The 57,671-nt window shown below is 43.1% G+C and carries 60 protein-coding genes and 1 tRNA gene (1 of these 61 running past the window's edge); 25 read left to right on the forward strand and 36 right to left on the reverse strand.

Annotated elements, in window-relative coordinates; all coding sequences use genetic code 11:
- Positions 1-23: 23 nt before the first annotated feature.
- From ACHZBG_RS03155 to ACHZBG_RS03210, 12 genes are all read right to left on the reverse strand, one after another.
- Complete coding sequence (locus ACHZBG_RS03155; protein WP_320127992.1) at positions 24-497, reverse strand: helix-turn-helix domain-containing protein; 474 nt, start codon at positions 495-497, stop codon at positions 24-26.
- Positions 461-721 carry a response regulator gene (locus ACHZBG_RS03160; protein WP_320127993.1) on the reverse strand — a complete coding sequence of 87 codons (261 nt, stop codon included), beginning with the start codon at positions 719-721 and terminating at the stop codon, positions 461-463. The genes ACHZBG_RS03155 and ACHZBG_RS03160 overlap by 37 nt, the downstream gene beginning before the upstream one ends.
- Positions 712-1,011, reverse strand: a complete 300-nt coding sequence (locus ACHZBG_RS03165; protein ID WP_394699376.1) for a sensor histidine kinase — start codon at positions 1,009-1,011, stop codon at positions 712-714. The genes ACHZBG_RS03160 and ACHZBG_RS03165 overlap by 10 nt, the downstream gene beginning before the upstream one ends.
- Positions 902-1,675: a HAMP domain-containing sensor histidine kinase gene (locus ACHZBG_RS03170; protein WP_320127994.1), complete on the reverse strand. Its 774-nt coding sequence runs from the start codon at positions 1,673-1,675 to the stop codon at positions 902-904. Before ACHZBG_RS03170 ends, ACHZBG_RS03165 begins: the two co-directional genes overlap by 110 nt.
- A gap of 79 nt (positions 1,676-1,754) precedes the next feature.
- A complete protein-coding gene (locus ACHZBG_RS03175) occupies positions 1,755-1,952 on the reverse strand; it encodes a triple tyrosine motif-containing protein (protein ID WP_394699316.1) in 198 nt (65 codons plus the stop codon).
- Complete coding sequence (locus ACHZBG_RS03180) at positions 1,942-2,565, reverse strand: hypothetical protein (RefSeq protein ID WP_320127995.1); 624 nt, start codon at positions 2,563-2,565, stop codon at positions 1,942-1,944. The genes ACHZBG_RS03175 and ACHZBG_RS03180 overlap by 11 nt, the downstream gene beginning before the upstream one ends.
- 228 nt (positions 2,566-2,793) lie before the next feature.
- Positions 2,794-3,564, reverse strand: a complete 771-nt coding sequence (locus ACHZBG_RS03185) for a glycosyltransferase family 2 protein (protein WP_320127996.1) — start codon at positions 3,562-3,564, stop codon at positions 2,794-2,796.
- 21 nt (positions 3,565-3,585) lie between these two features.
- On the reverse strand, positions 3,586-5,565 hold the full coding sequence (locus ACHZBG_RS03190; RefSeq protein WP_320127997.1) for a hypothetical protein: 1,980 nt from the start codon (positions 5,563-5,565) through the stop codon (positions 3,586-3,588).
- Between the two features lie 17 nt (positions 5,566-5,582).
- Entirely contained in the window at positions 5,583-6,446 is an 864-nt protein-coding gene (locus ACHZBG_RS03195; RefSeq protein WP_320127998.1) for a DUF6675 family protein, read from the reverse strand.
- Entirely contained in the window at positions 6,430-7,806 is a 1,377-nt protein-coding gene (locus ACHZBG_RS03200; protein WP_320127999.1) for an undecaprenyl-phosphate glucose phosphotransferase, read from the reverse strand. Before ACHZBG_RS03200 ends, ACHZBG_RS03195 begins: the two co-directional genes overlap by 17 nt.
- Before the next feature lie 189 nt (positions 7,807-7,995).
- A complete protein-coding gene (locus tag ACHZBG_RS03205) occupies positions 7,996-9,243 on the reverse strand; it encodes a glycosyltransferase family 8 protein (protein WP_320128000.1) in 1,248 nt (415 codons plus the stop codon).
- Between the two features lie 171 nt (positions 9,244-9,414).
- Positions 9,415-9,702 (reverse strand): Trp family transcriptional regulator, encoded by a 288-nt coding sequence (locus ACHZBG_RS03210; protein WP_320128001.1) that lies wholly within the window; start codon positions 9,700-9,702, stop codon positions 9,415-9,417.
- Positions 9,703-9,813: 111 nt separating this feature from the next.
- On the opposite strand from ACHZBG_RS03210, the gene ACHZBG_RS03215 reads away from it, so the two are divergent.
- The 3 genes from ACHZBG_RS03215 (at position 9,814) to ACHZBG_RS03225 (ending at position 12,752) form a co-directional block, all read left to right on the forward strand.
- On the forward strand, positions 9,814-10,692 hold the full coding sequence (locus ACHZBG_RS03215; RefSeq protein WP_320128002.1) for a VIT1/CCC1 transporter family protein: 879 nt from the start codon (positions 9,814-9,816) through the stop codon (positions 10,690-10,692).
- A gap of 2 nt (positions 10,693-10,694) precedes the next feature.
- Positions 10,695-11,648 carry an aldo/keto reductase gene (locus ACHZBG_RS03220; RefSeq protein ID WP_320128003.1) on the forward strand — a complete coding sequence of 318 codons (954 nt, stop codon included), beginning with the start codon at positions 10,695-10,697 and terminating at the stop codon, positions 11,646-11,648.
- A 192-nt stretch (positions 11,649-11,840) separates the two neighbouring features.
- A complete protein-coding gene (locus ACHZBG_RS03225) occupies positions 11,841-12,752 on the forward strand; it encodes an AEC family transporter (RefSeq protein WP_320128004.1) in 912 nt (303 codons plus the stop codon).
- Here ACHZBG_RS03225 and xylA read toward each other — a convergent pair.
- Entirely contained in the window at positions 12,749-14,077 is a 1,329-nt protein-coding gene (xylA, locus tag ACHZBG_RS03230; RefSeq protein ID WP_320128005.1) for a xylose isomerase, read from the reverse strand. The genes ACHZBG_RS03225 and xylA overlap by 4 nt on opposite strands.
- Before the next feature lie 9 nt (positions 14,078-14,086).
- Entirely contained in the window at positions 14,087-15,565 is a 1,479-nt protein-coding gene (gene xylB / locus ACHZBG_RS03235; protein ID WP_320128006.1) for a xylulokinase, read from the reverse strand.
- Positions 15,566-15,651: 86 nt separating this feature from the next.
- Here xylB and ACHZBG_RS03240 point away from each other — a divergent pair, with 86 nt between their 5' ends.
- On the forward strand, positions 15,652-16,443 hold the full coding sequence (locus ACHZBG_RS03240; RefSeq protein WP_320128007.1) for an AraC family transcriptional regulator: 792 nt from the start codon (positions 15,652-15,654) through the stop codon (positions 16,441-16,443).
- A 377-nt stretch (positions 16,444-16,820) separates the two neighbouring features.
- Entirely contained in the window at positions 16,821-17,054 is a 234-nt protein-coding gene (locus ACHZBG_RS03245) for a hypothetical protein (protein WP_320128008.1), read from the forward strand.
- A gap of 143 nt (positions 17,055-17,197) precedes the next feature.
- Here ACHZBG_RS03245 and ACHZBG_RS03250 read toward each other — a convergent pair whose 3' ends face one another.
- The 3 genes from ACHZBG_RS03250 to ACHZBG_RS03260 form a co-directional block, all read right to left on the reverse strand.
- The gene (locus ACHZBG_RS03250; protein WP_320128009.1) at positions 17,198-18,082 is read right to left on the reverse strand and encodes a ribokinase; all 885 of its coding nucleotides are present in this window, start codon (positions 18,080-18,082) and stop codon (positions 17,198-17,200) included.
- 8 nt (positions 18,083-18,090) lie between these two features.
- Complete coding sequence (cls, locus tag ACHZBG_RS03255; protein WP_320128010.1) at positions 18,091-19,623, reverse strand: cardiolipin synthase; 1,533 nt, start codon at positions 19,621-19,623, stop codon at positions 18,091-18,093.
- A 97-nt stretch (positions 19,624-19,720) separates the two neighbouring features.
- Complete coding sequence (locus ACHZBG_RS03260) at positions 19,721-20,248, reverse strand: epoxyqueuosine reductase QueH (RefSeq protein WP_320128011.1); 528 nt, start codon at positions 20,246-20,248, stop codon at positions 19,721-19,723.
- An 89-nt stretch (positions 20,249-20,337) separates the two neighbouring features.
- Between ACHZBG_RS03260 and ACHZBG_RS03265 the strand changes: the two genes are divergently transcribed.
- Positions 20,338-21,411, forward strand: a complete 1,074-nt coding sequence (locus ACHZBG_RS03265; RefSeq protein ID WP_320128012.1) for a tetratricopeptide repeat protein — start codon at positions 20,338-20,340, stop codon at positions 21,409-21,411.
- An 88-nt stretch (positions 21,412-21,499) separates the two neighbouring features.
- Here the strand turns inward: ACHZBG_RS03265 and ACHZBG_RS03270 are convergent, their stop codons facing one another.
- The gene (locus ACHZBG_RS03270) at positions 21,500-23,575 is read right to left on the reverse strand and encodes a patatin-like phospholipase family protein (RefSeq protein WP_320128013.1); all 2,076 of its coding nucleotides are present in this window, start codon (positions 23,573-23,575) and stop codon (positions 21,500-21,502) included.
- Between the two features lie 126 nt (positions 23,576-23,701).
- Here ACHZBG_RS03270 and ACHZBG_RS03275 point away from each other — a divergent pair.
- From ACHZBG_RS03275 to ACHZBG_RS03285, 3 genes are all read left to right on the forward strand, one after another.
- Positions 23,702-23,786 (forward strand) — tRNA-Leu (locus ACHZBG_RS03275).
- A 334-nt stretch (positions 23,787-24,120) separates the two neighbouring features.
- Positions 24,121-24,423, forward strand: a complete 303-nt coding sequence (locus tag ACHZBG_RS03280; protein WP_320128014.1) for a hypothetical protein — start codon at positions 24,121-24,123, stop codon at positions 24,421-24,423.
- 166 nt (positions 24,424-24,589) lie between these two features.
- On the forward strand, positions 24,590-24,892 hold the full coding sequence (locus ACHZBG_RS03285; protein WP_320128015.1) for a YciI family protein: 303 nt from the start codon (positions 24,590-24,592) through the stop codon (positions 24,890-24,892).
- Between the two features lie 363 nt (positions 24,893-25,255).
- Here ACHZBG_RS03285 and ACHZBG_RS03290 read toward each other — a convergent pair whose 3' ends face one another.
- From ACHZBG_RS03290 to ACHZBG_RS03300, 3 genes are all read right to left on the reverse strand, one after another.
- The gene (locus ACHZBG_RS03290) at positions 25,256-25,579 is read right to left on the reverse strand and encodes a HigA family addiction module antitoxin (protein WP_320128016.1); all 324 of its coding nucleotides are present in this window, start codon (positions 25,577-25,579) and stop codon (positions 25,256-25,258) included.
- Between the two features lie 9 nt (positions 25,580-25,588).
- Positions 25,589-25,876 carry a type II toxin-antitoxin system RelE/ParE family toxin gene (locus ACHZBG_RS03295; RefSeq protein ID WP_320128017.1) on the reverse strand — a complete coding sequence of 96 codons (288 nt, stop codon included), beginning with the start codon at positions 25,874-25,876 and terminating at the stop codon, positions 25,589-25,591.
- A 499-nt stretch (positions 25,877-26,375) separates the two neighbouring features.
- The gene (locus ACHZBG_RS03300; RefSeq protein WP_320128018.1) at positions 26,376-27,035 is read right to left on the reverse strand and encodes a Crp/Fnr family transcriptional regulator; all 660 of its coding nucleotides are present in this window, start codon (positions 27,033-27,035) and stop codon (positions 26,376-26,378) included.
- A 111-nt stretch (positions 27,036-27,146) separates the two neighbouring features.
- Between ACHZBG_RS03300 and ACHZBG_RS03305 the strand changes: the two genes are divergently transcribed.
- Both ACHZBG_RS03305 and ACHZBG_RS03310 read left to right on the forward strand, forming a co-directional pair.
- A complete protein-coding gene (locus ACHZBG_RS03305; protein ID WP_320128019.1) occupies positions 27,147-27,629 on the forward strand; it encodes a permease in 483 nt (160 codons plus the stop codon).
- Positions 27,626-28,348, forward strand: coding sequence for a permease (locus tag ACHZBG_RS03310; RefSeq protein WP_320128020.1), 723 nt, complete (start codon positions 27,626-27,628; stop codon positions 28,346-28,348). Before ACHZBG_RS03305 ends, ACHZBG_RS03310 begins: the two co-directional genes overlap by 4 nt.
- A gap of 102 nt (positions 28,349-28,450) precedes the next feature.
- On the opposite strand, the gene ACHZBG_RS03315 is transcribed toward ACHZBG_RS03310, so the two are convergent.
- Entirely contained in the window at positions 28,451-30,658 is a 2,208-nt protein-coding gene (locus tag ACHZBG_RS03315) for a GNVR domain-containing protein (RefSeq protein WP_320128021.1), read from the reverse strand.
- Between the two features lie 790 nt (positions 30,659-31,448).
- On the opposite strand from ACHZBG_RS03315, the gene ACHZBG_RS03320 reads away from it, so the two are divergent.
- The 8 genes from ACHZBG_RS03320 to ACHZBG_RS03355 all read left to right on the forward strand — a co-directional run bounded on the left by ACHZBG_RS03320 (position 31,449) and on the right by ACHZBG_RS03355 (position 39,555).
- The gene (locus ACHZBG_RS03320) at positions 31,449-33,197 is read left to right on the forward strand and encodes an HD domain-containing phosphohydrolase (protein ID WP_320128022.1); all 1,749 of its coding nucleotides are present in this window, start codon (positions 31,449-31,451) and stop codon (positions 33,195-33,197) included.
- Between the two features lie 116 nt (positions 33,198-33,313).
- Positions 33,314-34,285, forward strand: a complete 972-nt coding sequence (locus ACHZBG_RS03325) for an ABC transporter ATP-binding protein (protein WP_320128023.1) — start codon at positions 33,314-33,316, stop codon at positions 34,283-34,285.
- A complete protein-coding gene (locus ACHZBG_RS03330) occupies positions 34,282-35,289 on the forward strand; it encodes an extracellular solute-binding protein (RefSeq protein WP_320128024.1) in 1,008 nt (335 codons plus the stop codon). The genes ACHZBG_RS03325 and ACHZBG_RS03330 overlap by 4 nt, the downstream gene beginning before the upstream one ends.
- Entirely contained in the window at positions 35,286-36,932 is a 1,647-nt protein-coding gene (locus ACHZBG_RS03335) for an iron ABC transporter permease (RefSeq protein WP_320128025.1), read from the forward strand. Before ACHZBG_RS03330 ends, ACHZBG_RS03335 begins: the two co-directional genes overlap by 4 nt.
- Positions 36,929-37,885 (forward strand): MBL fold metallo-hydrolase, encoded by a 957-nt coding sequence (locus ACHZBG_RS03340; protein WP_320128026.1) that lies wholly within the window; start codon positions 36,929-36,931, stop codon positions 37,883-37,885. The genes ACHZBG_RS03335 and ACHZBG_RS03340 overlap by 4 nt, the downstream gene beginning before the upstream one ends.
- 176 nt (positions 37,886-38,061) lie before the next feature.
- Positions 38,062-38,526 (forward strand): low molecular weight protein-tyrosine-phosphatase, encoded by a 465-nt coding sequence (locus ACHZBG_RS03345; RefSeq protein WP_320128027.1) that lies wholly within the window; start codon positions 38,062-38,064, stop codon positions 38,524-38,526.
- A 116-nt stretch (positions 38,527-38,642) separates the two neighbouring features.
- Entirely contained in the window at positions 38,643-38,930 is a 288-nt protein-coding gene (locus ACHZBG_RS03350) for an autorepressor SdpR family transcription factor (RefSeq protein WP_320128028.1), read from the forward strand.
- On the forward strand, positions 38,914-39,555 hold the full coding sequence (locus tag ACHZBG_RS03355; protein WP_320128029.1) for an SdpI family protein: 642 nt from the start codon (positions 38,914-38,916) through the stop codon (positions 39,553-39,555). The genes ACHZBG_RS03350 and ACHZBG_RS03355 overlap by 17 nt, the downstream gene beginning before the upstream one ends.
- On the opposite strand, the gene mltG is transcribed toward ACHZBG_RS03355, so the two are convergent.
- Entirely contained in the window at positions 39,552-41,063 is a 1,512-nt protein-coding gene (mltG, locus tag ACHZBG_RS03360; protein ID WP_320128030.1) for an endolytic transglycosylase MltG, read from the reverse strand. The genes ACHZBG_RS03355 and mltG overlap by 4 nt on opposite strands.
- Entirely contained in the window at positions 41,053-42,180 is a 1,128-nt protein-coding gene (locus tag ACHZBG_RS03365) for a hypothetical protein (protein WP_320128031.1), read from the reverse strand. The genes mltG and ACHZBG_RS03365 overlap by 11 nt, the downstream gene beginning before the upstream one ends.
- 67 nt (positions 42,181-42,247) lie before the next feature.
- On the opposite strand from ACHZBG_RS03365, the gene ACHZBG_RS03370 reads away from it, so the two are divergent.
- From ACHZBG_RS03370 to ACHZBG_RS03385, 4 genes are all read left to right on the forward strand, one after another.
- Complete coding sequence (locus ACHZBG_RS03370) at positions 42,248-42,475, forward strand: hypothetical protein (RefSeq protein ID WP_320128032.1); 228 nt, start codon at positions 42,248-42,250, stop codon at positions 42,473-42,475.
- A gap of 184 nt (positions 42,476-42,659) precedes the next feature.
- On the forward strand, positions 42,660-43,244 hold the full coding sequence (locus ACHZBG_RS03375) for a DbpA RNA binding domain-containing protein (protein WP_320128033.1): 585 nt from the start codon (positions 42,660-42,662) through the stop codon (positions 43,242-43,244).
- 3 nt (positions 43,245-43,247) lie between these two features.
- The gene (locus ACHZBG_RS03380; protein ID WP_320128034.1) at positions 43,248-43,895 is read left to right on the forward strand and encodes an MBL fold metallo-hydrolase; all 648 of its coding nucleotides are present in this window, start codon (positions 43,248-43,250) and stop codon (positions 43,893-43,895) included.
- Positions 43,896-43,974: 79 nt separating this feature from the next.
- Positions 43,975-45,123: a type III PLP-dependent enzyme gene (locus ACHZBG_RS03385; RefSeq protein WP_320128035.1), complete on the forward strand. Its 1,149-nt coding sequence runs from the start codon at positions 43,975-43,977 to the stop codon at positions 45,121-45,123.
- 51 nt (positions 45,124-45,174) lie between these two features.
- On the opposite strand, the gene ACHZBG_RS03390 is transcribed toward ACHZBG_RS03385, so the two are convergent.
- The 10 genes from ACHZBG_RS03390 to cobT all read right to left on the reverse strand — a co-directional run bounded on the left by ACHZBG_RS03390 (position 45,175) and on the right by cobT (position 53,940).
- Positions 45,175-45,534 carry a TraR/DksA C4-type zinc finger protein gene (locus ACHZBG_RS03390; protein ID WP_320128036.1) on the reverse strand — a complete coding sequence of 120 codons (360 nt, stop codon included), beginning with the start codon at positions 45,532-45,534 and terminating at the stop codon, positions 45,175-45,177.
- Between the two features lie 132 nt (positions 45,535-45,666).
- Complete coding sequence (locus ACHZBG_RS03395; RefSeq protein ID WP_320128037.1) at positions 45,667-48,306, reverse strand: DUF3744 domain-containing protein; 2,640 nt, start codon at positions 48,304-48,306, stop codon at positions 45,667-45,669.
- A gap of 42 nt (positions 48,307-48,348) precedes the next feature.
- Complete coding sequence (locus ACHZBG_RS03400; protein WP_320128038.1) at positions 48,349-48,915, reverse strand: ECF-type riboflavin transporter substrate-binding protein; 567 nt, start codon at positions 48,913-48,915, stop codon at positions 48,349-48,351.
- A gap of 39 nt (positions 48,916-48,954) precedes the next feature.
- Positions 48,955-49,839: an S-adenosyl-l-methionine hydroxide adenosyltransferase family protein gene (locus tag ACHZBG_RS03405; RefSeq protein ID WP_320128039.1), complete on the reverse strand. Its 885-nt coding sequence runs from the start codon at positions 49,837-49,839 to the stop codon at positions 48,955-48,957.
- Positions 49,826-50,044 carry a hypothetical protein gene (locus tag ACHZBG_RS03410; RefSeq protein WP_320128040.1) on the reverse strand — a complete coding sequence of 73 codons (219 nt, stop codon included), beginning with the start codon at positions 50,042-50,044 and terminating at the stop codon, positions 49,826-49,828. Before ACHZBG_RS03410 ends, ACHZBG_RS03405 begins: the two co-directional genes overlap by 14 nt.
- Positions 50,041-50,646: a bifunctional phosphoserine phosphatase/homoserine phosphotransferase ThrH gene (gene thrH, locus ACHZBG_RS03415; RefSeq protein ID WP_320128041.1), complete on the reverse strand. Its 606-nt coding sequence runs from the start codon at positions 50,644-50,646 to the stop codon at positions 50,041-50,043. The genes ACHZBG_RS03410 and thrH overlap by 4 nt, the downstream gene beginning before the upstream one ends.
- Positions 50,647-50,710: 64 nt before the next feature.
- Entirely contained in the window at positions 50,711-51,469 is a 759-nt protein-coding gene (locus tag ACHZBG_RS03420; RefSeq protein WP_320128042.1) for an adenosylcobinamide-GDP ribazoletransferase, read from the reverse strand.
- A complete protein-coding gene (gene cobU / locus ACHZBG_RS03425; RefSeq protein ID WP_320128043.1) occupies positions 51,466-52,071 on the reverse strand; it encodes a bifunctional adenosylcobinamide kinase/adenosylcobinamide-phosphate guanylyltransferase in 606 nt (201 codons plus the stop codon). Before cobU ends, ACHZBG_RS03420 begins: the two co-directional genes overlap by 4 nt.
- Positions 52,058-52,891 (reverse strand): cobamide remodeling phosphodiesterase CbiR, encoded by an 834-nt coding sequence (cbiR, locus tag ACHZBG_RS03430; RefSeq protein WP_320128044.1) that lies wholly within the window; start codon positions 52,889-52,891, stop codon positions 52,058-52,060. Before cbiR ends, cobU begins: the two co-directional genes overlap by 14 nt.
- Positions 52,891-53,940 (reverse strand): nicotinate-nucleotide--dimethylbenzimidazole phosphoribosyltransferase, encoded by a 1,050-nt coding sequence (cobT, locus tag ACHZBG_RS03435; RefSeq protein WP_320128045.1) that lies wholly within the window; start codon positions 53,938-53,940, stop codon positions 52,891-52,893. Before cobT ends, cbiR begins: the two co-directional genes overlap by 1 nt.
- Before the next feature lie 61 nt (positions 53,941-54,001).
- Between cobT and ACHZBG_RS03440 the strand changes: the two genes are divergently transcribed.
- Positions 54,002-54,919 carry a DMT family transporter gene (locus tag ACHZBG_RS03440; protein ID WP_320128046.1) on the forward strand — a complete coding sequence of 306 codons (918 nt, stop codon included), beginning with the start codon at positions 54,002-54,004 and terminating at the stop codon, positions 54,917-54,919.
- On the opposite strand, the gene ACHZBG_RS03445 is transcribed toward ACHZBG_RS03440, so the two are convergent.
- Both ACHZBG_RS03445 and ACHZBG_RS03450 read right to left on the reverse strand, forming a co-directional pair.
- Complete coding sequence (locus ACHZBG_RS03445; protein ID WP_320128047.1) at positions 54,906-55,790, reverse strand: DNA repair protein; 885 nt, start codon at positions 55,788-55,790, stop codon at positions 54,906-54,908. The two genes, ACHZBG_RS03440 and ACHZBG_RS03445, sit on opposite strands and share 14 nt — an antisense overlap.
- The gene (locus ACHZBG_RS03450; protein ID WP_320128048.1) at positions 55,787-57,019 is read right to left on the reverse strand and encodes an AI-2E family transporter; all 1,233 of its coding nucleotides are present in this window, start codon (positions 57,017-57,019) and stop codon (positions 55,787-55,789) included. Before ACHZBG_RS03450 ends, ACHZBG_RS03445 begins: the two co-directional genes overlap by 4 nt.
- 55 nt (positions 57,020-57,074) lie before the next feature.
- Between ACHZBG_RS03450 and ACHZBG_RS03455 the strand changes: the two genes are divergently transcribed.
- On the forward strand, positions 57,075-57,671 hold the 5' portion of the coding sequence (locus tag ACHZBG_RS03455; RefSeq protein WP_320128049.1) for an RNA methyltransferase. The gene runs 147 nt beyond the window's last position; 597 of the gene's 744 nt are visible here — the first part of the coding sequence; the start codon lies at positions 57,075-57,077; the stop codon falls past the right edge of the window.

The following is a 57,671-nucleotide window of genomic DNA, read 5'->3' on the forward strand; positions in this document are numbered from 1 at the left end:
TGGCACTCATTCCAAACTCTTGCTTAAAAACATTTTCGGAAATGCGACAAATCACGGAACCCAACAGCATAAGCAACTTCCGAAATATTTAGCTTTTTCTGTACCAGCAATTGAGCTGCCCGTTTCAGGCGAATGCTGCGGACAAATTCCTTGACGGTCATCTCTGTCAATGCATTCAATTTGCGGTACAATTGCATACGACTTACTCCAATTTCGGAAGCAAATTTCTCGATATCAAGATCTGGGTCATCAATGTTATCTTCAACAACTGTAATCGCTTTTTGAAGGAAGCGTTCGTCGGGCGAACTCAGTATCACATTCCTTGGCTGTAGCAGCATTTCGCCGGTGTACTTTTGTTTTAGGGATTGCCTTACCGAAAGGATATTTTCAACCTTGGTCTGTAGAATGACCAAGTCGAAAGGTTTGGTAATGTAATCATCGGCGCCATAGCTCAGTCCTTCTATTTCATGTTCCCGCGATCCCAAAGCAGTAAGCAACAATATCGAATATGAGAGGTACGTTCATCTTTTCGGATCTTCCGGCAAAATTCAAACCCGTCCATATCAGGCATCATCACATCACTAATAATAATATCGGGAATGGTTTTAAGCGCGATGTCCCAACCTTCAATGCCATTGCCGGCTTCCAGGACATTGTAACCTGATGAGAAATGAGATTTAATGAAGTAACGAACATCAGCATTGTCGTCGACTAAAAGCATAATTTTTGTCCGGATACAATCTGATCACTTAAATGTTCGTCCAAAGCAGTCGCAACCGATTCTTGTTCTTTTTGAGTAAAAGAATGGACTAGTTCCGCCGATTCAGAAACATTAAGATCTTCGTAAGGAAGCTGAACGGTGAACTTCGATCCTTTACCCGGTTTGCTGGTAACAAATAATTTACCGTTGTGTAATTTGACAAGTTCCTTGGTCAAAGCAAGGCCAATGCCAGTTCCAGTCTGTGTTGCACCTTCTCCAACCTGAAAAAAGCGTGTAAATATTTTCTCCAGATTCGACCTCCGAAATTCCAATTCCATTATCTTTCACCGTGATTTCAATCAACCGGTTCTCTTCTGAGTTTTCAAGCGGATCGTTTTCAACCAAATCGTCAAACACCAGCGAAAGATTGACTGATATTTTTCCACCCTTTCCTGTAAATTTAAAGGCATTCGACAACAGGTTATTCATGATTTTGGCAACCTTATCGGTATCAAAATTCGTTATAATCCTTTTTTTCAATGAATTAAATTTCAGTTCAATCTCCTTCTCCTCAGCAAATTTGTCAAACGAACTAACAATTTCAGAAATATACGAAACCAGATCACCGCTTGTTAAAATGAGCTTTATATTGCCTGATTCCAACTTTCTGAAATCGAGTAACTGATTGATTAACTGATGTAATTGAGTCGCATTTCGGTACATTACTTCAACATGCCCTTTAATTTCAGAAGATGGAAGCATGTTGTTTTTCATTTTTTCGAGCGGACCAAGAATCAAGGTTAGTGGAGTCCTGATTTCATGAGAGATATTGGTATAAAACCTCAATTTCATCATATCAAGCTCATGCAATTCTTTGGCTTTCATGCGTTCAAGCACCAAATCGTTCTTGAGCTTTTCTTTATTCACCAAAAAAGCAATCAGCATATAAAACAAGCCTGCAATTGCGGCAAACAAGATAACCCGAAAACACCAGGTCTGCCAGTAAGGTGGAAGGACTACGATGGTGAGCGCAGGTCCGGTATTACTTTCCTGCCTATCGATAGAAACTGTTTTTAACCCGAAACGTATATTCTCCCGGATCTAAATTGGTATAGGTTGCCGATCGGCCAACCGAAGGCTCAGTCCAGTCTTTATCAAAATTTTCAAGATAATATGAGTATTGAATACCAATGTTATTGGCATAATCGAATGATGCGAAATCGAGTGTAATCGAATTCTGCTCATATTTCAACTGTATCTTCCCGGTTTCTGAAATACTTTTCCGGAGAACATCCTTCTTGGGATGATCCCAGAGGCAGGGAATCCACCGACATTTCTAAATAATCCTGCCGATTATCCCAGCCATCAAGACCTCCATTTCCTTGCGAGATATGACCAACTATGTATAAATCAGCAAAAGTTCCAAAGAGATTCTTATCATATATTTTCATACCTACACGAAGCCCTATGGCATCGTTGTCATATTTTGCATAGGGAATCGGTAACAGGGTAAAGGAATCTACAATGGTAAAATACACATCATAGTAGGCAATTCCCTTGGAAAAGGACGTAAGCTCGTACGAGAAAGAAACACTACTGAAGATTCTCTTGTTATCAAGAATCTGTTTCTTGGCGTCCAAGGCCTGCTTGAAATCCTCAAGAGTTATAAATATTGGTTCTGGTCCATCTGGAATTATTGCATTTCGCAATGCAAATTCCTTGGTTTTTCCCTTGATCGAAAAATGATAAGAAGAAATTTCATAGCCAGAAACTTGATCAGAAGAAACCAACGGTTCACTTGCCCAAAGAGTAACTGCCACAAGGAGCAGCAATAGGCAAACCAGGTTCCTTTTTTTAAATACCATACTTCCTATATTCCTCTTATAATAACCAAAAGCTATATATATAGCTTTTTAGCTTAGTAGCATTTGCAAGATAAATCAATATTAAGAGTGATTCAACAAGCCTTGCTCTACTCAGTAAAATTTCATTCCGTGCAAGAATAAAAACTCCTCCATGGAAACTTTCCATAGAGTGACCGCATAGAGAAAACAACAAGGACACCAAAGAATTACAGAAAACCTACAGTATTACTATATTTTTTTCAATTTACTGTATTTTCTAATACCATAAGCAGTGTACGAAAGGAAATACCATAAGGAGCTTATCATATTTAGTTTCAGAAAACGACGATAGACAATCCAGCGATCCTTAGCTGCCTTTGCCTTGTTTCCTGAACGATTCTGATTGTAGATCCTATAGAAGGCCAAAACAGTCTCGCATCCGACTGCTTTGCAACCTGCTTGCAACAAAGTCAGCCAATATACCATATCCTCATGGGCGTAGGCCCCATCCATGGCATAGGTCTTGCAAAATTTTGTCTTGATGACCACCGTGGAGCATAAAATGAAGTTTTCCTTGAGAATATCGGAAATAGAACAAGAGGAAGGAACCATTTTTGCTTGACCAATAACCTTCCCCTTTCCATCAATAAAAGAATATGAACTATAGGTAAAATCACTCTTGCCATCTTGGAGAAGGGCAATTTGGGTTTCCAGTTTTTCTGGTACCCAGATATCATCACTATCGAGAAAGGCACAATACGTTCCCCTAGCCTCTGCAAATGCCCGGTTACGAGCCTTGGCGACACCACCATTTGAAGCAAGCGCAATACAGCGAATACGAGCATCCTGCTCTGCCAAGGTTTGTATTACTTGTAAGGTGCCATCGGTGGAACAATCATTTACGATAAGGACTTCCAAGTTGGAATAGGTCTGGCAAAGAACAGATTCAATGCTCTGGACAAGGGTATGTTCACAGTTGTAGGCAGGAACAATAACCGAACAAAGCATTTGATTTTTCATTGCACAGACCTCACTTTATAGTTAGAAAAAAATCTTGGCGCCTACGGACAAGGCATTGTCAAAGGTAGGGCTATTCCAGTCGGAGAATAGCGTATTCCTCCCATCAGGATCACTGGAGATTATGTCACGATCCCAAGTAGTGGTAAAACGATAGCTTGCCGTGATTTTTATTGGCATATCGGGAAGTTTTTTTCCTACCTCCATTTCCAACGTAACAGAATGTTCAAAAGTGTTTGCCCAAAAATTCTTTTCCTCATAATCCGCATAGTTCGAATAGAACATATACTGGGTAATATCATATCCATACTGACCGCTACGCACCTGATACTTCAAGGAAGAAGTCGTAGTCCAACCTTCCCCAAAAACCGCATCAAGTTGTACGAGAAATTCCTGGGAGTTTGGATTGAGTGGATACCCGATATTCTCCCCCTTGTTCACATAGGCAGATTCCTTTGTGGTTTCATAAATCGCATAGGAAGTACCAGCCTTTACAATCTTGATTCTACCATCAGAAGTATACTGGGTTTCATTTTCATTCGTAAACGTAAGATCTTCCCCAGTTTCATTTCCATTTTTCACATCCCTTTTCGTCACGACGTTCACTGTATCAGAACTATTGACAGTAATAGTATTATCACGATCCGTGGTAATTGATGTATCAGTAGAAGAACTATCAATCGTTGCTACCTTCTCCAGGGTCGGGTAATGGGAGTAGAAGAACGGTGAAAGGTAGGTCCATTGGAAGGTCAGGGAAGAGAAGGAACCAATATTAAGTGGAATGACTATGCCGGCCTGGAAAGCCAGGATGTTTCTTGGCGCAGTAAGCATGGTTTTCAGACTTCCTATATCGTGCATCTCAGAAGTTGCCGCGGCAAAATAGAACCGTGCCTTGCCTGGAAGCGTGTAATTGACGTCAACACCGGCAAGTACATCGTCCAGGTCACCCAAATTATTCTGTTCGAACATATAGATAGCCAAAGGATTCAGGTACCCCAACTCAAAACGTTTTTTCCAGACCACCGATTCATAGATCGAAAGGGTGAGGTTGGGAAGTACATCGACTTCAACCCGATGGGCACTGAGGTTATTGTCAAACCGATAGTTTGACTTGTCCCCCATCCAATCAGAATAGAATTGGACTCCATCGATGGAATTCAAGGAGAAAATACCCAGGGAACCCGTCATTACCGAATATCGCAGCCAATTGGTAAGTTCTACATCAGCCTCTACTCCATCAATTGTCCGAGCAGAGCCCGAAATAAGCAAGTTATTCAGACCAGGACCCCAATCGCGCTTGATTGATCCCCAACGCAAGCTAACCTTGCCATCCAGAAAAGAACCTGAAAGCTCAGGAAACATCGAGAGTCCCGTATAAAATGCAGTTGCAGGCAAAGTCGCCAGCTGACTTCCTCCATTGAGAAGTTGCATATAAAAACCTTCGCAGGGAATCGTGAATTCAGTGGGAAGAAAAACTCTATTGTTGATCTTGTCGACCAAAAGGCCAAAATTCATATTCAATGAAATATGATTTCCAAGATCGCCCTTGAGAAAAAACAAGGCCTGATTACGAGAATCATATTCATCGGTACCTAATAAAAAGGTTTGGGTCGTACTTAATTCAACTCCCAACGATGCCCCGACATCGTTCTGCTGATCATACGTCCTGATAAACCCGGTAGATAAAAGATCCTCAGGACCATGGGCCTCTTTTCCATATGATAAAGTAAATTCAGCAAGCAAGGCTGAAAGTTCCTGTCGTTCTATAGAAGAAATTTTATTGTCTTGTGCCTGAATTGCGGTAAGCAGTTTGATGATCTTGTCAGCGCTATAAGGACGAACTGCAATTTGATGATCTATCAATCCACGAATCTCGGCTGCATCAAGGAGTCTATAGACTCTATGGCCTACAGGAACTGAAGAATAGATTGCTGCTGAAAGAGATACAACAGCAAGAACCATGAGGACAAGAACAAGAGACAATTTTTTCAAGATACCAGACATGTTAACAACCTACTTTTCTATTTAATTTCATCTGCATAGAGTTGTTTCTCAAACCATTGCTGTAATGCAGTTATTCGACGTTTAAAAGCTGAAGAGAGATCAACTGTATAGCCCAGGACAGAGATTTTAGGATCCTTATCCTCAATGGTAGTAAGACTAAAGACAAGAATTCCTTCATCCAATTGATACGTAGCCAGATTCATGACAAGCTTGCCTTTCGAAACGGCAGGGAACAATCCAAAAACCTTCAAGGCACTTATATTCTTTATTTCAACAAAGATTTCCCGTTCGCTGTTTGCATAGCGATAATCATAACGGTTACCCCCAAAAGTAGAATCCTTTTGATATACAAAATTCTCCGCAGTAAGGGGTAATTTTGTAACAACCGGGTCGGGGAGATGATTGTTAAGGTTCGTATCGTCTGCCAGGTACCAACATTTCTCAATCAAGACTTTTGGCTTGTCCCCTGCCCTATGCGATATATAGGTAATTCCTATCTGGGTAGAGAGTGCCCTGATCTTATTGAAAAGAACCAATTGCCGTCGAGGAACTGTCAGATCCTTCAAGTTATCAGGATACGGAATATAACGGATGGAAACCAAGGAGAAACCATTCTGCTTTTGCTGCGACGCTTGGGCTTGCTCATAGGCCTTTGAATTTTTAGGTGCAAACTGGGTAATCGTTCCATTGTTCAAAGTACTACCGCTGACCATTTCCCCGTTCTGTAATAATTGGATGGAATTGCCACTCAATTGAGGCAAAATCGATTGCAACTCAGGCTCTGCAACCAAATTTGCAATAAAGCAAACCAATATAAATAGAAATGCAACAAACTTTTTTTTCTTGTACATATAGCTCCAGATATCAATAGGCATTTTCATTTACGAAACCCCTGAAGAAAGTAAAGAATACAATTTTCACATCAAATAAAGGGCTCCAGTTACGAATATAGTACAGATCAAACTCAATACGTCTCTCCAGGGAAGTGTTTCCTCTCCACCCGTTGACCTGAGCCCACCCGGAAATTCCGGCTTTTGCTCGATGCCTCATCCTATATCCGGGGATTTCCTTATTAAAACGCTCTACCAGTTCAGGACGCTCCGGGCGAGGGCCGATAAGACTCATAGATCCCCCGATTACATTGAAAAGCTGCGGAAGCTCATCCATACTTGTTCTGCGCAGGAATTTCCCGATCCTTGTTATCCTTGGATCATCCTGCTCAGTCCAGTGAATCGCACCTTCCTCAATATCTGTGCGCATACTCCTGAATTTATACATTGTAAAGATCTTCTCATTCTTCGTCACCCTTTTCTGCTTATAGATTACGGGACCGGGAGAAGAAATTTTTATAACCAAAGCAATAAACAGAAATAAGGGTGATAACAAGAGAATCACGAGCGAACAAGAAATTACATCAAAGAGTCGCTTCTCAAATCGTTGGAATATTCCCATTTCCGCCGCATTGAGATTTAGCATCGGTATCCATTTAAAGTCAGAAATCGTTGTTCCTATATATGACTCAGGCAAAGAGGGTAATAAGAATACTTTTTGATTGAGCAAGTCCAGACCTTGGGCAAGCAATTCCTGTTGATGATCATACTCTTTTCCGGGATACGCAATCACAACACGATCAGGAGCAGTCTTTTTGACAGCTTCCTGTAAGGAACTAGCATCAATTTGCTTGCAATTTGGTAAAGCATGCCCTTGCCCATCATACTGACCAACAATGCATAGATCCCCAGAACAATATTGTTTTAGGGCTTCTTGGTATCTCTCCAGTTTTTGACCAAAACCTACAAGCAAGATTTTCTGTGCAAAATGCCCTTCTTTATATGCTCTTTGCAGGGCTTGCGAAATAATGGTCCTCTCAATTATCAAGAAAACAGTAACAAAAAAGAAAAACAAGGCAATCGTAATTCTACTTACTTTACTTGGAAAGAAATAATACAGAATGACGACAAGCAACAAGAAAACTTGGAAGGAACTGGTAAAAATCCGTGAAGTTTCTTTCCTCCAGGAATGATCTAGCGTAACCTCATATAGTCGGTTCTTGCTAAGAAAATAAAAAAACATCAGCAAGACCAACGCTGCCAAATAAAGAAATAACGAAAATGAATCCCTACGGCCACCAGGCAATATATAAAACCGTAAATAATAGGCCAAGAACCAAGAAATAAGTATTACCAGACTATCAATAAATATTTTTTTCAGGACAAGGGATTGTCTTAATCTTTTTAACATATCCTCCCCTTTCTAGGGTTAAACCAATCTACCGAAGTATCGATACAACAAATCATGCTGTCAACCCTGTTTTCTGCAACGAACTACAACAGATTATGACAATAAAAATCTTCAAGACCTACCTAAAAGGACAGCAAACCGGGGAAACAATATCCATTCCAAGAAGTACTGAAAGTGGCTGAATGATAACTATTGCATCATTCTAAGATATATCTTCTTCATGAATTGCCTTCGTTTGCTTCCCCTCGGAAAGAGATATTCACTCAATGATTTATGATCCTTGCCCTCTTGTGCTTGCTTTTCCAAAAGCAAAAGCCTGTCATAAAAAGTCGAACGCTTTGCATAATCCCAAAAAACATAGGCAAAATCCGAAGAAGAATCATTCCAGGGTTTCAAAAATCCCGCATAATGAATCAACGCAGGATGCTCTCGTGCCTGAAGATAGGCTTGGGAAATCTCGGCAGGGGCCTTCATAATAAGAGGAAGTCTCCTCCCCCCGCAGTCAACAACAACATTCCAAACTGTATCGAGCTGAAGGATATTTCCCTTACATTCCTTGTTTAGGATATCTTGGTCATTGAATCTGTATTTTCTTTCACTTGCAATGGTCAACCATTGTTTTACCGAATGGGTCCTTTTCATCCTCTCCAAATCCAAAACAAGTACCCCAACCTGAAAATAGGGATCGTCAGCTCCCATACCTAAAACAGATTGCATATACGATACCAACAAGGAATCCCCTCCATGGCGTAATCCGGCAATTTCTGCATCAAGGGCGGCGGCAAAGGTTTTACCCTGCAGATCAGTTTCAAACAAGAAAGCAACATCATCATTTATGACCGTATCACAATCCAAATAAAGAACCTTACCATAAGAAGGAAGGATGTCAGGAATAAGAAAGCGATAATAAGTTTCAAGGCTGATATGGTCGGTTGGATTTTTCTTAAGGGAATATTGGGATATTATCTCGGTGGGATTGAAAAATCGCAGGGAAACATTTGCCATTCCCTTCACCAACCTCGCCAGACGTTGTTTTGAGTCCTCCAACAAATTTGATTCCAAGATGACTACATCATAGAACCGATCATTCGAGCAATGTTCCAGCATCGATTGCAGGCATACCCCAAGAGAAGGTGCAAATCGTTCATTGGAGGCAAATACCACAGGAATGGCTTTTGGAAATGCAGGGGATAGATATGATTCATGAATAATACCGGAAGGCTGTGAAGGAAATCGGGATGGTGCAGAACTCAAATATTCATCTTCCTTGAAAAAACCAACGAAATCAAGATTATTATGTTTCCAAGCCCGTCGAATCATCGAGAAAAACGGGGAATAAGCGGAGGTTTCAAGATCTTGCAAAAAGGGGACAAACACAGAGGCAGGAGCAAACAATGAATTCTTGCAATTCAACTCAAGAAAGGTAATAGATGCCATCTTTTCTCTCAACTTTTATATAAATCTCTTAGGACCAATCCATGTTTTCTGTAACTATATGTACCTATACTACCATCCTACTATGGTTTATGTAACTGCAATAGGTGACCTTGCAATAGAACAGCCTGAATATCAATTCCTGAACACTATCATGCAAGTATATTTTTAGTATTAAATATGAAGATGATCATCATACCTATCACTCAATAGTTTTCGGCAATAGGACCCTTTTTGCTTAAGTATTTTAGATCCACGGGTTATCTTGCACAATGATATTTTGTAATTTGCGGCAATCTCCCTTTGGGGAATGCCCCTATAGAGATCCTTCAGCAGATTCCAACGAAGTGTAAAATCTTTTTGCTCCCCTGCAGTAAACATCTCCTCAAAAAGCTGTTGCATCACCTTTTCATCGGTAGTATTGGTAAAAATTCTGATCAAATCCTCATAATCGCTTTCCATATCTGCCTCCAGACTCTGTATTGATTCTACAAACAGAAATCAATGCGGTCAAGCAAACCTATTTTCAAAACCTCTGTTGATAACTATACTCATTTCTAAGTAGGAGCAGCCATGAATGAAAACCCTTTGAGTCCTTCAGCAAAGAAATTCTTGATGAAGATGCAAGCCAATGAACTTACGGAACATCTGGTTTATACAAAGATTGCAAAACATTTGAAAGATGAACATAACAAAGATGTCTTGGAAAAAATTGCCCAAGAAGAATTGAAACATGCAAAAATATGGGAAAACCTTACAGGAGTAAAAGCAAAACCCAATAGGAGAAAAGCCTCTTGGTTAAGTTTGCTCAGCATTATTTTGGGATTCACCTTTGTACTCAAGAAAATGGAAAACGGGGAAGGCAATGCAGCCAAACAATATTCGACTTTCTTTGCCCAGATTCCCGAAGCCAAGAAAATCGCCGAAGACGAGAAACACCATGAAACTGAGTTGCTGGCTATGCTTGATGAAGAACGGTTGCAATATGTAGGTTCCATGGTCTTGGGTCTCAGTGATGCCTTGGTAGAACTTTCAGGAACGCTGGCAGGGCTTACCTTTGCCTTGCAGAATACCCGGCTCATTGCACTTTCAGGACTGATCACAGGCATATCTGCAACACTTTCCATGGCTTCCAGCGAATATCTATCAGCCAAGAATCGCGGTGAAGCAAATGCAGCGAAAAGTAGCATGTATACGGGTATCGCGTATGTCTTCACCGTGGCGTTCATGGTCATGCCATATTTGATTTTTTCCAGTTATGTAGTGGCCCTGGCCGTCATGATGATAACCGTCGTAATCATCATCATGATGTTCACTTATTATACATCTGTTGCGAAAGACTTACCGTTTGGCAAACGATTCTTGGAAATGGCAGGCATCAGCCTCTCGGTAACTGCCATATCATTCTTTATCGGAATTCTTGTAAAGAAATTCCTGGGAATTCAAATATAACTATGAAATACATACCTTTCTTTGACAAAAACCTCTCCCAGATAGCTCTCGGTTGCGATCATTATGGAGAAACCATAAATGAAGAAATTTCCTTTGCCCAACTCGATGCCTATGTCCAGGCAGGGGGAAATCTTCTTGATTCGGCCCATGTCTATGGGCAGGATGTCCCAGGAGGCCCTTCTACCAGTGAACTTGTCATAGGAAAATGGCTGCGTTCAAATAACCTGCGAAAAAGTCTTACCCTCGTTACCAAGGGATGCCACCCACCCAAGGAAGATTTGCATCACTCTCGACTCAATGAACATAGCATGTTGGAAGATCTTGAAAAAAGTCTGGAACAACTAGGAACCGACTATGTGGATATTTGGTATTTCCATAGAGATGACTTACAATTGAAAGCCCCGGAAATACTTGACATGGCCAGTGTCCTGGTAGAAAAAGGCTTGGTCAAGCATTTGGGAACTTCAAACTGGACAACCAAAAGAATTGAAGAGGCAAACACCTGGGCAAAAGCCAAGGGAAAACCTCTGTTCACGATAAGTGAAATTCAATGGAGCCTAGCTAGGTGCACTCCGGAAACCTGGGGTGACGACACCATGGTATGCATGACTGACGAACAAAGGCTCTGGTACGAACAAAACAAATTCCCTGTCATGTGTTTTGCTTCGCAGGCAAAGGGACTTTTTTCCAAAGTTATCGCAGGAAAGACAGATACGCTTAGCAAACAAGCTCGTTCCCGATTCATGACCGAAGAAAATCTTGCTTTGGTGCCCCAATGCAAAGCTCTTGCCGAGGAACTGGGAGTTACACCGGCAGCAATCTGTATGGCCTACCTTACCAGCCAGAAAAATCCAACCATAGCAATTGCTGGATCCTCAAGGCTCAGCCAGATCACCGATACCCTCAGTGGGGCCGATCTTACACTTTCAAAAGATCAGCTGAACTCTCTTTTATAAGCGCGAATTGAACAACTCTGATTTCAACGCTTTGCCCTGCAAGTAGTAGTGCAAAGCATTGAAGTTCTGTACAACAATCACTGCATGAAATCTACAGAAAGTGAAGGACTCTGACTTCTACCAGTCTGCATGACAGACAAACCAATTGACTATTGGAAATCCCCCACCACTACTCTCGAGGAGCCTTGTACCATGGAACAATCCTTTGCACAGCCTTTGTCCTTTCTCTTTATCATTTTCCTTGCGAACCTACTGAAACGAATTGGCCTTTTCGGAAAGGATGATTTCAAGGTGCTGGCAAAAATCACCATCAATGTCACGCTTCCTTCTGCAATCATCGCAAGTTTTGATTCCTTCTCGATGGACTATTCCCTCTTGGTTCTGGTCCTGGTAGGAATCCTTTCCAATAGCATACTCATGGCCGTAAGCTATTGGATAATGCGCAAGGAATCGAACTACAAGAAATCCTATGCCTTGCTCAACGGTGCGACCTATAATATCGGGAATTTCTCGTTTCCCTTCATCCAAGGTCTTTTTGGAGCTTCAGGCATGGTTGTCGCTGCTTTATTTGATTTGGGAAATGCCTTGATGGCGACCGGCTTCACCTACTCCCTGGCGGCATCGGTGGCAGGGAATATTCGGCCAAATCCAAAGGATCTGGTCAAAAAGCTCTTTGAATCGGTTCCCTTTGATACATATTTGGTCATGTTGCTTTTATCGTTTCTGAACATACATCTTCCATCTACCATGGCGCAAACCATGCAATTGATAGGAAAAGCAAACCCGATCGTTGCCATGTTCATGATCGGGTTGATGCTTGATCTGCATTTTGAAAAAGACTGGATCAAGGACTCGGTAAAAATGCTTCTGGTCAGATACCTCGGAGCCATTGCCTTTTCCTTGGCAGTCTGGTATTTCACCCCGTGGACCCAAGTGGTGAAGATTACGCTTACCCTACTTTTCTTTTCTCCAATCTCGACCATATCCTCGGCCTTTACGGAGCGATGTACCCATGATGGACGACTTTCGTCCTTCACTACATCGCTATCCGTAATTGCCGGTATCCTTCTGTATATGATCTTGATTCCTATCCTTACGGCCTAACCAAACAGATAGGAATTGAGAAGATTCTTCAGATATTCCTGTTTACCGCTTGTCTTGACTATCTTGGCTTCCCGGCCCAAAGCAGCAAGGGAGGCAAAATCCATGGAACCTTTTTCAAAAGTCTTGCCGTTGCCACTATCGAAGGAGGCATACCGGTTTTTTACAAAGGCGTCAAACTTGCCATCTTCGATTATCTTGTTTGCAATCTCCAGTCCAAGGGCGAAACTATCCATTCCGCCTATATGGGCAATGAACAAATCCTCAAGATCCGTGGAATTCCTTCTGCGCTTGGCATCAAAATTCAAGCCACCACTTTCAAGGCCACCTTTTCGTAGAATGACGAGCATTGCCGATACTGTTTCATAGACATTGGAGGGGAACTCATCGGTATCCCAACCATTCTGGGCATCACCTTGGTTTGCATCGACACTGCCGAGCATATTATTGTCTGCACAAACCTGTAAATCATGGGCAAAAGTATGACCGGCCAACGTGGCATGGTTTGCCTCGATATTGCACTTGAAATCATGTTCAAGACCAAAATCCTTGATAAAGGCAATAGCTGATTGTGCATCGTAATCATACTGATGCTTGGAAGGTTCCATGGGCTTGGGTTCAATGAGGAAGTTTCCCTTAAAACCAATGCTTCGTCCATAGTCACGCGCCATGACCATAAAACGACCAAGGTGCTCACGTTCACGTTTCATATCGGTATTCAATAAAGTCATATAGCCTTCACGGCCACCCCAGAATACATAATTACTTCCACCCAACATCACATTCACGTCCAGACAATTCTTGACCTGCAAGGCTGCACGCGAAACCACTGCAAAATCAGGATTGGTTGCTGCACCATTCATGAAATTGGGATGGCTGAACGCATTGGCTGTATTCCATAAGAGTTTGATACCTGTTTCTTTTTGGTGTTGAAGCAAAACTGCAGCAACCTTGTGGTAATTCTGTTCATAGGTTTTTGCATCGTCACTCATAGGAGAGACATCTGCATCATGAAAACAGTAGAAAGGAGTTCCTAATTTAGTAAAGAATTCAAAGGCCGCATCAGCTTTAGCCATTGCCTCTACCATGGGATCCTTGTTTGCGAAAGGAAAGGACATGGTAGGACTGCCAAAGGGATCAGCTCCATTTGCACAAAAACTATGCCAGTACGCAGTAGCAAAACGAAGGTGTTCAGCCATGGTCTTGGTACCGATTTTCTTATTCGCATCATAATATCTGAAAGCAAGGGGATTATCGCTCCCTTTTCCCTCAAACTTGATTTTTCCTATACCCTTGAAGTATTCCTTGTCACCTACAAAATATTCCATATTTTTCTCCTATCTAAACATAGGGCCCAGAGCCCCGACATATTGCTGGTAACGATCATAAGCTTTATCATACGCATCCTTGACCGAAACATCCAATTCACAACTCTTGGAACTATCGAACTGTACATGTTCTGCAACAATCGATTCGATTTTTCCTCCCCTTACCGTCCAGAAGGCTTGCAGGGCGGCCCCGAAGGCTGCGCTCTCAGATACTTTGGGCACTTCAAGAGGCAACTGCATGACATCACAGGTAATTCTTCGCCAGATTGTACTCTTTGCTCCTCCACCCGTAAGGATAAGACGCTTGGGAACAAATCCTTGTTCTCGAAACGCATCCAATCCGCCGCGCATTGCAAAGACAGAACTTTCCAAGGCGGCCCGGGCAATGTTCTCTGCCTTCATATTGGATATATCAAATCCTGCAAGAACTCCTTTTCCCTTAGGAAAATTAGGAACTCTTTCTCCATTGAAATAAGGAAGCATGGTGACTCCATTGCAACCGATGGGTGCCTTGGCAGCCAAAGAATCCAATTCCTTTACCTCATAGCCCAAGAGAGAACGAACAGCTTCGGTGGTAATGGTACAGTTCATGGTACAGAGCAAGGGAAGGTAACCACCGCTGGAAGAACAAAAGGCAGCCAGTCGACCTTGTCTATCGGCAACACAACTATCACTATAGCCAAACAAAGTGCCACTCGTCCCCATACTCATTGCCAAGGTCCCCCCTTGAACGCAACCGGTTCCAATAGCTCCCATCATATTATCTCCGCCACCGGTGGAAACCACGACGTTGTCAGGAAGTCCCAGCTCCTTACAGACTGTCTTCAAGACAGTACCGCAACTCTGACCGGCTTCAAGGATCGGAGGCAACATACCCAGCAAATCCTTCTGGTCATCGAGTGCAAAAAGAACTTCCTTGCACCAAGTCTTGGTCCTGACATCAAACATCGCAGTCCCGGAGGCATCACCGGCTTCCATTGAATAGGTACCTGTCAGATAGAAATTAATATAGTCATGGGGTAGCAGTATATGAGATAGACGATCGTAGGCCTCTGGATTGTTTTCCTTCAGAAAAAGAATCTTCGAAACAGTATAGCCAGGGAGAATCTGATTCCCCAACAGTGCGAATACCGCTTCTTCGCCTCCCAGGCGTTCAGTCAACTCAGTACACTGCTTTGCAGTAGAGGTATCGCACCATAGTTTGACAGGAGCCAAAACCTGACCATCTTTGTCCAAGGGAACGAACCCATGTTGCTGCCCAGAAACGCCAATGGCAATAATGTGTTTTTTAATTTCAGGAGTTACCTGCGAGAAACAGGCACGGATGGCATCAATATACCAAAGGGCTTCCTGTTCCCTACTCCCGTCTTCCCTGCTAATTAACGTATGTGGTGCACTGGCAACAAACACAACATCTTTCTTTTCAATATCATAGCAAAGAACCTTGGTACTTTGCGTTCCTGTATCTATCCCTACAACAATTGCCATAGTAACTCCTCTTCTAAAATCAGCATCATTCAAATTCAGGGTGATTACCATAGACAGGATTGGAAAAACATATGTATTATTGACATATGGAAATGTTGGACGCTGTCTTTGTCTATCAAATGCATGAAATCAAGGAACTTCTCTGGCATCAACGATTGCACAGCCATGAATATGGTCAATTTGAGTTGCATTACTTTGTCAGCGGAAGCGGAACCTTCACAAATGGGCCAAGACGATATTCAATCTTCCCTGGTGCCCTGTTTGTCACACCTGGGGAAACCTTGCATAGTATAGAAGCAGATGAGCAAGAAAGCCTCACATATTATGCAACACTCATTGACAGTCCTGAAGAAATTTCCTTGATAATGAAACTCAATGAAAAAAATCCAATCACCATCGGAACAAAATGGCGATTCTTCTTCGAGGAAGTGAGGGATAAGGGCTTGAGCCAAAACCCAGAACTCCGGCTCAGCGCTTGTCATCAAATATTTGGATTTCTCTATAACTTGCAGGCAGGCAGTGCCGCTGAAGATCCCGTCGAGGAGAATGTCTGTCTGGAAAGAGCTATCAGATATATGCAACGCCATGTATTCGATAAGTTGACACTTGATCAAATAGCGAGTCATGTACAACTCGATGCATCGTATTTCATTCGACTTTTCAAGAAACGTATGAATACTACTCCCATGAAGTACTATACCAACCTGCAGTTGGAGGCAGCCAGGTCACTTCTGGCCTGCAGCAATCTCTCTGTCAAGGAAATAGCAGGTAAACTGCAATTCTGTTCAGAATTTCATTTCTCCAAACGTTTCAAACAATCAACGGGGACATCTCCCTCTTTGTATAGGAAAACTCACCTCCAATTATTGGGAAACTGACCAAATCGGAAAAAATAATTCATAACTTCTCTGCAAGTTCGACCAAGCAACTTACGTAACAACCGTTCGTAATTTTACTTGGTGTCTTTTGTCATATCAAAAGATATGCCATAGGAACAAATCATACAAAACACAGTTTAACATCCTCATTTCATGTTTGTTCACTGTCATATGTTGTATCTATGGGTCAACTTCATCCACTTATACATGTAATATGTGCATGGTAGATGTTACATGTTACATGTCACATCATCCAACATATGACATTCTCTAACTTATTATATTATAAGAAATTATATTAATTTTCCCTTGACTTAACTTATGCATCAACCTATTATATAGATGTAACAAGAAAGAAGTTTACAAGGAGATACAAGATGAACAATAGAATTTCAAAGTTAGCACTGACAGCCATCTTGGCCATCCTGTTTGCTACTTCCTTGTTCGCAGCTACAGAGCCTGCAGTAGTTCGGTTACATGGATATATCCCTCCGACCACAACCTTCAAGGCAAATGCAGATGGATTTGAAGTTGTTTCCAATTCCCAGAATTTCACCTATTCGGTGACAGAGAAAGACAACTCGAAACTGCTTTTTGTAGTAGCACAGTAAAACAGATTAATAAGCGGGTCCGGACAGACAAGCTTGCACATAAGGAGTCAATGATCAGGAAAAGTCATTGGCTCCTTTCTTTTTGCAAAAAAAATCCCAGGGCAAAAGTCCTGGGAAAATAGAGAAGCTGAAAAAAAGAACAATCAACAGAAAACTTCAGAAGCAAAGGGAATGGACGCCATCGCACCATTTTTTGATACAGCCAGTCCTGAAGCCTTGCAAGAATAGGCAAGAGTTTCCTGTGTTGAATACCCTTTTGCACGAGAAGCAAGGAAATACCCGATAAAGGTATCGCCTGCCGCAGTAGTATCGACAACGGGAATATCATAGATTGGCTCATGCAACCTGACTTCCCGATAGCCATAATAGACCCCTGCCTTTCCTACTGTAAGGACAATTTCGGAATCAGGATAATCCTCGACCAGTTTCTCAAGAATGACCTTAAAAGACTTCTCGGTTTCAATTCCGGCAAGGGAAGCTCCCTCTATTTCATTCATGACAAGAATATCCACCTTCGACAAGGGAAGATGGCGAAGATTTTCGTCAAAGGGGGCAGTATTGAGGCAAACTTTCATTCCCTTGGCCTTTGCCTGGGTTATTAGATAAGAACCATTCACTATTTCATTCTGAAGTACCAACATATCGCCTTCTTCAAAATGCATAAGGGTTTCATCAATTTCACTTTGCATAATCTGATGGTTGCCACCACCAAACAATACAATGGCATTTTGTCGGTTTTTATCCAGTTGAATAAGAGCCTGCCCTGTGGCCCCTTCATATTCACGCACAAAGGAAGTGTCGACTCCATAGTCTTTCAATAAATCCACAAGAAATCGTCCGTCAGATCCAATCTTTCCTCCATGGAATACTGTAGCACCGGCCTTTGCCAGAGCGGCACTTTGGTTGGCTCCTTTGCCTCCGGCACTCTTCTCAAGACCCGTGCTGGAAATGGTTTCTCCTGGTTTGACCATATGGTCTACGGAAAAAACCAAATCAATGTTTATTGATCCATAATTCAGAAATTTCATATAGGCTCCTATAATAATGGAGCGGCCAAACGAAGTACCGTTCCAATGATTCTCTTATAAAAAGGAAGGGAATGCATATACTCAAGGGTTATCTCTTCCGATAACTCAAAAGTTTGCTTTACATCTTCGCTTACTACCTTGATTACTGAAGATCCATAAAACAAGATACCATTCTCGAAATGCAAGAAAAATGACCTGTAATCCATGTTGATTGTCCCAATGATTGCAACCTTGTCATCAGATACAAACATCTTTGCATGAATAAATCCTGGGGTGTATTCAAAGATCCTGACCCCGGCCTCAAGCAAAGCTTTGTAGTTATCCCTGGTAACGGCAAAGACGTACCATTTATCGGGAATATGGGGAGTAATGATGCGAACATCCACCCCACTCTGGGCTGCAATCTTCAAGGCAGTTATCATTTCGTTGTCCAAGACCAGATAGGGAGTGGTGATCCATACATAATCCTTGGCCATATTTATAATCTGTATATAGGCATTTTCTGCAATATTCTGATTGTCCAGGGGACTATCTCCGAAGGGTTGGACGAAACCATCCATTTTTCCTGAATAGGTTGGCCTGAATAGGGAAAAATCATAGGATCGATGGGTTGAAAAAGACCAGAGCTGGAGAAACATGACACTTAGGTTCCACACTGCATCGCCCTTGAGTTTAACCGCAGTATCTTTCCAATGGCCATACGAAACTTTCCTGTTCGCATATTGATCGGCGATATTCACTCCGCCCGTATAACCTATATTCCCATCAATGACCAAGACTTTTCTGTGGTCCCGGCTATTCAACCTGCTATTTACATGGATCCCCATAGGATTGAAGGCTACTGCATCCAGTCCCAGAGCGCGAAGTTTGCGTTCATAATGGGAAGGGACATCGACCATCGATCCCACATCGTCGAACATCAGAAAGATTGTCAGGCCTTCTCTCTTTTTCTCCAAGAGGATGGCAAGGATGGCATTCCATACTTCCCCTAAACCAATAATAAAAAATTCCAGAAAGATGAATTCCCTTGCCTTCTTCAATTCCTCAAGGACATCGAGCACCCAATCCTCACCCGAAGGAAAGTACTGAACCTCAGTATTACCCCAAAGAGGAAAACCACTGATATTGGCTATGTACTGTCCTTGGCGGGCAAGATTTGAGTCAAAGGAGGCTAAGGCTTTCATGGGCAGACCGTCGTGTGCAGGAACCTTTTCCATACCTTTGCTGCACAATTCATTGTATTCATGGAACCAGCGAACCATAACCATATTCATTTTTCTGTTGCCAAACAAAAAATAAAATATACCGCCATACAAAGGAAATATCATGAATATCAGCATCCAACCTATTTTATAGGCAGGATTGACATCACTGGTAACCACATATAAGGCCATCACTATAGAAAAAGTAGAAAAAATTTGTATCCATAGGGAATCATGTTTGGCATAGCCAAGAACACTTACCAAGACTCCAATCTGGAAGAGGACGAGGATTATGGAAATAAACAATCTTCCTGTCAGAAATTTAAGCAGTTTACGCACCTATACCAACCCTCCCCTCGAACTGTATGAGTATATCATAGGGAGAATGGCTAGGCAAACAGATGCCTTTTTACAAGGATGTGTTAATCCAAAGATCTTAATCATGTAGGGAAAACTCACACCCACAATAGTTTTGGCGATATAGGTGCATTTCCTTACTCATTACCAGACTTCTGTCAAAACCACCCTTTTTCTTGAAATCGATGGCTTCAAATGAGGGAAATTGTTCCCCAACCTTGAAAATCATCTTGCTGTTCTTGAATCTGCTGACCGTCAAAGTGGTACAGAAATGGGAAAAGCCCAATTCCTCGGCTTTCCTTGAAGCTTCCCTGAGATTGAAGAGGAAACACTTCTCACAACGGGCGCCTCCTTCTTTTTCTCCTTCCAGACCTGCAACTTGGGTAAGCCAGGCCTCATGATCCTGTTCTTGCCTGATTACCTGCAGATCAAAAGCTTTGGCAACCTTCAGCAATTCCTCAAATCGTTTATCAGCTTCACTCGAAGGAAAAATATTGCTATTGCCAAAAAACAGCACAGGTTTCCATCCTTCAGCGATAAGTCGTTCTATACTTGCGGTACTACAGGGCCCACAACATGCGTGGACCAGTATTTCTTTCTCATTCATACCGATACTGTACATCCACTGAATTTCTCTTGCAACCGTTTACCATAAAGGATACATTTGTCATGCTATGGTTTTAAAGGAGTGTTGGTATGAAAAATAATAGAAATCCCGGACTTTGGCTGTCCATGATGGCTATACTTGGCATTATGCTGCTGCATATTTCTGTTTTGCAAAAAGTCTTGCTGGTTGTATTATTTCTCGGGGGTCTTGTATTTTGGAAACGCAGCCTTATTTATTACATGCAGGCAAACAAATACGTAGTCGACCCTGACAGCTCCAAATGGGCGAAAGCCTGGCCTTTATACCAGAAAGCCATAAAGAATGGATTGTCAACCAGTTATACAGTAACAGCAGCGAGCATGTACTTGCAAAGAGGTGACCATACAATCGGAAAACAGATTCTTGAAAACTATCTGGCAAAAACAGAAAAAAAGAAAGATGCCACTCTAGTTGCCATTGCAAAGACAATGGTCTCAATGGCTTATTGGATAGAGGGCGATCTGGATAAAGCTATCGAGACGGTCAGTAACGTATATGAATCAGGGTACAAAGACAAGAATCTCTATATAAATTATGGAACCTATGTATTGGAGAAAGGAGATATTGTGACGGCCCGCCGTTTGGTAGAGGAAGCTACATCCTTCGAGACCACCAGCCCGGGAATTTTTGATAACCGCGGTTGGTTGTATCTACTTGAGGGAAACTGGGAAGAGGCTATTCCCCTGTACACACAATTGGTGGGGAAAGGCCCTAAATTCCCTGAGCCTTATGTACATGCCGCCCAGATCAAAATCCACTATGGCAAGGTCAAGGATGCTCTTGAATTGCTTGACCAAGCAATTGAGGCCCGGTTCTCCAATACGTCTGGAATGAAAAAGAAAACGATTGAGCTAATCCGCGATAGGCTTGCAAATCCGGAAACAAGAATGGCGGCCGCCAGGGAAATTGACAGGAATACTGCTATTGTGGCAAAAGGAGAAATTCCTCCACAAATCAATGATACCTACGAAAAAACTGAAGAAGCAATTCTTCCAGGTTTTGCAAAAGAACCTGAACAGGAAAAGACCGTTGAAAAGATTATTACCGTCGAAGGTGAAAGACTTCCGAATACTGAACTGACCGAAGCTGATATCGAATATGCCAAGAAGCATAACCTGGAATAGAAGACTTATAGCCATTTCACTACAGATAAAAATACGGGTCACCTTTCGGTGATCCGTATTTTTAGTATAGTGTCTTTTCCAGGTAATTCTAATATGTCATATTAAACAAGAATCCCCATACGATGGAATCGACTGATTGGTCCCAGCCTCCATACAAGGTAATGGGTAGTTTTCTTATCCCCAACAACGAAATATCTGTATGGAGCTCAAGCCCCATCGACATTGCAGGAAGCCATCCCATATTCTTTTCATACCAAAGGAAATTGAAATATGTCGCGAGAGAAGAATTTTCCAAGATGACAAGTTCAGCAAAAGAAGGCAGAAATGAAGTAGGCCTGATTCCTACCGTACAGGCTGTAGCTACCAAATAGTTTGTTGCATTGGTTGAGACTGTCAAATCATGACCTTGAGAAAGGATTGCACTGTTATTGGTCCTGAAGGTATCGGAAAGGAAGAAGGGCACATTGCCATTACCATCCAAGGCAAGACGCACGGAAGTGGAGAAATTTATAAAAATTCCAGACAAGGTTTGTTCAAAACCAAGGTCAACACCGGTGTCCATAAACGGACGGAAGGAAGAAAAGTCTCCCAGGATTTTATAATTGGTTCCAACCTTTATTTTTGATACATTCCAGCCAGGATTTTCTGGTAGCACATACAACCCTTCAACACCGGCATTGAACAGAAATACATTGTCACTCCAAGGGCCTGCCACAATGGCAGAGTTTGGATTTGAAAGCATTTCAAAACCTTGCAATACGGATAGCCTCATTTGATCATCCAAAAAGAGAAACCTACCTTCCAGGTGTTCACTGCCATATAAGGAAAAACTTTGGGAGGTTGAGTCATACACCGTGCTTCCCACAAGCGAAGCCTTGAAATGATCGAACAGATAATATTCCGCATTCACCTGAAGAGTGGGGCCAACTGAGGATTGGCTGTTTGAACTGGACTGCAAGGCCATTCCAGCAATGGAGGTCAAGGAAAAATCACCAGCACGAAGAGAATATTTCAACCCCATGATAGTGTCATCCTTCAAAAAGGAAGTATCCTCAGAGGCAAAATTCGAATCCACCCCTATGCCAAGTATCTGGTAGGGAAAATACTGCTTGATGTGGGAATAGAAACGATAGGAATCTTGTGCATTCTTGATATTCTGATCCATTTGAGTGACTTCAGAAGTATAGTCAGCTTGCCTGACTGTTTTATAAAGGCCTTGCAATGCATCCTTTTGGAGTGCAGCCGATGCGTACCCTTTTTCTGAAAGTTGTTTTACGGCACTAAAATCCATAAAAGAGACATTTTCCACGCCACAACGAATCCATACAACATCAGAAAGATGTTTCTTGAGTTCTTCGACCCCTACCCTACGTTTACCGATGTCAAACGCAACATTGAGTGCCGTAAGAGGATTACGAAGATTAAGGGTGTCCACATTATAAAATGTCGTAGAAACGATAACAGAATCAGCATAATTATACGCAATATCCAAGGGGACGATGTTGGAAATACCTCCATCAACCAGAAGATGCCCATTGAATTCCACAGGAGGAAAATATACAGGCAAGGCATAGGCTGCGGTCATGGCCGTATAAAAGTTTCCTTCCGATATCTGTACTTGACGCTTGGTAACCAAATCTTCCGATACTACGATTATGGGAATTTTCAGGTCCTCCAGCTTCAGGTCAGGGCCAAGAAATGAGGCTAGTTTCGCGACGAAGCGTGAGGAATCAAGAAGTCCTCCCTTAAGGGGAAGAGTGAAATCAAACAAGGATTGCAAGGAAACACTTGTAATTGCATTCAAAATCTGGTCAGGGGTCATTCCTGCTGCATACATCAGGCCAACAATGCTTCCCATGGAATTGCTTACGATAAAATCAGGGACTATCCCTTGTTCTTCAAGATATTTCAGAACTCCGATATGGGCAAAAGCCCGTGCAGAGCCCCCAGAGAGAACCAACCCGATAGGCGACCGTAGTCCTTTCGTCCTCTCAAGGATACGTTGCCTGAACTGGGCATCACCATATTGAATGGGAATGTCAGCTGATAGGATATCTGTGGTGGCATTTGTTATTTCAGGGATGTCAATTGTTTCCGCTAAGAGAACATTGCCGCCCAAGGCAACCATAATGAAGAGACAAAGCATCAATCTGATTCTTTTCACAGGATCCTCCGAATAAAGATACTGTAGTACAGAATACACCAAAAAACAATCTTTGCGAACTATGGCCTTTTTTCCAAACGGGTGTTGCTTTTTCCAAGGGGATTTGTTAACATGGTCAACGCTGATGCCGGCGTGGTGAAATTGGTAGACACGTCAGACTCAAAATCTGATGGATGCATAATCCGTATCGGTTCGATTCCGATCGCCGGTAACTTTTAAGCCCTTGACTCTATGAGTTGAGGGCTTTTTTTTGGCTCAACTCATTTTCTTGTGGGATGCAGAGAAAAGACTGAGGTCTGGAAAGGTGTTGGATTGGAAAAAGGGACGGCATTCCGTTATGCTTGAGTTGCCGCACTTAAACAAAAAGTTGGCAAAGAATTCGTCACTGGCTCCGAAGTAGTGAGCAAGACGCAGTGCGGTATCCATTGAGAGTTTTCTTCTGTTGCCCAGAATCTCATGAATACGCCTTACTATAATGGGCTAGGAAAATAAGCCAGATTCTTTTCAAAAATAAACTATTCTATAACCATGGAGAAACGGAGACGGTGAACCAGATAGCGGCAAAATACAAGTTGAATCCTCAGATGGGCAGCCAATGGAACCGAGAATTCGTCGCCCATGCGGGGGATGTCTTCGGCCATCACAAGAACGGTGAGGTGAAGCTCCGATGGGAGCTGCAGGAAAAGGAAGCACGGTATCGGGAGATCATCGGCCAACTCCGTTACAATCTGGATTTCCTTGAAAAACTTCTTGACGGATATAAATTGGCATATCCTTTCCGTATCCTTAACTCTTTATCATGCATGAAGTATACCTTAAACACGTATATACGAAAACAAGGTATATAATAAACATTGATATCAGGTAGTATAGAAATATTCTTTATGCTTTCCGATCTTTAGCCTTGACAGAGGACTTAGCACCAGTAAAGACTACAAACAATACATTCTCATTTGTACACGGGTGTTTAAACAACCTTACAAAATGGGCAGAAATTAGAGAAGGATCAAGAAAATGAAATACTATGTATTGGAAGGCACGTTTGCAAAAAATCTCCCTGAAAAAATTGAGTTGCAAAAAATGATAGACGCACATCTTGAATATTTAAAACTCGGATTTAGTGACGGATCAATACTTGTATCTGGCCCCAAAACAGGAGTAGGCGGTGGCATTATCGTTGTTAAATGTGATGATATTGAAAAGTTCTGCAAGAATGATCCACTGGTTCAAGCAGGTATTCAGGAGTATCGAATTACGGAGTTCAAACTGCATAATTGCCAAGATTATCTTAAAGTTTGGTTTGATTCAGTAAAATAATCCAACGGAATTCAATTGTTACCTAGCACTTTATTCCATGGCTATTTTCGCCTTGAATTCGTTGGTAAAGGTTCTTCTTTGCTTGCCCCTGTTGGTATGATACCTCCATATCAACAGCCAGGACAACCTGCTCCCCCATATTCCCATGTTCTATCCTGTCTCATATCCTGGGCTCATTGAATCGGTTGGACGCCCTGAAATTAAGGCCTTTGTATATGTTGGGGAGTTTTGGTTTCCTTTTTCGGTTATGGCGAAATTTATTGCCATGCAGGATTTCAAAATCAGAGAAATCATACAGTCCAACTAACGATTATGTCATAAAAAATAGAACCTTACTTTTATCGGCCAGGCCCTATGGTTGACTCAGGCATGAAGGAACTTTTGTTTTCCCATCGTCTGTTCGTAAGTCGGCAGTGAATCTATTTCTTTCTTGATAACCAACTTCTCGGCTTCCAAGGCGACTTTTGTCTGCAGATTGGCAAAGTATTCGTCACTGGCTCCGAAGTAGTGAGCAAGGCGCAGTGCGGTATCCATCGAAAGTTTTCTCCTGTTGGCCAGGATTTCCTGGATACGACTTACCGGTACATCAATATCCTTTGCTAGCTTGTATGCACTGAGGCCAAGGGGAACCATGAACTCTTCCTTCAGAAATTCCCCGACCGTCAAGGCTGGCATGTAGTTATCCATTTCGTCCTCCTAATGGTAGTCGACTATCTCGACTTCGGTCGCGATACATTCCGTCTCATTCCAGACAAAACATATTCTCCATTGGTCATTGATCCTGATGCTGTGTTGACCCTTGCGATTTCCCTTCAACTGTTCCAATCGGTTTCCCGGAGGAACATTCAGGTCACTGGTCGTCATGGCAATATCAATCGACCAGAGTTTACGCCTGGCAACAATCTGGATTTCCTTGGAAAACTTCTTGATGAAGTTTGATTGGAATATCCTTTCCGTATCCTTGTCGGCGAAACTCTTTATCATGCATTTAATATACCTTAAACGCGTATATACGTCAATAAGGTATATCAACAGATAATTGCATTGGCATAGAAGCAAAATCCAGACAAATCGACTGCCAGTGTTTTCAAGAGCAATGGTATTTTGCCACCATATTTTCACTGGAACCCATGTGCCCTCTTTGTGCCCATTCCTTGATATACATGCTCTATTTCATGAATGCAAAATACCTGTTTGGTAATGCAAAATAGAGATTTTCTGATAATAAATAAGAAGAGGCGGTCAATCGCCGGTAACTTTTAAACCCTTGACTCTTTGAATTGAGAGCTTTTTCTAGACTTAGTGCCAAGAGCGGGTATGCAAATATCTTGGAGACCTTCCAAGACTCTGTTTTTAGTTCATGGAACTCGCTTCTCCAAGGAATATGCCTACCCTCTTCTCGTTTCAACATAATTCCCATAACGAATTTGCTTATAGAAATATATCAAGGAATCGTTTATTCAGAACTTGCCTTGATCCAACTTCACCAGATTTCGGCATTGGTATTTTTCATCACAATACTACGGTTCTTGATGTCAATCAGGCCTTCGTCTTTTAATTTCTTCAATTCCCTGAACAAGGAAGGCCTTTGAACCCCTAAATAATCTGCAAGTTCTCTTTTACTGATTGGGAGAATAATGGTTGAGGATTTTTGTATGATTGATTGTTGCCTTACGTAGGAAAATATGTTTTTCCGAAGCGTGCTTTGGGTAAACATTGTAATTCTTCGATTCATGCTTTGGGAATTTTGCGACAAGGATTTTACATAGTGCAGGACAAAATTGTAGTCATGCAAATAGTGTGATACCGCTTCCTTGGTAATGTGAAGCAATTTGCAGTCAACCAAACAATATATGTTCAACGGATAGGCATGATTTTCTCCAAACAATAAATTTGCTCCGATAATGCTGTTTTTTGGGAACTCGAACATCGTTGTTGCCGAACCGTTTTCTGATAAAGAGTAAGCAATAACGCTACCTGATAAGACAACATCAAGTGTATTGCAAGATTCATTTTGATTATGAATTGTGGCCCCTTTAAAATAGCTTTGCATATATAGTAAATGGTTTTCTAGATGTGTCTTTAGAGTATCAATCCCTATTTTTGAAAACATAGGTATCAGTTGTATTTCTTCTGTCATCATGGAATCCACCTCTTTCAAATTATTATTGTAAAAAGAAACATTGGTGTCTATATGGCAAACTGACAGTGTTACATAATTTTACAGTCAATAAATACATGAAGGAGAATTTACATGGATGTTTTTACACTGACAATGTGGATAGGTACTGCTATATTCCTCATTGTTTCTTTTGTAAAGGATACGGGAAAAACCAGGCAAGCACTTAAAATGGCCTTTGGTATGGGAAAGGGAATGTTAGGAAGTATTTTGTCAATTATATTCCTTATCGGTTTGATATTGACTATCCTGCCACCGGAAAACATTGCTGACTTTGTTGGGAATCAATCATTAGTTATAGCAACTATTGCGTCTGCCGCTTTCGGTACCATAACCCTCATCCCCGCGTTCATCGCATTCCCACTGGTAGGTACGTTGGTTGAAGCCGGTATCAGTGTTGTCCCTGCCGTTGCATTCTTGACTACCTTGACAATGGTTGGCATTGTTACTTTTCCACTTGAAAAACGTGAATTTGGATTAAAATTCACGGCCGTAAGGAATGGCTTGAGTTTTGTATTTGCAATTGCCATTGCATTGATTATGGGGATGATCATATGAAATTCATTAAAAAAATAAAAGAGAATTTATTTGTTATAACTATAGTAATTGCATATATAGCAATGTTTATTGCACGACCGGATATGGGCATCACTTCCATAAAGAACAGTATCTATTACATTAGGGAAATGCTCATGATAATGCCTGTAATATTTGTTCTTACGGCACTCTTGGATATGTGGGTTCCCAAAGAAAAAATCATGAAATATCTAGGCAAGGAATCCAAGGCAAAGGGTGTCGTGCTTTCATTCGCACTTGGCAGTGTATCGGCAGGACCTATATATGCCGCATTTCCCATGTGTGTCATGCTCCATAAGAAAGGGGCTTCTATCAGAAACTTGGTTATTATTTTAAGTTCCTGGGCAGTAATCAAGATTCCCATGTTATTGAATGAAGTAAAGTTCTTGGGAATGAAATTTATGGTTATTCGTTGGATTTTGACAACAATGGCAATCATCATTTTTTCTTGGATTACTGCAAGAATTGTCAAGAATGCAGACTTACCTCAAACAGAGGAAGTGCAAAAGGGACTTTCGGTAAATACAGGTGCTTGTATGGGCTGTACTCTATGCACCAAGAATTATCCAGACCTTTTCGGAATGTATAACAAGAAGGTTTTTATCAAGTCTCATGATGGTAAAATTGATAGGAAACAACTTTTGCATACCATAACCTCCTGTCCCGTAAAAGCAATAGAGTATGGTGAGGATGTAAACTAGATCGTAATAATAATAAAACAGGTTGATAGTTTATTTTTCTGTCAGTCTGTAAGACCACAAGTAACCAATATATTTATCTGGAACTACTATTTAATCACAAGGCTAATGTTTTTTCTTTATATCGTTTTTGAAAATTTTAATCGCTTTTCTCTCAGATTTTACATAAGTGAAATCTTTATTGCCCTTGCCTGGTTTCTCGTTATGAAAATAATTATGATGGGAGTAATTATACGTATTTGTGTAGGATTCAATCATTGCAAGAGCGCAGCCCGTAGCAATTACACCGGCAATCTTGTCCGTTTTTTCTTTCACTTGCTCAATCAGGTTGGTTAAATTGGCTCTTGAACAAATACTCAATCTTACACAAAGTATTACTCCATCAACTTTCTTAAGCAACCCCATGAGACCAGAAGCATATTCAAGTGGGGGTGCATCGATAAAGACATAATCATAACTATTCTTCAATGAATCAAATTGTGCCATATAGTTTGTCTGGGAATAAAACACAGAAGGAATGACAGCCGTTCTTCCAGGGACCAAGACATTGAGATTCTCCAATTCCTTTATCGGGGTTATTCTTATAGTATCCAATGCCTTCCCTTTTTGGATTTGCTCAACATATCCCGTCAAGTCATGTTTCAGACTAAAGAATTCTCCAATGGAATGATTTTTCAAATCGCCATCGATTATCAATACCCTATACCCCAAAGAGGTTAAATAAAGAGCTATATTACAAGTAAGATTGCTTTTCCCTTCATTGATATTGCTGCTTGTTACCAAGAATACTTTCTTGTCGCTGTTTTTCCCATATAGTAAATTTGAAACAATTGCTTTATAGCGTTCTGAAATATAGCTTTCAGGATTTTTATAATGGGCATGCAGGTATTTGTTTTTATCTGAACCCTTTTTCATATCAATAAGTGGAGTCCATCCAAGCAAAGGTATATCAGGACTCGCTATTTTTTTGATATCGTCAAGTGAGTGAATCCTATCGTCTTTCATCTGAAGAAAGAGACATAGCAAGACACCTAAGGCTCCTCCAAGCAGTATACTTACAGCCAATATAAGAAGGGAGTTGGGGCTTATTGGATAGATAGGAATTTCGGCAGCAGTTACAAGCTTTACATTATTGTTCTGGGCAGTGGCGGAAAGCGTTATTTGCTCCAAAAGAGAATTCAACTCTTGTCTGATGGCTACAAGGGAATCGACATCACTTTGCAACTTGGAAAGATCTTTTTCCAAAATCGGCAATTGGTTGAAATCCTGTTCAAAAGTTTCGATCGTTTTCGTAATATAGACAACATCCACTTCATTGCAGATTTTCTCAATTATAGTAAAACAATAGTTATCTATATTACGATAATAAGCTTCATAATTCTCATTAAACTGGATTATTCCGGTTTTCTTGACAATCGTTCTTACTCTTTTCATAAGCTGTTTCTTGGATTCAGCCATTTGAGAATTTAATTTGATTATTCGCTTGTTTACACTGTTGTTATCAGCAGAAAGAGTTGTTGCATTGCTATAATCCTTGTTTGAAACAACATCATATTGAATCAATTCATTAAAAGCCATTCCGTAGATTTTCAAGATTTCTTGAATACCCTTATCATTTTTGTACACTTCGAAAGAAGGCAATCTATTATCATATACAGCCTGGAACCCTTCCAAAAGGGCTTTACTCTTGACAATCTGAAGCTGCAAAGGTTTTTTCCTCATTTGCAGGTAGGAAATGTGATTCACTAAAGAGGCTGTGTTGTTTGAAAGAAAATCAATTCCGGTATTTGCCTTATAATCAAACAGTTTATCATTGGCATCATCCAATTGCTGTTCAGTAGCCGGTATCTGTTCTTGCAAGAATGTGATTTGCGCTATCTTGGAATCCTTTCCATAGGTAGAAAGCATTTCATTGAAATTTAGAGCTATTGCATTTGCGAAATCTGCCGCAAATTTTGGATTCTCATCCGTTATTGTCAGTTCAACGATATTTGTATCTTTAAAATTATTGATTGCCGTTTTATCCTTTAGTCCCCCAAGAGCTGAAGGTTCAGAATACGGAATTCCCTTGCTATTCAGATAGGTTGAAAGATCCAGCCTATTGGCGGCCGCTTCCAAGTCGGTGATATTGGTAATCAAATGAATTTCAGTGGCAATATCATTATCGGAATTAAAAAAATTGTTGGAAAGAATCTTATCAACCGTTGAAGTCTTGGTAATCGGCTCGACAATCATGGTAATGGTAGTCTCATATTCCTTGACGGCAAAATGTAGATACACAAGAGAGGAGGCAACAGACAAAATCAAAAACAATATAACTATATACAACCTGTTAAAGACACTTTGAAATAATTCCTGAAGACTAATTCCTTCTTCAAAATCCGTAGTTTGCATGTTTTACCTGTCCTCACTCAATATTTTCTCTCGTTGTCTATTTCCTCTATCGTTTCAAAAGTTTTCATCAAACTGCGTCAAAACAACCTTACCAACTTGCAATCCAGTTGAGCTTGCCCGCTTTCCGATTTCTCTGGAAACCAAGGTAAGGAGGTATATTCTTTAAACTCACATTTGATGACTTGAAAAAATGCCTGGAATCGACATTTTTATGGCATAAGAGATACTTCGCCCATACTTTATACATAGTAACATAATTAATTACAAAGAAGCAAGTAATTCATATAAATATATATAAATAGATTGTTTATAAAACTGCAAACATCACCTAATATGGAGAAGCTGAGCATCAAAAGTCTGCAAGCTTCAGGTACATGCGACATTGCCCTACGAAAACACCACCAGAAGGCACCTACTTCCCTGATTATTCCGGGACCATTCTGAAAAAAGGATTATCTGTCATTCAAGAACAAAGACAAGGTTTAAATATTCCCTGTCAGCCAAGAATAGACTATAAAGCAAGGAGAACAACTGGAATCTTTTGAAATTAACCTATTTTATTGTTGTTTTCGTAGGTAAAAAGAAGCAAACTATGAGCAAAACAAATGATAGTCGTCATTGGGTATAAGGGAGCACAGGATTGGACATAATAAAAAAATCCCCATTCCGATTTATTTCAACAATCCTCTTATTGCTATTTTTATTAGTATTGGGGTTCCTCCATTCATTCACTGTCTATCATGCCCTCATTGAGTTTGCCATCATTTTTGTAAGTGTATCGATGTACGACATGGGAACCAAAACCCCTGAGTATTTCCAGAATAGAACAATACATACTATCAGTATTTACTTTTGCGGCATTGCCCTTATGGAAGCAATGCATACACTTGCCTTTATTGAAGCAAGTAATGGACAAGCAGGCTTCCAGAACAGATCCTTGCAATTAATGGTAGCCGCAAATATCCTCAGAGTCCTTCTTCTTTGTTCAATACCTATCATCCAACACACTCATATATCCACCAAAAGGATGTGGCTCGCAGTAATCGGCTTTTATATACTCGTATTTGTAAGTATTCTAGCGGGAATCTTCCCAGACTGCTACACAGAGGAAGCAGGAACAACCCTTTTCTTTTCTTTATCGCAATATGCTGTTGCTGCAATCACTCTACCTGCCTTATTTACGGTAAAAAATATATTCAGGCATCTTAAGGATCAACCAAAGTCCTTCATTGCATTCACTCCAATCCTTATCCTGTTCTCTTCTCTCTCTTATGCCTTAAGCAAAAATTCGATGGATAATCTTTTCATTTTTGGTGATTTATTCAAATTCATAGCCTATGGGGTATTATGGACACTTATCCTGGACGAAGGATACCTCAAGTCCTATAAAAAGAAATTCCAACAGGCTTATGATAATTCGTTGAGAGATCAACTTACAGGATTATATAACCGACGATATTTTGAACAGAATTTTGCCAAGCTTGTAAAAAAGCAGACACAAAGGCAAGTCAGTCTGGCAATGTTTGATATCAATGGGCTGAAGCTTATCAATGATGCCTTCGGTCACCTAGAAGGTGATAAATTGATATCTTCCTTTGCATCAACACTTAAATCGAAATGCCAAGACGATTTGACACATGCAATACGTCTTGGTGGCGATGAATTCCTCATGATTTTCTATGACAACTCCAGTAATCAAGTTCGTGGAACCGTAGACGAAATCATATCGACCTTTTCGAAAATGAATGAAGGAAAAATCCCTTATTCCACTTCCTATGGATTCTCTTTTTCGGATGATGATACCGACTGGGCGTTAGAAGATTTGTTCATCAAGGCAGAAGAGGACATGTACCGTTTCAAACTGCAATACAGTCCAGTAATCAAGGCAAAAATTATCGAGCAGACAATACAAACGGTATATACGACAACGAGCTGGGAAGAATCCCATAGCCGTAATGTTGCCCAATTGTGCGAAGAAATGGCAAAAGAACTACATTTTTCCAAAACACACAGGGAACAAATGTTCGAAGCCGGTAGATTGCACGATATCGGAAAAATCAACATTGACAAATCTATTCTGGAAGCTCCGAGACCATTGACCAGCAATGAAGTGATAAAGTTACGGCATCATTGCGAGACAGGATATGTAATTTTGAGTTCAGTAAACAAATATGCACAGATAGCAGATTACATCCTGTATCATCATGAAAGGTTTGATGGCAAGGGTTATCCACTGGGCTTATCCGGCGACAAAATTCCTGTTGAATCAAGAATCCTCGCAATTGCAGATGCTTTCGATGAAATGACAAGTAAAAGGCCCTACAGGATGCAAGCATTTACCAGAGAAGACGCCGCAAATGAACTCCTGAAAAGTTCGAATAGCCAATTTGACTACTCTCTTGTACTTACCTTCATCGAACAGGTCCTCAAATTGGAAGTTGCCTCGATTATGAGTTAGCTTTCTGAATTTGCGTTTTCCATTCCTTGTTCCCTACAAACCTAACGTTCGATTAATGGTTTTCTCATACTTTGCTTACATCTCCCTTGAATTTTTACTATATACCTCATTACATAATGATTATTCGTATACAGAACATATCCAAACGATTCGGATCCACCATAGTCCTTGACTCTCTGGATCTGGAGTTTGATAGTGGCAAGTTAACCACCCTGCTGGGGCATTCCGGTTGCGGAAAGACCACCCTGCTCCGATGTATTGCAGGCTTGGAAGTTCCTGATGCCGGTGAAATTTATTTCGACGAACAATGCGTCTTCTCTTCCTCAAGACAAATCAATGTACCTTCGGAACAACGAAACCTAGGATTTGTCTTCCAGGACTTTGCCCTCTGGCCCCATATGACAGTATTCGAGAACGTTGCCTTTGGCCTTCGGGCTCATAAAGATACCAGAAATTTATCAAAGAAGGTCAACCAAGCCTTGCAGGCAGTTGGTTTACAGCAATATGGACAACGCTACCCACATGAACTCTCAGGAGGACAACAACAACGCGTTGCCTTTGCACGGGCTATTGCCGTTACGCCTTCCTGCATATTGTTTGATGAACCCTTATCAGCCCTGGACACCTTGCTTCGGGAACAAATGCAACAAGAATTACGGACGTTGATTACTGAACGAAACCTAACGGCCATCTTTGTAACCCATGACCAAAGAGAGGCCATGAGCATAAGCGATACCATCGTAGTCATGAAAGATGGACAAGTAGAGATGCGAGGCACCCCACAAGAGGTCTATCGCTATCCTTGTTCAGGCTTTGTAGCAAAATTCCTTGGCCCAGTGAACTGGTTCGACAAAGAACACCTGATTCGCCCAGAAGAATTATTACTGAGGGATACCCCTATTGCAAAGACCTCATTGGCCCTTCCAGTCCTTGCCTGCACCTATCAAGGAAACTGTTACAGGGTCCAGACAGAACACCAAGGGAAACCTTGGCTTGTCATGACTTCCAAACCTTTTAAAGCGGGAGAAAAACTCACAGTATATTTCGATGAACGCCAAATTATTGCCTTGAAGGAGAAAAATGCATGAAGAAACGCATGACACTGATTATGTTGCTGGTCGTGATGGGGGCCTTGTCGGCTTTTGCCCAAGGAACAATTGAACAGTCAAAGAACCAAACGGGATTATCAGGGAGCGTCGTCGTCTATTGCCCCAGCCCCAATACCCTGGCTAACAAGATTGCCTCCGGTTTTGAAACCAAGACAGGGGTAAAAGTAGAGATGTTTCAGGGAACTACCGGGAAAATCAATGCAAGACTGGAAGCAGAAAAAGCAAACCCAGTTGCAGATGTCGTTATCCTTGCATCCTGGCCGGACGGAATGAAATTGGTTGACCAGGCATTATCCTACGATGCAAAAGATGTAGCCAAAATGCAAAAAAATTGGGTCGACCCAGAGCATAAACTCTATGGATACAGTGCCTCAGCCATAGGGGTAATCTACAATACCACCATCTACCCGACGCTCTCTGCTGATTGGAAGGATTTCGGCAAGGCTCAATACAAAGATGCCATCTGTATGCCAGACCCGCTTTCTTCGGGTTCCTGCAAAGATTTCATCACCGGACTGGTAAACGTATATGGCGATGAAGGTTGGCAAACCCTTTCTTCCTGGAAAGCAAATGGACTTATGATCCCCGGTGCAAATTCAGCGGCCCTCGAAGCTGTTATGACTGGTTCCAAGGGTATTCTTCTTGCAGCAGTCGATTACAACGGCTATGCAGCAATCGCAAAGGGAGAACCTCTTGGACTCTATTATCCAGAAGGGGGGACTGTCATCAATCCACGTCCTGCCTTTATCATGAAAACTTCCAAGAATCTGGACAACGCCAAGGCTTTTATGGACTATTTGCTCTCAGATGAAGCCCAACAGATGATTTGTGATGCCTACCTGTTGCCTGGAAGAACCGATATCAAGGCAACCAACCGTGCGAATGTGTCAGATATCAAGACAGTCGACTATGATTGGGACTGGATGTTGGCCAACTCTTCCTCAGTCTTGGATCAATACTCAAAAATAATGGAAGCTAAATGAAAAAGGCCCTTTCCTTGCCACTATTGGTGCTTCTTGCACTAATGGTGGCCTTTCCTGTAATCACGATATTTGCCCGATCCATACTATCTGATGGAAAACTCGACTTGGCAAGGCCTCTGGGTATCATATTGAAGAGCGAAAATATCGAAACTATCTTAAATTCCTTGAAACTGGGACTTTACGTTGTCATCACATCGACGATCCTCGCATATCCTTTGGCCTATTTACTGGCGAAAACAAACTTTGGATTACATTCCTGGTTATCCATTGTCTTGTTGATTCCCTTCATGACTCCTCCCTATATAGCCTCCATGGGATGGATCTTATTCATGCAGAGACGAGGATTGCTGGAGCAACTGATTCCGAAGGCCAGCATCCTTGAACCAGTCTTTTTTTCCTTTGGGGGAATCGTATTGGTAATGAGCCTGCATGTCTTTCCTTTTATGTTGAACTTCATTCGCAATGCAATGGTCAGGATACCCTCAAATCTTGAAGAAGCAGGATCAATGCTGGGAGCCGGTAAAACCTACCGGACAAGAAAAATAGTGCTTCCGTTGCTTGCAAGCGGATATGCCTTGGGAGCTCTGTTGGTATTCGTCAAAACCCTTTCGGAATATGGTACCCCGGCAACATTGGGATTACGGATAGGCATGAAGTTCTTCACGACCCAAATCCATCGAAAAGCAACCTATGTACCCGTTGACTTTGCCAGTGCAGCTTCACTTTCCTCCCTCTTAGTGGGAATTTGCCTCATGCTATGGCTCATACAGGACACCGTCACAAAAAGAACCTCCTATGCAACGATCGGTACCAAAGGATCCCAAATAAAACTACGATCCTTGGGCAAAATTGGGACCCTGGTCGGTTGGATGTATATTCTCTTAATCCTACTTGTTTCCATAGGCATTCCCTATTTCTCCATCCTCACGACCAGCCTCATCAAACTACGGGGGTATGGTCTTCAGGCAGGAAACTTCACCTTGGATCATTACAGAGAACTTTTTCTGGATAACAGAGAAGCCGTACAGGCCTTAAGGACCAGTCTGGGACTTTCCTTTGCCTCTGCTACCATTGCCTCTCTATTGGGTACAATCATAGCCATTTCCACCTACAAGGAAAAAGGAATCATTTCCAAAGGTATCAACACTTTGGGACTCTTTCCTGAAATGATTCCCAATATAGTGCTGGTCATCGGCCTCATGATATTCTGGAATATACTTTCTAGATGGATTCCACTGTACAACACGTTGGGCATACTGATCCTGGCCTATGTAATCATGTTTCTCCCCTATACAATCCAGTATGTAAATGGATGTCTCACCCAGATGAATGATCACCTCTTGCAAGCCGGACGGGTATTCGGAGCCTCTCCGTTCTATGTGATGAAACGAATTGTCCTACCCCTTGTTGCCAGAGGCAGTCTTACCGGTTGGATAATGACGTTCATCATCTGTTTTCGGGAATTGGTAGCCTCTTCCTTGCTAGTTCCCGTCGGACGTTCCACAGTCTCGACGTATATCCTACGGGAATTCGATCAGGGAAGCGTTTCGCTGGGCATGTGCATGGCTGTCATCTGTGTATTGTGCACCACTTCCATACTGCTCATACTTGAACGAATAACCAGGAAGGGACAGCAAAAATGAAAATCTTTTGCGCCGGGGGAGTTTCGGAACACGGACGGACTTGCTTTCTGGTAGAAACGGACCATCAATCTTTCTTGCTTGACTGCGGCATCAAAAAGGGAGCCACGACAGACTACCCTTTGCTTGAGGATCAACAGATAGCCAAACTTTCCCATGCCTTCATCTCCCATTCCCATGCCGATCATGCAGGAGCCCTGCCTTGGTTATTGGAGCATGGATTTACCGGCTGTGCAGTCATGAGTGCCAGCACACGAGACCAGATTTCTTTCGTAGGCTACGGAATGTTCCTGCCTTCCTTGCCAGGAAGCCTTTCCCTTGGCCCAGATTTTTTTGTCGAATGGGGAAGAAGCGGGCATTGTGAAGGGTCTCTCTGGTTTCGATTTACCTTGGAAGGACTCATCCTCTTGTACAGTGGGGACTACTGTGAAACCTCCCTCGCCTATACTTGCGATGCATTACGGCTACAAGAGGCAGACCTTGCCATCCTGGACTGTGCTTATGGCAAGAAATCCATCAAATTGGAGACCAGCACTGCAAAGCTTAGAGCTTTAGTCGAAAAAAACGCCCAAAAGGGTTATAGCACCTTATTTCCAGTACCGCAATTTGGTCGTGGCAACGACCTGAAGATATTGTTCAAGGACGAACCCTCCGTAGCTTTTTTCCAGGATCCTCAATTAAGGAAACCCCTTCCCAAGGAACTTCTTGGATCACGAATCATATTTACAGGTACCCTTGAAAAAGGAACCCGTGCGTATGGAATGATCAAAAAGCACCAGGCCAAGCTGGTATATTATCCGGTTCACATGAATTTTGAAGAGGTGAAACTGCTTGCCGCCCGCAATATGTTCAGGCAAATCATCATATTCCATGGGGAACGATCCGCTTTTGGAAGAACTATTCCACCCCGGTTCCTTCTCCCAAGACCAGGCGACAGCCTACCTGTCCTGCCCTAGGATTTCCAGGAACAACTTGATCAACAACTACAAGGAAATAACAAAGGATTGCTTTTGGGGAACTCCGATAGCTTTTTTTGTAGACAGAATAGAGTGAAAACTACCCATAGGCAGGGAACAAACTACAAAAGCTTCACCCTTGTCTTCTTCAATCATACTTTGTTATAGTAAAAACCATGTTCAAAATACTGTTCGTATGCCATGGAAACATCTGCAGAAGCCCCATGGCAGAGTTTGTAATGAAAGATCTGGTCAACCGACAAGGACTTGCCAATACCTATCTTCTTGCCTCTGCAGCAACCAGCAGAGAGGAAATAGGAAACACCATGCATCAGGGAACAAAAGCAACACTACGGGAAAAGGGAATTCCCTTCACAGAACACCGGGCAATCCAAATATGCAAGGAAGATTACACCACCTATGACTTGCTTCTTGGAATGGATACCAACAACCTGAACAATATGCAACGTATCCTAGGAGCAGACCCCCAAGGAAAAATCCATCGATTATTGGATTTCACTTCTTCTCCGCAAAACATTGCGGACCCTTGGTATACGGATGACTTTGAGGCAACGTACGAAGATGTCCAAAAAGGTTGTCTGGCCCTGCTCTCACACCTTACCAAAACAGGGCAGAAATAATCGTTGCAGGCATCTGCTTCAGAAAATAGTAACTTCTATCGCCTTCTCGGAAAACCTTGACGGAGAGAAGCCTAGGTTATATTATCTATTTAGAATTATATCAAAATAGAGGCTGTATGGGATTTCCCGAAACAATCAAGGCAATTGCAGATCCTGCCAGAAGAGAAATTCTTCTTATGCTCAAGACAGGGAGACTTTCAGCAGGAGATATTTCTGCAAAACTGGAAAACCTGTCAACACCGACGGTCTCCTATCACCTCTCGCAGCTGAAAAAAGCCTCGCTGATACATGAAACAAAATACAAAAACTTCATTTATTATGAATTGAACGCCTCGGTCTTTGAAGAAATCATGATTTGGTGCGCTCAGTTCAAGGAGAAACCTGACCATGAAACGCAAGAATAACTGGACCTTGCTTGTAACAACGGCGATGTGCCTGCTCCCTATGCTTTTGACTGCCTTCCTCTATGCAAGATTGCCTGAGCAAATAGCCATCCATTTTACCTTGGACGGAACGCCCAATGGGTTTGCCAGCAAGGCTTTTGCAGGCTTTATCCTTCCCCTTATTCTTGCAATCGGCAACCTCTTTTTTCAGATTACCCTGGACAATGACCCAAAGAAAAACAACGGACAACCTTTGCGTTCGCTTTCCAAATGGCTATTCCCCTTTATGAGCGTCCTCATTGTTCCCATGATCTTATTCATTTCTCTCGGCTACAAGATTTCTGTCCAGACCTTCGTACCTATCTTTTTATCCCTTCTATTCATCATCATTGGCAACTACCTGCCAAAATGTAAACAAAACTATACGATAGGCATCAAACTTCCCTGGACACTTTCCAATGAAGAAAACTGGAATCGAACCCATCGCCTGGCAGGCTGGATTTGGACAATAGGTGGAATCATCATCTTGGTATCCGGTATTGCAAATTTCATGGTCGAAGTTATCGGTGGTATCGTACTTGCTTGCATGATCGGAATACCTACCATATATTCCTTTGCCTTGTTCAAGTCAGGAAAATTGGATTAACGATACTTCTCAATATTCTGTTTGTGTTCCTCATAGGTTTTGGCCAGATGGAGTAGCTTGTCCTTCCCATGCAGATAATAGAAATAATCAGTCTTCTTTGGATAACAAGCGGCCTTGAGGGCTTCAGCAGAAGGGCAACAAATACCGGAAGGAATCAAACCGACCTTCCGCCTTGTGTTGTAGGGAGTCTGGGTTTCCAAGGCTGAGGTAGGTATCGGATTGTTCCAATCCCCCAGCTCATATCGGGTAGTCGCATCAATTCCAAGAGGTTGTCCTGAATCAAGCCGATTATAGATAACCGAAGCTATCAAGGGCATTTCCTGTTCATTCTGGGTCTCTGATTGAATCATGGAAGCAACTATCAGTATTGCATCAACTCCATATCTTGATACCATCGGGGAATCCAAAAGAGGATTAAGAGTTTTCAGCATAGCCTCATACATCGAGACAACAAGACCAGTAGCGACGCTATCTTGCTGAATTGAGTAGGTTCCCGAAAGCAACCATCCTTCTGAAAAGGAGAGTCCGTAGGCTACCTTCAAGTCTTCTGCAGCTTGCAAGAAATCCCCTGAGGAACAATATCCCCGGTTCTCCAGGTACTCGTCAATCGAGGCAAGGGTAAAGGCAGGAGGAATAACGACGGAAACCATCAGGTTACTTGCAGTAAGTTGGGTCGCTATTGTCTGGTTGTCCATATTCTCCTGCAACAGATAAGAACCACTTCTCAATACAGAGGAAAGGTTCTGGGAAACCAGGAAATCAAGCAATTCCTGCCCATTGGAAGTAACGTCGGACTGCTCCAACAACTGGCAAACCTGTCTGGCCGTCATTCCTGGCAAGATTTGGACAGCTATGGATTTTCTTTGCTGAACCGCACTACTGACTGCCTCCTTACGTAGAGGAAGGGATTGGTACGGCTTCTGTTTCCAGATAATGAAAGTCAAGAGCAATACCGCGATGCAGAGAATGGCGGCAAGAAAAAAAGAGAATAAGATCAACCGCGAACTCAAAAACTGACGATACCCCTTTCGCTTTCCGATTTTCGGAGGTTGTACGGTTTTTCGGGCAACCGATTTCAGCTCCTTTGGTTTTCTGCTTTGCACCAAGGGGCTATCGATCCTCTCTGCGGTACGGACTACCGTTTGTTTCTTGGTAACATGGTCCTTTTTGTTTACGGTACCATTTGATTTATTGACCTTATTCGCCATTTTCTCAGACGACTGGGATTTTGATTGCCTGGAGGTCTTTTCCGCTGAAGGTTCCTGAAGAGTTTTAGGTGCTTTTACCTCAGATTTTTCCGGACCACCTGGAATGGAAACAGTCATTTTCCGCGAACTTACCTGAGGCTTCTTGCGTGGAGTCGCATTTCCGATTTTGCTGACACTTCCCGAATCCAGGATTATTTTCCCACTATTGGGAAGAGCTTTCTTTTTTACTGGGGGATGCTTTTCCTTCAACGGAAGACCAAGATCCAAAACTAATTGTTCATCATCTTTTTTACTCGCCATGGTAATCCAAAACCTTCTTTGGCATCAACAATGCAATTTTCTGCCGCTTGTTTTCGATGGAAAGCTCTACTTGGCTAATCTGCCGACTAGAAGTCTCTATCTGGGCATTAAGCAATTCTACCTTTTGATTATCCAATTCTATTTGAGCCTGAAGTTCTTCTATTTTTATCATATTCTGCAATTGGAGAATATCATGTTCAAGTTGATCGATTCTTCTGAGATGAAGGGATATCTGGTCTATCAGGGAAATAGCCACTTTTCCGATGGCTTTGCTGGAAATATCGACAGGAAGGGTTTCATAGAGAGCCTTGCCAAACAGGGCCGCCATTTTATCAAGTTCCTTTCCTTGCAAGGCAAATTGGGATTTGCTTTGCTCAAGTTGCCTATGGGGACTATCGACTTCCTGGTCTTTCATCTTTGCCACGGCATTTTTATGAATTGCCAACTCTTCTGCAAGTTCCTCCTGGCGTCTCAAAAAGTTCTTAAGCTCACTCTTGAGATTTTCGGTACCCAAGCCGGGAACATCCCCCTCACAACCGATGGCTATCAAGGCTGCCCCCGCCTTGGCAAACTGAGGCAATACTTTTCTGCGTTGGACTTCAAGTAGCTTTGCAAGTACCTGGGCAGAGATCCTTGCCCTACCCCGCACGAGAATCAAGGAACTTTTGGCTTGTTGCTGGGTCTTGGCATAGGCCTTTTCCAGATTCTTGGTTCTCTGGCAATGAGTCTCAAAGAAAGGCGTACAGACCTCCAGAAGATGGTCGGCAAGGGTCTGGGCACCATACGCCTCATAGGCAATGGCTCCAAGACGGGCAAAAAGCTTTTTTTGGGGAATTTGCAAAGCTTTGATATCAGCTTCGATTTGCTTGATTTTTCTCGATCTATCCTCTAGTTGGGTAACATAGAGCTTAAGGCGTTCATATGCCTGCCTAGCCTCAATATGCCGAGCCTCCACTTCCAGGAACGCTTTATATTCCTGGTCGCAAAAGCCAAGGGGAGTCACCATCTCAATTGCTGCAACCGTTTTCCCTAAATCGGAATAGAAGGCAAGCAAATCGTTATGATGTCCCTCAATCTCTTTTTGTTTTCCAAGGATGTCAGCCTGTAGATTTCCCATACTTCGACAGTATTACAGAAACATGGGTACAGGTAAAGCAAGAAAGTACTGTAATCGAGTATGAATCATGGTGAAAAAACGCCATTCCTTGACAAAGACATTACCTGTTGGGTATTCTGAAGCCAAACTGCCCAGGGAGGGGAGAGCTTTGGTTCAGGACCAAGTAAACGACATTCCCTGGATAGCCTTGGAAGGGTTTTTTTGTGTATTGCCAGAACATCTCCCTATCCATGCAAGGTGTGACCGAATGAAGGCTTGCCCGTTACTTGGCGACTTTCAGGCGGTATCCACTTGATTGCCCAAGGTTTTATTCCTTGCTACGGGCAATAAGGCCGGCGCGACGTCGTCTGTAGGTATGGGTTCCCGCGGCCGGGAATGCATCCAAGACATTCCGTCTGGCTAGAAAGGAAACACAAAAGCCCGCACCTAATCATCTGGCATGTGCAGAGCGGGAAATCGATTATCAAGGAGACCTGTTCATGGAAAATGACAACAAGAGCACCCCTAGCGAAGAAGAGATTCTCGTAGGAAAAATTCAGGTGCTCGCTGGAAAAACGAAGGCCGATCCGCATCCCGACGAACTGGAGAAGTTGAAAAAGCTCATCAAGAAGAATGTTCCCTTTACCCTTCGCAGTTATTTCATGGCTTACCTGGTTCGTGAAATGATTGGCGCCAATACACCAAAGGGACGGACTCTTGCACCAAAGCGTGAAACTCGGGCACCTCAACCAAAGAAGGCCCCGAAACCCCAAGCTCCGGCTGCAAGGGCCAAGGAATCAACACCTGTACAGGCCAAGGAAACTGAGGAACGGGTGCTTCCAGAAGGAGCACGTACGCTCTATCTGAACATTGGCAAAATGAAACGATTGTATGCAAAAGAACTCTCCCTGCTCTTGCAGACCGAACTGGAGATAACCAGGGAAGATATCTTTAGCATTCGTATCCACGACAAGTATTCATTCATCTCAATGAGTGAAGAAAACTGTGAAAAAGCCATCGCAAAACTGAACGGTATGGACATCAAGGGTCGAACCGCTGCTGTCAGTTATTCCAACAAGGAGTAAGTAATGTTCGTAGAATGTGTCGTTGTGGGGCCCTATCAGACAAATTGCTATATCATGGGCAATGAAGAAACCTCAAGTGCCTGGATAATCGATCCAGGTAATGAAGGGGAAACCATCATTGCCCGTCTCAAAGCCCATGATGTCACACCTGTGGCAACCTTGCTTACACATTCTCATTGGGATCACATCACTGCGCTGGCTGCCCTTAAGAAGGAATGGCCTCTTTTGGAAGTCCTCGTTTCCGAAGAGGATTCCGTGTTCCTTGGCAAGGAAGCCTTCAAGCGGTTCTGCGACACCTGTTTTGACATGACATTTCTCCAACAGTACAAGAATGAACTGGAACAACTCCCTCCCGCTACGGGATTTCTCTCCGACGGACAATTTCTCCAGGACTCACACCTGAGAGTTCTCAAGACACCCGGGCATACGCCTGGAGGAGTTTGTCTCTATCATGAAGAAGGTCAGTTTCTCTTTTCCGGAGACACTTTATTTGCCGGAAGCATCGGCCGCACTGACCTTGTCGGAGGATCCTATTCCCAAATTATTGAAAGCTGTCACAAGCTACTTACCCTGCCTCCTGAAGTCCAGGTCCTTCCAGGACACGGTCCGATGACAACCATCGGATCGGAGTTGGACAATCCCTATTTATAAAATTAAAAGAACACTTTATTGACACCTCTGGAATTTATCCGTATAGTGCGGCGTTATAAGCAGAAAGTGAGGCACCGCTATGGATGAGAACACTGGTTTTGAAAAAATACTTGCATTTTCCCGGCCCCTGGAAACCCCTGTTCTCGTCATGGATCTTTCCATTGTCAAAAATAAATACCAAGAGCTTGCAAATGATTTTCCCCAAGCCACGATTTATTATGCAGTAAAGGCAAATCCATCACGGGAAGTCCTATCTGTATTGGATGAACAAGGATCGAATTTCGATATTGCTTCACGCTTTGAGCTGGACCAGGTTCTGGCCTTAGGTATCGATAGTAATCGTCTGAGCTACGGCAATACGATAAAGAAAGCAAAGGACATTGCTTATTTTTATGAAAAAGGCGTCAGGTTATATGCCTCGGACAGTGAACAGGATATACGGAACCTGGCAATCCATGCACCAAAGAGCAAAATCTACATGAGGATCCTCCCTGACGAGTGTTCGACGGCAGACTGGCCTCTATCACGTAAATTCGGCTGCAACCCCGAGATGGCGTATGACTTGCTTGTCTTGGCTAAAAAACTAGGACTGCAACCCTATGGAATATCCTTTCATGTGGGAAGCCAACAACGGGACATCGAACAATGGCAACATGCACTTTACCGGTGCGCTTCCCTGACAAAAAGACTCAGGGAATCTGAGCATATCGATATCGAGATGATAAACATGGGGGGAGGTTTTCCCGCAACCTATAAATATCCAAATCCTCCGATGCAAGAATATGCCTTGAAAATAAACAAATTTCTGCATGAAGAGTTCGGGAAAAATTATCCACGTACAATTATCATCGAGCCAGGAAGGTCCTTGGTAGCAGACAGTGGTACCTTGATCAGCGAAGTCATCCTCGTTTCAAAAAAGACAAATACGAGTGCTTTCCGCTGGGTCTATATAGACGCAGGCTTGTTCAATGGCCTGATCGAAACCCTCGATGAATCCATAAAATATCGAATAACCTCGGAAAAGACGGGAACAGTAGATAAGACAATACTTGCAGGACCTACATGTGACAGCATGGATGTCATGTATGAAAACGATAAGGTCGATCTTCCCGGCAATCTTGTACAAGGTGATAGACTTTATATCCATGCAACGGGGGCTTACACTTCAAGCTACGCCTCGGTAGCTTTCAATGGGTTCCCTCCTATCAACACCATCTGCATCCCCTGATGGGAGAATGTGATAGCCATATAGATAAGGGCCAACTGAATGGCCCTTATTTTATCGGTGCCCAGGCAGTTCCTCTGAATTCTTGCAATCAAAGCATAAAACAGAATACGGTATAGCCCTCAACCGTTCCTCAGGAATCTTCTTCCCGCATTTCAAACAAACTCCATACCTGCCATTATGTATTCTGGCCAAGGCATTTTCTATAGCTCTGAGCCTAGAAGCCTCATGCTTGTTTATGGCTTCCATTTTTTTGAACGCGATATCGTCGGCAGCAACATCAATGCTATCCTTGATACCCATGGAATTCACCATATCCCGGAAATCAACATTATCCTCGGTCAGCTTATCAAGTAATTCCTTTCGCATGGAAATCAGACACTGCTCCATTTCATGTGAGAAAGTATCGGCCACAATATTGCCTCCTCGAGGGTACGAATTATCGTCCCTTGGATTTTTTATGCAATAAAGATGTAGATAACCACACTGAGAGTCAAGCACCTTGTAACGATTTTCGTATATTTACCTGATTTTCGCTGTACTTTTCTATGTTGGATACCAAAACATGATGCCTTTTACGAATCTTTCGTACAAACTGAAAGCCAGCCACAGGGAAAAAACAACCAGGACAAGGAGGTCTGCAGGTTTCAAGGAAGTAGAGAGAAACCACGTTCTTTTCTTATTTTTCCCAAAACCGCGCAGTACCATGGCATTGGTGACAACATCAATTCTATCGAGACTTGAAAGAACCAAGGGAGCTAATATCTTGCTTACGGAACCGATTCGTTTTCTCAAGGAAACATTTTTCGATATATCCACGCCACGAGCCATCTGGGCATGAAGTATATGGACATAGCTGGCAGTCACCTCGGGAAGATACCGCATGGCAAGCCCAACTGCATAGGCGGTACGATACCTGACCCCAATTCTATTGAGGGAAGAAGAAAAATGAGAGGGATGAGTGCAGGTTACAAACAGCAACGCGACAGGAAATATTGCAAAGTATTTCAAGCATACCACCAACAAGTAAAAAAGGGTCTCAAGGCTCAAGGCATACCTTGCCGTAACAGGTCCCAGGATAATGGTTCTGGTCCCCAGGTAGATTCTTCCTTGATCAGGGGAAAATAGAAAAATAAACAGGGCATTTATCAAAATAACATAGCATATGGCAAAAATGAACGGCCGGAATTTCCTCATCGGAACCTTGCAAGTGGCAAGTCCTATCTGGGCCAGGATAACGGAAGGAAGTAAAATACGTATATCAAACGTAGTCAGGCATAACACGACCCAGCCCATGAAAAATAGCAATTTAGTCACCCCGTTAAGTCTGTGTATCCAAGAGTCAGTAGGTTCATAGTGCAAGCCAAATCCAAACTTTTTCCCGGATTTTGCTTCTTTCAGCGGTTTCTTCGCCTTTATTTTCTTTTTCTTTGGGACCGAAGGGTCCGGCAACGTACGCAAGATTCGCAGGATTTTTCCTTGTGGTCTGTTTTTCTGTTCACTGCGAATAAAACAATCGATGAAGGAAGATACATCTTCTATGCAACACCGCTGGGCAAGGGTATACAAACTGGTAACAGTGAGATTTGCCTTTTGCAAGAGCTCGCGATCAGAAAAAACCTCACTCACCTTCTCATCGGCAAGCAGGTGTCCATCACAAAGCACCAAGGAACGACTTGTATATTCCAAGGCAAGATGCATATCGTGGGTAATGAACAGGATGGTCAGTCCCGTCTGTTTATTCAGGGTACATAAAAATTCCATCAAGGCGGTGTAGCGCAGATAATCCTGCCCTGCGGTAGGTTCATCCAAAATAAGGATTTTTGGATTCATTACCAGAATGGAGGCAATAGTAACTCGCTTTTTCTGTCCATAACTCAGGGCCGCGATCGGCCAGGCATGATATTGCTGTAAATTGCAAAGTTCCAGGACATCCATCACCCTTTCTTGAATCTCTTCCTCTTCATAGCCCTTTTGTCTCAAGGCAAAGGCAACCTCATCAAAAATCATCGAATGACTGATCATATGATTGGGGTTTTGCATGACATACCCGATAAAAGGTGAACGTTCAGTCACAGTATCGGTATCGATGCATCGATTCTCAAAGAAAATCTTCCCTTGGTCGGCACTGTTGATCCCGGTCAAAATCTGGGCAAGGGTTGATTTTCCTGCTCCATTTTTTCCAAGGATGCTGACCATCTCCCCTTGCTTGAGAGAGAACGTAATATGCTGTAGGACAGGAACCAATCCATCATAGGAGAAACTGACATCTTCCAGTCGCATCAATTCCGGCCCCTGGATATCAGCTTTTATCTCTGGGGACAGATGATACCATTTGAGTATCTGGTCCTTGAAAGGCTCGAGACCAATGGAGTCCACGGAGGCGATATTCTTGGCCAGGGACAGATCACACCCACTATGTCGCATGGCCGCCAAGTATAAAGGATCCCTGATACCATTTTCGGACAACAAGGAACCCTTGAGCAGTTCCTCAGGTCGCTTATCAGCGACCAAGGCTCCATCTTCAATCAAAAGAATGCGATCCACAGGACAAGAAAGGACATCCTCAAGCCTATGCTCAATGATAATGATTGTTTTTCCCGTCTTGACATGTAATTCATCTATCAAGGAAATTGCCAGTTTCCCGGTGGCAGGGTCCAAATTGGCCAAAGGCTCGTCAAACAATAGGATATCGACATCATCAACCAGGACTCCTGCCAAGGAGACCCGTTGTTTCTGTCCTCCCGAAATTTCCTGGGGGCTTTTGGAAAGCAACGCCTTCATTCCCACTACGTTGGCCATTTGCTCAACCAAGGGAATCATCTCTTGTTGAGGCCTGCACTGATTTTCCAAGGAAAAAGCAATATCCTCTGCAACAGAAAGACCAACAAATTGACCATCTGTATCTTGCAGTACTGTTCCGACTCTTTTGTTCACCTCATAGATATCGGAATTTTCTATATCCAGGGAGGCGACAATGACCGAGCCCTCCATCTTTCCGGGATAGGCGTTGGGAATGAGTGCATTGATACAGTTGCCCAAGGTACTTTTTCCACTGCCAGAGGGACCGACAATCAACACTTTCTCGCCTTTTCTGATTTCCAGGTCAAGATGCTTTATCGTAGGCTTCTGCTGAGCTTTATACGTAAAGGAAAAATCCTTGAAGGCTATGACGGTTTCTTGCATTATTATACCTGCAGGAAATTTCCCTGCAGGTTGAATACTCCTCTATTTTGATTCGTCAAGACTCAGGTCACTATTGTCCTTGTTTCTTTTTGCCACCAGGAACATCAAGAGAGTTCCAAGAATTCCAATTACAATCGTATTGGAGAAGGCAATGATCAGTTGCTGGGTTACCACTTTGTCGAGAGGCTCGGCAAAAAGCAAGAAATCCAAGATCGCACTGATTGAATAACCAACAAAATTACCAATAAAAGCCAGCAGAATAAAGAATCCCACCTGTTTGCCTGAAAATATTCCGGAATCAAGGGCATGCTTGGTCATTAAGGGAAACAAACCAATGACGATACCGACAATGCCGCTTCCCAGCATCCAGGTAGGCCAAACGCCCCAACCAGCAAACATATCAGTAATCCAATGTCCCAGAAATCCTACCAAAAAACCAACGATAGGACCGTACATACCAGCAAACAAGGCAAGAATGGCCATTGCAGGTTTAATCGTGGTATTCGCAAATACAGGGATGCTGATCAAACCGCCAAGACCATACAATGCTGCGCCGATGGCGATAATGACAACCGATTTTACGGGTTTCATGCCTTTGGACTGTTCCATAATCTTCCACCTCCGAAAATTTGATTACATTTTAGCAAATCATATCACGGTTAATGAGATTATCCAGCCTTCACCTGTACCAATTCCATAGGTTGATGAAAAACTTCCTTGGTTGAGGGCTATGGCCAGATTCAAGAGACTGTTTACATAGATAAGGGGTTCTCCCTGGCTTACCTCGGTGAAGCTTCTGCAAAGTTTGATAGGGTAACCAAACACGGTTCGACCATCCTTGGCAATGGTTACATTGATCAACTGACCATAGGTAAGATTCATCCGCTCGATGAAATCCCCGCTGATATTCGTCCATAGGGAACCATAACGGGTATCCAGGATATCAATTGCCCCGATGAGCGTATGCTCATTTTCCAGACGACCCTTTTCGATCTTGAGTTTGACCAAGGAACCGAGGACAGGCCCTACATCCTCGAAGGCAAGAGCACCGGAGGCAAGCCGGGCGCCGGTATAGGCATAGACATCCCGTCCAAAGAAAGTATAACTCTTCTGACTTCCTTCCAATCGATTGAAAACTTCACTTATTTCCCGAACTTCCACGATTCCAACCTGCTGTGCAATATGAGTCAGAGTTCCGTTGTCGGGAGTAACAACCAAGTGTCCTGATTTGGTAAGTGCAACTATACTCTTTCGATCACTGCCAACCCCGGGGTCCACGACACACACAAATACGGTACCCTGGGCCCAATAAGTCATGGCCTGCATCAAACGATAGGAGGCCTCCCAGATGTTGAACTGAGGTATTTCATGCGTTAAATCATCCAAGAGCAAACTATTCGAAACCCGATTCGCAACTCCATGCATTGCGCTTACAGCTCCATCGGCCATTCCGAAATCACTGAGAAAAACCACGGTCTGACGTTTTTCCCATTCTTTTCCTGCCAATAAAGCCTCTCTGTTATTTCGATCCATCCTCTGCTTCCTTTTGAAATAGCTGTATCAGGTTGATGGCTTGGTGCACCAAGAGACCAACTACCACCAATACAATGAGCCCTACGATTCCAATTACCAGAAAGCTACCTTTATATACCAATGCCAGCAGGGAATATCCTACAAGCAAGGATACCAGGAGAATAAAAAGACAGATGATAAGCGAAAGGAGTTCCTTTTTTGTCATGATTGCAAGAATTCCCTGATAATCTGCAAAAATTCATCATAGGTAGTCGCAAGCTTCAACGTAGGTTCCTTTTCCAGAATTTTCTGGGGAGCCCTGAACAGACAACCACCATCGGCTGTATGGATCATGGTAAGGTCATTGTAGGAATCCCCGGCAGCAAAGGTTCGGAAATTCAATTTCCGCAAGGCTTCGATGGCTTGTCGTTTCCCGTCATGCAACCGCATCCGGTACCCTTCGATCATGCCATTCTCCCCTACTGTCAGGTCATTGCACCAAAGCATGGGCCAGCGCAACTGTTTCATCAAGGGTTGTGCAAATTCGGAGAAGGTGTCGCTGAGTATGACAACTTGCGTCATCGAGCGCAGTTCCTCCAGAAATTCAAAAGCTCCATCCAAGGGTTTCATCGTGGAAATGACATCCTGAATATCCGAAAGTTTCAGGTTATGCTGCCTGAGGATCTCAAGCCGGCTGGTCATAAGCTTATCATAGTCAGGGACTTCCCTGGTGGTAAGCCTCAGTTGTTCGATTCCCGTCTTTTCGGCAAAATTTATCCATATTTCAGGGATTAATACCCCTTCCAAGTCAAGGCAAACAATATCCATTTACAATCTCCCCAAGCAATATTCACCAAGGAACTGGGCTACCCCCCTTCCTTGGTGGGAATTATCACCCAACTAACACTAGAATTGCAAGAGGCACGGAAGCTCCCAGATAGGCAGAAGTCTCACAAAGTACTTCGATGGCTCCCAGCACATCCCCTGTTATTCCCCCAAGACGCTTCAGGCTTAGGTGACGTAAGACAAGGAACATCAAGCAAGAGAGAACCAAGGAACCGACAGCCGGATAAAACGAAGGGCTGTCAAGAATTCCCAGAAGGGACAGGACAAGCAGAATTTGCAATGCGGGTGCCACCGCATCTCTTTTTTTACTGGTTTGCACCAAGGCTTGGGCAGTACCTCCCTCTTCTCTTGCATAGGAACAAGTTGCACAGGCAATTACTTGCATGAACCGACCAAGCATTGGGGCAAAGAAAAGAATCGGATAGAAAGGCAATATTGCACCAATGGAAAAAACTTGTACCAACAAGGTACAAACCAGTGCAATGACGGCAAAGGACCCAACATGGGAATCCTTCATTATGGAGAGTGTCCGTTCCTTGTCCCAGCCTCCGCCAAAACCATCAGCCATATCACAAAGACCATCAAGGTGAAACCCTCTGGTAAGGTACGCCTGCAGGGCAACTATCAAGGAGGCACAGACCATTGGGGGAAAAGGAATCAGCGCAATCGCAAAGGAAAACAATCCAAGTATGGCCCCGACTAGAGGAAACCAAAACAATAGGGAGTTCTGGTTCTTGCAATCTTTTCCGGGAACGGAAAAACGCGTCAAGGTGCGCAGGGCACTGACCAGTCCGGAAAAAATCATAACAAGGTACCTTTTATCGCTACTGGGATTCCGGCAACCAGCAATATGACATTCTTGGCCACTCTGGCAATATCCTGATTCATCCATCCTGCAAGATCCCGGAATTTCCTGCTCTCGGCATCAGAGGGGATGATACCCAATCCTGTTTCATTGGTTACCAACAGGATATCGAAGGGAGGATCCTTCAGCAGCGCAACCAATTCATCCATCTGCGGAAATCGATCTTGGGAAAGACCTTTATGAAACAAGAGATTTCCCATCCAGACAGTCAAGCAATCCACTACGACAACGTTTACCGAAGCAGGAAGGCTGGCAATGGCCCGTGCTATTTCCAACGGTTCCTCGACGGTGATGAAACGATCTGCACGATCGGCTTGATGAGCGGCAATGCGAGAACGCATTTCCTCGTCTATGGCTTCTGCAGTGGCAATATATGCACGGGAAATTGTACCCTTACAGGATCTGAGAGCATAATCCTGCGCATAGGAACTCTTCCCGCTACGACCTCCCCCAATAATCAAGGAAACCTGCCTGGAACCTTCTTTTCCCAATTCCTTAGCTTTGCATTTCACACCCTGTTGTTCAAAATCAATTCCGGACATTGCTCAATCCTCCCATTTTTCCCATGATACCATGATCCTTTGCCAAGAGGGCAAGGGAAGAAGAAAAGTCATGTTCATTGAACACTTCCAAAGTCAGTACCCTCTTTTTCCCATCTGCATCCTGGGCCCTCAAGGAATCAAGGAAAAAACCAATGTCCCTTGGTTTTCCTACTTCAAGACTCTGGTGGTCTTTTCCTTCAGCTACCCCATGCAAATGACACACCCTGGTTTTTGGCAACAAAGAAGAGCAGGCTTGGGTATCATCATAGTCCATCAACCATATATGCCCGATATCCAAGGTAACCGCCAGATCATATTTTTCTACCAGAGGAAGGACATACGAGAAGGGATAACTGAGGGTCTCCGCACAGAACATCGTAGGCTCGAGACCTGAACGGGCAAGAAGAAGACCCAGACTTTCATCCAGGCATTCCTGCCAGAGAGGAATATTTGTCGAGGGCAACGTAGCCCATTGGTCAGGGGTAAGGTGAAGGATGTATCCAAAGGGATCAAGATCCGTTGTAAGGTCGATTACCTGCAGATAGGTCTCCAAGGTCTTCTTCCGAACGGATTTGAGCATCGAGCCAGGAAAAACATCCAGGGGAAAATGAATGGTATACGTCAAGTCGAAATCAGAAGCAAGGGTTTTCAACTCAGAGATTACCTGTCTAGAAGGAAAATTATCCTCACCCTGGCTTTCAAAAAGAACCAATTCGATGTCATCGACCAATGGAGCCAGGTACCTTACATTGGGAAGGATGTCATCGGCAAGGATATAGCTGGTTGTTCCTATTCGAAGCGAGGATTTTTGAATTTCCATCACTTCACCAATCCCAAGGAGCCCAAGATCGCAGTACTGTCGGTAACCCCGCCTTGTTGAAAGGAAGTCATTTCAAAAAGAATCTTGCTGGCAAGCTTGACCAAAGGCCAGGCGGCCAAGGAACCTGTACCTTCTCCTAGTTGCATATGCAATTGCAAGAGAGGTTGATTCAATCCAAGATAGTGCAAGAGCAAGTCGTGCCCTTGCATTCCCGAACAATGGCAAGGAATGAGATACTCCTTGCATCCGGGATCCACGGCACAGGAAACCAAGGCGGAAGCAGTAACAATAAAACCATCAAGCAAGACAGGCAATCCCAGTTCACAAGCTTCCAGGATTCCCCCGGCAATGGCTGCCAATTCAAAGCCCCCGAGGGATCTGAGCAGTTCCAAGGGATCGCTTGAGGGATACAAAGCAACGGCTTTTTCCACAACTTCCAATTTATGACGCAAGTCCTCATCCCCCAGACCCGAACCCCTGCCGGTAATCAAGGCAGGTTTATAGCCAGTCAAGGCAGAACCAAGGGCAGAGGCACTGGTAGTATTGCCTACCCCCATTTCTCCAAAGGCGATTGCATCGAATCCTTCCTGTTTTCTTTTTCGCACCAGAAGCCGGCCTTCCTGCATTGCCTGTTGGCATTGAACCCTGCTCATGGCAGGTTCCTGCAAAAAGTTTTTTGTTCCCATCGCCACCTTATGATTGAGTACTTGATCTTCAGGTGCAAAAACATGTTTTACCCCGACATCGACAACAGACAAGGCTACTCCATTGGTACGGGCAAAGAGTGAACAAGCCCCTCCTCCCTTGGCAAAATTCACGCATTGTTGCCAGGTTATTTCCTGGGGACTATGGGTGATAGAGGCCTCATAAATACCATGGTCCCCGGCAAAAAGAAGCAGAGCCAAGCTTTTTAGGGGTTGAGGAGAAATCAGGGCAAGATGCAACGCCAAGTCCTCGAGTATTCCTAGACTATGGGGAGGCATTGCCTTGGCAAGCAAGGCCTGTTCAAGGTTTTTTTTTCGGGACATATCGATTGGTTCTACAGACATATCGACATTGTAGGGATTATTAGGCTGGTATGACAAGCAGGACGATGATACAATCAGCTTCATGCAGACAGCTGGGTATATTTTTCTGGACTTCATTACGGGATTGGTCATCTCGATTATGGTAGTGTGCAACACACAATTGGGAGTCTCTTCCACCATGGGAGTCTCCTTGATCCTCAACCACGTAATGGGTTTGATCATCCTCTCGACAATCCTGCTCCTTGGTAGAAAAAGCAAGAAATTGAACCCGCCGAGAAAGAAAGCTCCGTTCTATCTATGGTTCAATGGTCTTTTTGGTCTCGCCATCCTCAATTGCAATTATTATACCGTCGTATATACAGGGGCTTCTTTGGCCATGGCCAGCACCGTCTTCGGCCAGAGTGCCATCTCCCTGCTCTATGACCTGACAGGTTTCATGGGAATGAAGAAGAGTACCTTAAATAGGAAAAAAATCATCAGTTTACTCATTTCCCTGGGAGGAATCCTAGTCATGGCAACCAGTTCCAACGCAACGTTTGCCTTTGCCTTCATCCTATTGGGAGTCTTGGCAGGAGTCCTGACCATGACCCAAATGGTACTTAACAGTACCTTTTCCCAGTATAAGGGATCTTTTTTTGCAGCAAGACATAATGTCCTGGTAGGACTCCTTGCTGGTTCCCTTTTCTACTTTTCGGTAACTCCTGAACAAACGCTCACTGGCTTTCAAAAGCTACCTACCATCTCTCCCTGGCTTATCGTAAGCGGGGGAACCCTTGCTGTCTTTGTCGTGGTATCGACAAATATCGTCGTGACCAAGATACCGACCATCTACTCTGCATTGCTTTTATCTTCCGCGCAGATATTGATGAGCCTGGCCATCGACGCAACTTTTTATGACCAATTTTCCTGGACCCTGTTACTGGGAGCCATCCTGATGCTTTTTGGTATGGCGGGGAATCTTCTTGCCGACCGGCAAAAGAAACCTGTCAATCCTTGCTAATACCATACCTTGCTTCGTTTTCCTGTACAAAACCTTCGCTCTCAAGTTGTTTGAGACAGGCAAAGACACGCTCTTCTTCAAAATTATCAAGCAAGGAATAGAGACTATCCAAGGATTTAGGCCCTGTATCGGAGAGGACGTGAATCAATAGTCCCCTGATCTGTCGGTTGGAATTCTTGAATTTGGACTGTTTTGTGTAATGGGCACTACGGGTATTGGCATTCGGCAAAAGCTCCTTGAGCAATACACCATAATCCATGAGGGCATAATACCAGGCTTTCATATCCTCAACCATCAAGGCAAGACGTTTGAGCAACTCTTCAAGTACCTTGTCGGAAACTTGCGTTTCCTCAGGGAAAAAACAAGTGAGCAAGACTCTTCGGATATTGGTTTCAAGGTAAATTGCCTTTTCATTATAGCAAAAGCAAAGGATTGCAGAAGATGTCGACTTCCCTACCCCTGGCAGGGAAAGAATCAAATCCTCGTCATCAGGAATCGTCCAGTTCCACTGTTCAGTCATCTTTGCCGATTTTCTGAGATTCAAGGCCCGTCGGTTGTATCCCAGGCCCTTCCATTCAGCAAGCAACTCATCCAGCGAACAGGTAGAGAAAGTTTCAAAAGTAGGCCAAAGAGAAAGAAATCGCTCATACTTGGGCAGAACCCGGGAAGTCTGCGTTTGTTGCAGCATTACCTCGGAAAGAAGAATCCGATAGGGATCACTGGTATCTCGCCAAGGAAACTCTCTCTTCTGTTCTTTATAAAAATCAAAGATAAAAATGCAAAAGAGAGCAAGAGAAGCTTCATCCTGTCCAAAAGTTTGTCCAAGATATTGTTGTGCCGATATCTCATCAAGAGAGGGAAACCCTATCATTTCTTTTCGCTGAATCTTTCTGGCATGATGAAATCACCTTTTTGGTTATTTCGTTTTGCCTCGGCATCCGCTGCTTTATCCATAGCCTCAGCAGAAGGAGTCTCTCCTCGTTTGAATTTCTCTTGTCTACGCAGGTATCTTGCCACGGCGTTCTGCTTTTCATTTTCCCTTTGATAACTCTTTCCGCTACTCATAAGGACAGCAATGGGACGGAGAGTTTTTATATTTGCACACAAGATTTGCAAGACACTGGTAAGGGGAACAGAAATAAACATCCCCGGGATGCCCCAGATATACCCCCACAAGGAAAGAGAAACAAGTATTACGAACGGCGAGATGTTAAGTTGCCCACCCTGAAGCCTGGGGTCAATGATGTTTCCTATAATTGTCTGGATGCTGATCGTCAGCACTCCCACAAAAATTACGGAGGACCAGTTGGGAGCAAATTGAATGACGGCCATCAAGATTGTAAGGGAAGTAATGATCACCGATCCGATGGAAGGAATGAAATTGAAGAAAAAAGCCAGGACGCCCCAGAGAAGTGGGAAATCGAGACCCGTCACTATTGCGGCAATGAAGAAGAACAGCCCTGTAAAGGCGCTGAGAACACTCTTGAGCAAAAGATATTTTGAAACCTGTTTGGTAATTCTTTCAAAGAGCACCGCCATCTTCAGCCCTCTGTTCCGAGGAATCGCAGCCAAAAGCTTTGGTACAAAGGATCGTCGTTCCAACAAGAGAAACAATACAAAAATATATACAAGCAAGACAACTTTGGTTATGGACAGGAATCTGCCGGATATACTGGTAAGGCTATTGATTGCCAAGTTTGACCAGTTAACGGGCAAAGCCGACAAGAAAGAGGTTCCTGCCGGGAGATTGATAATCCCTGATAGGCGCTGGGAAAGCAAACCATCCAGAGAGGTTATTTTTTCGGCATAAAAAGGAACTACTTTTATAAGTGTATTGATCGTCATGACAACAAACCAACCAACTCCAAAAAACAGAAACAGCAATAAGGCCATGACCAAAGTAATCGAAAAGAACCGAGGAATGTGGAGTGCATCCATTTTCCTGACTATGGGACTCAGGATCAAGAAGACAAACAACGAGAGGACCAAGGGAATCGAGACATCCTTGGAAGCCTTCAAAATTGCCAGAATCATGATCGAAACGATTATACCGAGGAAAATCTGCATATATCTGCTTGAGGTTGGTGAGGTTTCCGTCATGAAACAACTATAGACTAGCTTGGAAAAAGCTTCAATATCTGCTATTACTGGTTTTATGGATCAACGAACAAACTTGGAAAGGGTTCAGATTGTTCTCGTGGACACTCAGGACGGTGCAAACATCGGTTCTGTCTGCAGAGCCATGAAAACAATGGGGATCACCCGCCTTGCCCTCGTAGGTGAGCGGGAATATGATGAGAACAGGGTTCGCACACTCGCTTTGCATGCAAGCGATGTATGGGAAAAGAGCATACGGTATCCATCCTTGGAAAAGGCACTTGCTTCAAGCGTCCTCACTGTCGGATCAACAAGGCGCCGGGGAAAATTCCGAAAAGACAGTTCGGTAAATCCCGAACAACTTGCTGAAATTGTTACAAAAACAGGGGATGGGTTGGTTTCCATTGTCTTTGGAAGGGAATCGGATGGCCTCACCGATGAGGAGGTTGCCCAATGTTCTTTGATTGTCACCATACCGACCAGTGACCAATTTCCTTCCCTGAATCTTTCACAGGCTGTACAAATCATTACCTACAACCTCTTTGACAAACTAAAGCCATGGCCAATCCAGGCCAATCCCGTCGACCAGGCCAGATGCGAGCAAGGATCAGCCACAGCAGTAGGCTCCCTCGATGAAATCGGTTACTTCAAGCAA

The sequence above is a fragment of the uncultured Sphaerochaeta sp. genome, from assembly GCF_963676625.2.
Taxonomy (GTDB): domain Bacteria; phylum Spirochaetota; class Spirochaetia; order Sphaerochaetales; family Sphaerochaetaceae; genus Sphaerochaeta.

Bases quoted from the DNA above. Each gene is read 5' to 3' on its own strand.
- ACHZBG_RS03340 (WP_320128026.1), top strand. From the start codon at position 36,929: ATGAAAATCTTTTGCGCCGGGGGAGTTTCGGAACACGGACGGACTTGC.
- ACHZBG_RS03195 (WP_320127998.1), bottom strand. From the start codon at position 6,446: ATGAAAATGCCTATTGATATCTGGAGCTATATGTACAAGAAAAAAAAG.
- ACHZBG_RS03215 (WP_320128002.1), top strand. From the start codon at position 9,814: ATGAATGAAAACCCTTTGAGTCCTTCAGCAAAGAAATTCTTGATGAAG.
- cbiR (WP_320128044.1), bottom strand. From the start codon at position 52,891: ATGGAAATTCAAAAATCCTCGCTTCGAATAGGAACAACCAGCTATATC.
- ACHZBG_RS03160 (WP_320127993.1), bottom strand. From the start codon at position 721: ATGCTTTTAGTCGACGACAATGCTGATGTTCGTTACTTCATTAAATCT.
- ACHZBG_RS03180 (WP_320127995.1), bottom strand. From the start codon at position 2,565: ATGGTATTTAAAAAAAGGAACCTGGTTTGCCTATTGCTGCTCCTTGTG.
- ACHZBG_RS03190 (WP_320127997.1), bottom strand. From the start codon at position 5,565: ATGTCTGGTATCTTGAAAAAATTGTCTCTTGTTCTTGTCCTCATGGTT.
- ACHZBG_RS03445 (WP_320128047.1), bottom strand. From the start codon at position 55,790: ATGATAGGGTTTCCCTCTCTTGATGAGATATCGGCACAACAATATCTT.
- ACHZBG_RS03385 (WP_320128035.1), top strand. From the start codon at position 43,975: ATGGATGAGAACACTGGTTTTGAAAAAATACTTGCATTTTCCCGGCCC.
- ACHZBG_RS03305 (WP_320128019.1), top strand. From the start codon at position 27,147: ATGGATGTTTTTACACTGACAATGTGGATAGGTACTGCTATATTCCTC.
- ACHZBG_RS03325 (WP_320128023.1), top strand. From the start codon at position 33,314: ATGATTATTCGTATACAGAACATATCCAAACGATTCGGATCCACCATA.
- ACHZBG_RS03285 (WP_320128015.1), top strand. From the start codon at position 24,590: ATGAAATACTATGTATTGGAAGGCACGTTTGCAAAAAATCTCCCTGAA.
- thrH (WP_320128041.1), bottom strand. From the start codon at position 50,646: ATGGATATTGTTTGCCTTGACTTGGAAGGGGTATTAATCCCTGAAATA.
- ACHZBG_RS03350 (WP_320128028.1), top strand. From the start codon at position 38,643: ATGGGATTTCCCGAAACAATCAAGGCAATTGCAGATCCTGCCAGAAGA.
- ACHZBG_RS03410 (WP_320128040.1), bottom strand. From the start codon at position 50,044: ATGACAAAAAAGGAACTCCTTTCGCTTATCATCTGTCTTTTTATTCTC.
- ACHZBG_RS03450 (WP_320128048.1), bottom strand. From the start codon at position 57,019: ATGACGGAAACCTCACCAACCTCAAGCAGATATATGCAGATTTTCCTC.
- cobU (WP_320128043.1), bottom strand. From the start codon at position 52,071: ATGTCCGGAATTGATTTTGAACAACAGGGTGTGAAATGCAAAGCTAAG.
- mltG (WP_320128030.1), bottom strand. From the start codon at position 41,063: ATGGCGAGTAAAAAAGATGATGAACAATTAGTTTTGGATCTTGGTCTT.
- ACHZBG_RS03210 (WP_320128001.1), bottom strand. From the start codon at position 9,702: ATGGAAAGCGATTATGAGGATTTGATCAGAATTTTTACCAATACTACC.
- ACHZBG_RS03330 (WP_320128024.1), top strand. From the start codon at position 34,282: ATGAAGAAACGCATGACACTGATTATGTTGCTGGTCGTGATGGGGGCC.
- ACHZBG_RS03370 (WP_320128032.1), top strand. From the start codon at position 42,248: ATGGTGAAAAAACGCCATTCCTTGACAAAGACATTACCTGTTGGGTAT.
- ACHZBG_RS03380 (WP_320128034.1), top strand. From the start codon at position 43,248: ATGTTCGTAGAATGTGTCGTTGTGGGGCCCTATCAGACAAATTGCTAT.
- ACHZBG_RS03335 (WP_320128025.1), top strand. From the start codon at position 35,286: ATGAAAAAGGCCCTTTCCTTGCCACTATTGGTGCTTCTTGCACTAATG.
- ACHZBG_RS03355 (WP_320128029.1), top strand. From the start codon at position 38,914: ATGAAACGCAAGAATAACTGGACCTTGCTTGTAACAACGGCGATGTGC.
- ACHZBG_RS03250 (WP_320128009.1), bottom strand. From the start codon at position 18,082: ATGAAATTTCTGAATTATGGATCAATAAACATTGATTTGGTTTTTTCC.
- cobT (WP_320128045.1), bottom strand. From the start codon at position 53,940: ATGTCTGTAGAACCAATCGATATGTCCCGAAAAAAAAACCTTGAACAG.
- ACHZBG_RS03420 (WP_320128042.1), bottom strand. From the start codon at position 51,469: ATGATTTTTTCCGGACTGGTCAGTGCCCTGCGCACCTTGACGCGTTTT.
- ACHZBG_RS03300 (WP_320128018.1), bottom strand. From the start codon at position 27,035: ATGATGACAGAAGAAATACAACTGATACCTATGTTTTCAAAAATAGGG.
- ACHZBG_RS03200 (WP_320127999.1), bottom strand. From the start codon at position 7,806: ATGTTAAAAAGATTAAGACAATCCCTTGTCCTGAAAAAAATATTTATT.
- ACHZBG_RS03265 (WP_320128012.1), top strand. From the start codon at position 20,338: ATGAAAAATAATAGAAATCCCGGACTTTGGCTGTCCATGATGGCTATA.
- ACHZBG_RS03225 (WP_320128004.1), top strand. From the start codon at position 11,841: ATGGAACAATCCTTTGCACAGCCTTTGTCCTTTCTCTTTATCATTTTC.
- ACHZBG_RS03295 (WP_320128017.1), bottom strand. From the start codon at position 25,876: ATGATAAAGAGTTTCGCCGACAAGGATACGGAAAGGATATTCCAATCA.
- ACHZBG_RS03365 (WP_320128031.1), bottom strand. From the start codon at position 42,180: ATGGGAAATCTACAGGCTGACATCCTTGGAAAACAAAAAGAGATTGAG.
- ACHZBG_RS03400 (WP_320128038.1), bottom strand. From the start codon at position 48,915: ATGGAACAGTCCAAAGGCATGAAACCCGTAAAATCGGTTGTCATTATC.
- ACHZBG_RS03440 (WP_320128046.1), top strand. From the start codon at position 54,002: ATGCAGACAGCTGGGTATATTTTTCTGGACTTCATTACGGGATTGGTC.
- ACHZBG_RS03185 (WP_320127996.1), bottom strand. From the start codon at position 3,564: ATGAAAAATCAAATGCTTTGTTCGGTTATTGTTCCTGCCTACAACTGT.
- ACHZBG_RS03245 (WP_320128008.1), top strand. From the start codon at position 16,821: ATGAACAATAGAATTTCAAAGTTAGCACTGACAGCCATCTTGGCCATC.
- ACHZBG_RS03375 (WP_320128033.1), top strand. From the start codon at position 42,660: ATGGAAAATGACAACAAGAGCACCCCTAGCGAAGAAGAGATTCTCGTA.
- ACHZBG_RS03310 (WP_320128020.1), top strand. From the start codon at position 27,626: ATGAAATTCATTAAAAAAATAAAAGAGAATTTATTTGTTATAACTATA.
- ACHZBG_RS03240 (WP_320128007.1), top strand. From the start codon at position 15,652: ATGGAAATGTTGGACGCTGTCTTTGTCTATCAAATGCATGAAATCAAG.
- ACHZBG_RS03290 (WP_320128016.1), bottom strand. From the start codon at position 25,579: ATGGATAACTACATGCCAGCCTTGACGGTCGGGGAATTTCTGAAGGAA.
- ACHZBG_RS03395 (WP_320128037.1), bottom strand. From the start codon at position 48,306: ATGCAAGAAACCGTCATAGCCTTCAAGGATTTTTCCTTTACGTATAAA.
- ACHZBG_RS03405 (WP_320128039.1), bottom strand. From the start codon at position 49,839: ATGGATCGAAATAACAGAGAGGCTTTATTGGCAGGAAAAGAATGGGAA.
- ACHZBG_RS03345 (WP_320128027.1), top strand. From the start codon at position 38,062: ATGTTCAAAATACTGTTCGTATGCCATGGAAACATCTGCAGAAGCCCC.
- xylB (WP_320128006.1), bottom strand. From the start codon at position 15,565: ATGGCAATTGTTGTAGGGATAGATACAGGAACGCAAAGTACCAAGGTT.
- xylA (WP_320128005.1), bottom strand. From the start codon at position 14,077: ATGGAATATTTTGTAGGTGACAAGGAATACTTCAAGGGTATAGGAAAA.
- ACHZBG_RS03260 (WP_320128011.1), bottom strand. From the start codon at position 20,248: ATGAATGAGAAAGAAATACTGGTCCACGCATGTTGTGGGCCCTGTAGT.
- ACHZBG_RS03220 (WP_320128003.1), top strand. From the start codon at position 10,695: ATGAAATACATACCTTTCTTTGACAAAAACCTCTCCCAGATAGCTCTC.
- ACHZBG_RS03205 (WP_320128000.1), bottom strand. From the start codon at position 9,243: ATGGCATCTATTACCTTTCTTGAGTTGAATTGCAAGAATTCATTGTTT.